Genomic DNA, 54,640 nt, shown 5'->3' with positions numbered 1-54,640 from the left:
GACCCCGATGCTGCGGCTGAAGCCTGTCGTGCGCATGTCGCGGCCGCAGCGGCGATTGCCGAGACGCTGCTCAGGGACAAGGCTGCCAACGGGATTTGATGACGACTCCGGGGGCGCCCCACTTCTCCCCTTGGGGAGAAGGGCCGAGCGAATGCGAGTCGATAAGGGGTTCCCAGAGCCATAATCGACGTTGAGGGAACCCCTCATCCGGCCCTTCGGGCCACCTTCTCCCGCTGGGGAGAAGCGGGGCGACCGCTCGCCTCGAAAAAAATCCAGATGCAATTCCTCTGCCCCGCGGGCGAGGGGAGGGCAGACTGGGAGGTATTCGCGAGCTCGGCCCTCATGAGGTTGGGATGCAAGCCTATCTCCGACTAGCCACCACCCACCACCTTCGCTAACCTGCCGCCCGCATCCAATCACCGGACAGGCAGCCCATGAATTCCGCTCCACCCTTCTCGCTCGTCGGCCTCGATCATGTCGTCTTCCTCGTCGACGACATGCGGAAAGCTCTCGATTTCTACGGCAACGTGCTGGGCGCCACGATCGGCTATTCCTATCCGGCTTTGGGCATGGAGCAGGTCTGGTGCGGCTCCGCCCTCATCGTCCTCTGGGACATCACCCATCACGGCGCGAAGAGCGCCATCCCGCCGGTCGCGGGCGGACGCAATGTCGACCATGTCTGCATTGCCACAACGCCCCTCGATCACGACAAGGTGCGCGCGCATCTCGAGGCGCATGGTGTCAAGATCGACCGTGAGGCCTTCCACGGCGGTGCCCGCGGAATGGGCCATTCCTTCTATTTCTTCGATCCCTTCGGCAACAAGCTCGAACTCAAGGGCCCTGCCGAATATCCCGACGGACGCTCTGCGACCTGATCGTCACACAAACAAAAACCCCGGCGGATCGCTCCGCCGGGGTTTGATGTTTCAGGCCTTATGCGCGGCTCAGAGCGCCTTTTCGAGCTCCGGCAGGATCTCGAAGAGATCGCCGACGAGGCCGAAGTCGGCGACCTGGAAGATCGGGGCTTCCTCGTCCTTGTTGATCGCGACGATGACCTTCGAATCCTTCATGCCGGCGAGATGCTGGATCGCGCCCGAGATGCCGCAGGCGATGTAGAGCTGCGGGGCGACGACCTTGCCGGTCTGGCCGACCTGCCAGTCGTTCGGGGCGTAGCCGGCATCGACGGCCGCGCGGGAGGCACCGACCGCGGCACCGAGCTTGTCGGCGACGGGCAGGATGACTTCCTTGAACTTCTCGGCCGAACCGAGTGCGCGGCCACCCGAGATGATGATCTTGGCCGAGGTCAGCTCCGGACGATCCGACGAAGCGATCGCATCGCCGACATGGCTGGAAATGCCAGGATTGCCGGCGCCGGCGATCGTCTCGACCGAGGCCGAACCGCCTTCAGCCGCAGACGCGAAGGAGGCCGTGCGGACCGTGATCACCTTCTTGGCATCCGTCGATTGCACGGTCTGGATCGCGTTGCCGGCATAGATCGGGCGCTTGAACGTATCGGCCGAGATGACATCGGTGATCTCGGAGATCTGCACGACATCGAGGAGGGCGGCGACGCGCGGCATCACGTTCTTGCCCGAAACGGTCGCTGCGGTGAGGATCGTGTCATAGGAACCAGCGAGGCTGACGATCAGCGCAGCCAGCGGTTCGGCCAGCGAATGCGCATAATCATCGCCATCGGCGAGGAGCACTTTGGAGACGCCGGAGAGCTTGGCAGCCGCATCGGCCGCAGCCTTGGCGCCCTTGCCGGCGACCAGCACATGCACGTCGCCGCCGATCTGGCTGGCGGCGGTCAGTGCCTTGTTGGTCTGGTCGGAGAGGGTGGCGTTGTCGTGATCGGCAACAAGAAGAATAGCCATTGTTGTTTTCCTTTTCCCTTGCTGTGCGATTTAGATGACGCCAGCGGCCTTGAGGCTCGAGACCAGCTCAGCCACGGACTTGACCTTGACGCCAGCCTTGCGGCCCGAAGGCTCCTCGGTCTTGACGACCTTGAGGCGCGGGGTGACGTCGACGCCGTAGTCGGCGGGCGTCTTCTTGTCGAGCGGCTTCTTCTTCGCCTTCATGATGTTCGGCAGCGAGGCATAGCGCGGCTCGTTGAGGCGGAGGTCCGAGGTCACCACGGCCGGCAGCTTGACATTGATGGTCTGGAGACCGCCATCGACTTCGCGGGTGATGTCGGCATTGCCGTCCTTGATGACGACCTTGGAAGCGAACGTCGCCTGCGGCCAGCCGAGCAGGGCCGACAGCATCTGGCCGGTCTGGTTGGAATCGTCGTCGATCGCCTGCTTGCCGACGATGACGAGGCCCGGCTGTTCGGCCTCGGCGACGCCCTTGACGATCTTGGCGACCGCGAGCGGCTCGACCAGTTCGTCGGTCTCGACCAGGATCGCGCGGTCGGCGCCCATGGCGAGCGCGGTGCGCAGCGTCTCTTCGGCCTTGGCCGGACCGACGGACACCACGATGACTTCCTCAGCCTTGCCGGCTTCCTTGAGACGCAGGGCCTCCTCGACCGAGATTTCGTCGAACGGGTTCATCGACATCTTCACATTGGCAAGCTCGACGCCCGAGCCATCCGGCTTCACGCGGATCTTGACGTTATAGTCCACCACCCGCTTCACGGTGACGAGGATTTTCATGGAGGTCCTTCCTAAAAGAATCTGGCCCTAAAAAGAGTCTGGCGGGAAAATGCGCTATCTGCGCCCTTTCCTATTGTCTGTTGGCGGCATCCAGATGCGCCAATCTCGCCATCGGTGGGTGATTTTTCGGCCTTTGGCGGTGTCGCAACCGGAATATAGAGCGACCCTTGTCAGGTCAACATTCGCGACAATGCCTTCAATCGATTTTAACGACCCCAATGAGGCGTTGTTTTTTGTGCCTCTTCGGTCGCCGCCGGCGGGGTCTCCTTATGCTCGACCGCTTTCGGCGAGACGATCGTGCGGTCGAAGAGCGGCACGGTCCAGCGCTTGAGCAGCGGCGTCAGCACCAGCCCGGCGACGATGCCGCCGGCATGCGCCGCCCAGGACACATTGCCATCCTTGTCGACGAGCAGCATGAAGAATTGCTGCAGGATCCAGAGGATCAGCGGAATGAAGGCCGGAACCGGCAAGGGAACCTTCCACAGGATCAGCACCCAGACCCGGACCTTGGGATGAAGCAGGAAATAGGAGGCGACGACACCGGAGATCGCGCCCGACGCGCCGATCAGCGGGCCGGTCGAATGCGGATCGAGGAAGCCGTGGAACCAGGCAGCGGCGACGGCACAGAGCAGGTAGAAGATCAGGAACTTGATGTGTCCCATCGCGTCCTCGACATTGTCGCCGAAGACCCAGAGGAACAGCATATTGCCGGCGAGATGCCAGAAATCGCCGTGCAGGAAGGCATAGGTGAGATAGCTCCAGTCCTTGGGGATGAGATAGAGCGACGGATCGAGAAACCTGTCGTCAAAGATCAGCGCCGGGATATAGCCCAGCCCCATAGCGGCTCGACCGGAGAATTCGTCGCTGCCGGCCAAACCCGTGATCAGCCAGATGATCGTGTTAACAGCGATCAGCGAGAGCGTGACATATTGAAGCTTGATGTGTTTCAGCGCATTCACGTCATAGAGCGGCACGAACATCTGCGCTGGATCTCCCGGTGGGCCTGTCAGAGAAATTGTTACCCCTCCCCAACCCCTCCCCACAAGGGGGAGGGGCTCAACTTGCCGCGCTGCCTCTAAAAAACAGCAACGTCTCCTTAGGCATCAAGGTGTTGGGCAGGAATGCGGTGTCGCCGAGAAGCCCCTCCGCCTTGTGGGGAGGGGAAACTATCTGAGAAGGTTCAGCGGTTCTTCCCCGGCACCCACAACACATCCGCCTTCCCCTTGTCGTTGGCATATCTTGCCGCGACGAAGAGGAAATCCGAGAGCCGGTTGACATATTTCAGCGCCGCCGTGCTGACGATCTCGCCATCCTTCTCCTTGAGCGCCACCATCAGCCGCTCGGCGCGGCGTGAAATCGTCCGGGCCAGGTGAAGATAGGCGGATAGGGCCGAGCCACCCGGCAGGATGAAGGAATTGAGCGGGGAGAGTTCGGTGTTGAGAAAGTCAATCTCGCGTTCCAGCCGCTCGACCTGCGACTCGACGATCCTGAGCGGTTCCCATTCCGGCGTCTCGCCGGTGTCGGGCGTGGCGAGATCGGCCCCAAGATCGAAGAGGTCGTTCTGGATGCGGATCAGCATCTCACCCAGTTGCGCCTGGTCGCCGATATGCAGCATGGCGAGGCCGAGCGCCGCATTGGCCTCGTCGACAGCGCCAAAACTCTCGATCCTGAGATCGGCCTTGGAACGGCGCGGGCCGGCCGCGAGGCCCGTCGTGCCACCATCGCCCGTCTTGGTGTAGATCTTGTTCAGCTTGACCATATCAGGCGGGACGCCCGCCACCGGTCAGCCAGAGGGTCAGCATGATCAGCGCCACGGCGACGGCCTGCAGGATGACGCGCGCCTGCATCAGCTTGTTCGATGTGTTGCCGGAACCACCGCGCAGCATGTGAATGAGGCCGCGCACCAGCACGACGGCGACGGCGAACATCACCACGATCGCGAGGAAATAGGTAACTGTGCCCATGGGACTTGTCCGTTGATAGACCGCTCAGCCCAGCTTTCCGAGGATCTTGTAGAAGAGGCCGGAAGGAAGGAGCCGCTTGAGCAGCACGCCGCGTTTGGCGGGTTTCGTGACGATATAATGGGGTTTGGGGGAGGGCGACGTCAAGGCATGGCGCAGCACATCATAGACCGCCTCCGGCCCGAGCTTGCCCTTGGCGCCCGCAAGCTCACCGCGCAGCCGCTTGAGCTGGCGCTGGTATTCCTGCCTGTGCGCGGTATTTTCGAGGTCGATATTGGCCTCGGCGGCTTTCAACGCATTGGCAATGAAGCTCGAACGGATCGGCCCCGGTTCGATCAGGCTGACATGGATACCGGTGCCCTTGAGCTCCATCATCATCGTCACGGTCAATCCCTCCAACGCATATTTGGAGGCATTGTATGCGCCTCTCCATTTGTACGGAACGAGGCCCAGGATGGATGAGCAATTGACGATCCGGCCCTTGCCTTGTGCCCGCATCACCGGGATCACCCGCCGCGTCAGCTCGTGCCACCCGAAGAAATTGGTCTCGAACTGCAGCCGGAGAACGTCGGTGGTCAGATCCTCCACCGCACCTGGCTGGCCATAGGCGCCATTGTTGTAGAGCGCGTCGAGCCGGCCGCCTGTTCGCTCCAGCACCGCGTCGGCGAGCGCATGGATCGAGGCGGTGTCGGTGTAGTCCATCAGGAAAGTCTCGATACCTTCGGCCTCGAGCGGCGCCCGGTCCTCCTCGCGGCGCACCGAGGCGAAGACCCGCCAGCCATCGGCCTTGAGCGCGCGGGCTGCGTGCGCGCCGATGCCCGACGAGGCGCCGGTGACGATGATCGTGGGTCGCTGATCCATTTGCCGCTGCTTTCTGTACAAACGACGCTTTGTTTCCCATATTCGGCTAAGACTGCCAATGCCGGCAAACAGATGCGACCTTTCGCGCGTTATACCGGGAATAGCTTCAGCGAGGTGGAATGCCGGGCTTTGTCCGTATCACGTGGAAGGTGGGCTTCGATGCCTTCTGGCATTTCACCGAGGATGACGGCTGGGCCATGGCGAGCCATGTCGCGCTCTCAATCCTGCTTGCGATCTTCCCCTTCCTGATTTTCGGCACGACGCTTGCGACCTTCCTCGGTGCAGATCAGTTTTCCGAAACGGCGGTTCATCTCATCTTCGACAATCTGCCGGCGACGATCGCCGATCCGATCGCGCGGGAAGTGACCCAGGTCCTGACAATCCCGCGCGGCGGGTTGCTGACGATCTCGGTGCTCGCCGCCTTCTACTTCGCTTCGAACGGCGTCGAGGCACTGCGCATCTCGCTCAACCGCGCCTATCGCGTGGTGGAGCCGCGGCCGTGGTACATCACCCGCCCGATCAGTCTCGGCTATGTCCTCGCGGCGGTGCTGGCCCTGGTGATGTTGTCGATCTTTCTCGTCGCAGCGCCGCTCGCGCTGCGTTATGCCGGCCGCTGGGTTCCCTGGGCGACCGACCTGCTCACCGTGGTCGACAATTGGTCGAGCTGGGGCGCGGTCGCCACCGTGACCATCGCTCTGCTCGTGTGTCATCTCTATCTGCCAGCCGGTCGACGGCGCTTTCTCGATGTCGTGCCCGGCATCGTTCTGACCATGATCGCCTGGGCAACCGGGGCCTATGGCTTCGGCTACTACATCTCGACCTTCGCCAACTACGCCGCGACCTATGCCGGCCTGGCCTCGATCATGATCGCGCTGGTCTTCCTCTACATGACCGGCGTGATCTTCATTCTCGGCGCCGAAATCAACGCAGCGCTGCTCAAATACAGGGTGCGCGAGCTCATCGCCCGCTCACGCGAGCGGGAGACCGAGCCGGTCACGGATCCCTGATGGCGTCTCGCCGGCCTCGCGCAGAGCCCTGAGACCCGTCGAGGCGATGCTCTTTGCGAGCTTCTGGCCGGTCTCGTCCTTGATGAGAGGGTGATGGTGGTAGATGGGGGCGGGCAGGCCGAGCAATTCCTGCAGCAGGCGGTGGACATGGGTGGCGTGGAACAGGTCCATGCCGCGCACGACATGGGTCACGCTCTGCAGGGCATCGTCCAGCACGACGGAGAGATGATAGCTCGAGGGCGCATCCCAGCGCCACAGCACGACATCGCCCCAGACGGCAGGGTTGGCGGGCGTCGGGTGAGGGGTGCCGCTGTTCGTTTCGGTCCAACTCAGTTCTTGAGAAGATGCCCCCCTCTGGCCTGCCGGCCATCTCCCCCTCAAGGGGGGAGATTCGCTAGAGGCAAACGCACCGTCCTCCAAAGACTGTTGATCTAGTGGCGGTGTTTGATGAGTCGCCGGCGAGTGCTCCATCGGATCTCCCCCCTTGAGGGGGAGATGGCCGGCAGGCCAGAGGGGGGTAAGCGGGTCTGCTCGCACCGCCACCGCTTTCTCCACATTCAGCCGCCACATATGCCGATCGCCGCGCGCGATTCTCCGGGCCGCCTCATCCGGATCGAGGTTGCGCTCAAACGTCGGATAATGCGGCGTCCCATCAGGATCATATTTCCACCGGCCGCAATTCTTCTCATAGTCCGTCACATGCGCCTTAACCTCGGCGCGCGACAGAAAGGCCGGATAAACCAGCCCGCGCGCCTTCAAACCATCCAGCGCTGTCTGGTACTCCGCCACATGCTCGGATTGCCGCCGCACCGGCTCTTCCCAATCGAGGCCCAGCCAACGTAAATCCTCATAGATCTGTGCCTCATATTCCGGCCGGCAGCGGGCAGGATCGATATCCTCGATCCGCAGCAGGAAGCGGCCCCCCGCTTCGCGCGCCATGTCGAAATTCAGGATCGCCGACAGCGCATGGCCGAGATGGAGCTCGCCATTCGGGCTCGGGGCGAATCGGAAGACGGGTGTACCGAAGAGGGGCGTCATGCCGCCTTCTTTTTCCCGAAGATCGTGCTCGAGACGGCAAGCAGCGCGCCGCCGGGCACCAGCACGCAGGCCGTGAGCACCTGCCAGCTCGGTTCGGCGAAGCCGGCGGCGATCAGCACGAGCGTCGAGAGCACCGGCGAGGCATAGCTGGCGATCCCGAGCAGTTGGATATCGCCGTTCTTGACGCCATAGTCCCAGGCATAGAAGGCGAGCCCGACGGGGAAGATGCCGAGGCCAGCGATGGCGAGCCATTGGCTCGACGATTCCGGCCAGACGGTCGTTTCCAGAAAGACATGGCAGATTGCCGACAGGATCGACGTCGCGATGCAGAAGGCGGTCACGACATCGGTCGGTACCTCGCCGAAACGCCGGCTCAAGAGCGAATAACCCGACCAGGTGAATGCGCAGGCCAGCGCCGCGGCATAGCCCATATAGCTCTGCGCCGCAGAGAAGGCTTCCGTGCCACCCGTCCTTGCCGAGACGATAAGCGCCGCGCCGGCAAAGCCGATCAGCGCACCAAGGATATGGACCAGCTTGAGCTTTTCGCCCGGCAGCATCGACGAGCCAAGCACGATGAAGAGCGGCCAGAGATAGGCGATCATGCTCGCCTCGGCGGCGGGCGCGTTGCGCAGCGCGGTGAAGTAGAGAAAGTGGTAGCCGAAGAGGCCGAGAATGCCGGTCGCCCAGGCGCCCAGCGGCTGCCGGAGATTTCTGAGGCGCTCCGGCTTCAGAATGAACAGCAGGACACCTGGCAGCGCGCCGATCGCGAAGCAGACGGCATTGAGCTGGAACGGTGGCATTTTGCCCGATGCGGCGGTGAACAGCGCCAGCAGCGCCCACATCAGGCAGGCCGAAAAGCCGATCAATGTCGCACGCAATTTCACGCTGAAATCCTCCGGACGATTATCCGTCGAACCGCGTGGCCTTCATCGTCAGCGTGCCAAACTTCGTCGGGACGGAAAAGAATACCGGTGCATATACATTCATCCGGTCCGATTTCGCAAACCAGATTTCCATGCGCTTCAGCCGCTTGAGGAACTCGGCCTCGCGGCTGCCCTTGCGATAGCCGGCGAGCGGAACATAGCGCATGGCGCAGACGATCACCGTGCCGTCGAAACCATTGGTCTTGAAATTCTCTTCGCGCTTGTGGTCGAGATTGATATCGAGCCGCGTCTCGCCGTCATAGACCGGGATCACCGGCTTGCAGGGGTCGCCGACCGAGACCGGCTGGATCAGCCCCGCGAGCGGGTCGGTGACGGATTTCAGATCGTCCTCGGTCACCGGGATCCAGTTGCGCTGCTTCGAGCGGTCGCGCGGCGGCTCGATGCGGGTGGCCACCACGTCGCCGTCCTTGAAATCCGCCTCGTAGCGGCGATGGCGGTCGCCCTTGCGGTATTGCATATAGTAGCGCTGGGATTGCAGCCCGCTCTCGGCGATCACGCCGGTCGAGACGAGTTCCGCGGTCATGTCGTTGACGACCTCTCCGACGCCTGATGATTCGAAATTCACCTCTATCTCATAGAGGTTGTCGTCGCGAAACGATTTGAAGCTTGCCCGGGCGAAGGGCAGTCCGGCGAGCTGGATGTCGAAATCTGCGCGATGGCGCAAAGGCTCGGCCTGCCCCGGCAACGGCGCAAGCAGCCCGAGAACGGCGATAAGGGAGATGAAGCGGACTCTCATCATGAAGACGCCATACGCACTGATGACCTTGCCCTTAGGAACTCTTTGTGTTTTTTCTGCGGGCCATACCCGAGGGTCAAACCTGTCAGAAATTTCCGCCAATTCCAAGGATTGTCTTGACAGGCCCAGCCTCGCCAACTATGGAACCGCAACTTCAGAACAGGCCAGCGGCACGCGGGCCCGAATTTCGGGTCCGTTTTAGTTTGTCCGGCCGGATAAGAGAATAGGTGATCACATGTCCCGTGTTTGCGAACTGACCGGCAAGGCCGTCCTGGTTGGAAACAATGTCAGCCATGCGAACAACAAGACCAAGCGTCGCTATCTGCCGAACCTGTGCCAGGTGACGCTGATCTCCGACGCTCTCGGCCAGCGTTTCCGTCTGCGCGTTTCGGCGCATGCGCTCCGCTCGGTCGAGCATCGCGGTGGCCTCGATGCCTTCCTCGCCAAGGCGAATGAAGGTGAGCTTTCGATCCGCGCGCGTCTGCTGAAGCGCCAGATCGCCAAGAAGCAGGCTGCCTGATCAAAGGCAACGCCTTATCCGACTGAGGCTTGACCGGGCGACCGTTCAGGCCTTTTGTCGTTTATTGTGGGCTTGGCACCCGGCCGGCTCGCAGACATCGAACTCCAACTGGTGGCATCACCCAGGATAAAAAAATGCTGACCCAGCGCTATACCCTTGTCTACGTGGCCCTGATGACGCTTGTCGTCGTCGCCTCGAACTTCCTCGTCCAATTTCCCGTCCAGGGTATGCTCGGCGCCATCAATCTCGGTGACCTGCTCACCTGGGGCGCCTTCACCTATCCCTTCGCCTTCCTGGTGACCGACCTCGCAAACCGCCAGTACGGCCCGCGCAACGCCCGCATCGTCGTGATCGCAGGCTTCGTGGTCGGCGTGGCGCTCTCCTGGTACCTGTCGCAGCCGCGCATCGCCATTGCCTCGGGCCTCGCCTTCCTGCTCGGCCAAATGCTCGATATCTCGGTCTTCAACCGCCTTCGCCGCCAGAGCTGGTGGCAGGCGCCGCTCGCCGGCTCCATGCTCGGCTCGATCCTCGATACCGTCCTCTTCTTCTCCTTCGCCTTCGCGCCGGTCTTCTCTTTCCTCGGCCCGAACGATGACTTCGCGATCGGCATGGCGCCGGTGCTCGGTGTGATGACGGCCGAAGCGCCGCGCTGGATTTCGTGGGCGCTTGGGGATCTCAGCGTAAAGGTGCTTTTTGCGCTGGTGCTGCTGATGCCCTATGGGGCGCTGATGAGCGTGGTGAAGCCGATGCCGGTGGTGAAGGCGTAGGTCGCTTGCCTTATGGGGGGATTCACCCCTCACCAAGCGCGCCTAGACATTCGCCTATGGCTCATGTGGGCTTGCTATCCTCTTCCACAAGGGGAGAGGTAAACCCGCGGCTGCAGCCATGTCTCAAGATGGGGCCGAGCTTGTGGCACTCTACCTCTCCCCTTGTGGGAGAGGATACGAAGGCCGCGAGAGGCGAAGCCGATCGCTTGGCCGAAGTTGGTGAGGGGTAAAGCCGCCCTACCTTTTCGTCGGCACCATATTCTCCACATACCGGAACGCCACAACCATGATCCCTGTCAGTATCATGTAAATCAGCGCCAAGAGCAACAGCGGCTCATAGGTGAGATACGTCGCCTGCCGCACTTTCGAGATCACGCCATAGGCATCGACAACAGTTATCGTCGCCACCAGCGGCGTCGACTTCAGTTGCAGCACGGTATCGCCGGTCAGCGTCGGCAGCGCGCGGTGGATGGCGCGCGGCAGCCAGATGCGGCGGAACATCGTCCAGCGGCCCATGCCATAGGCCTTGGCGGCTTCGAGTTCGCCGCGCGGCACGCCCTTGAAGGCGCCACGCATCACTTCGCCCTCATAGGCGGCGAAGGAGATCATGAGCGCCAGGAAGCCGTATGGCCAGGCTTGGCGGATATAGAAGAAGAGCTCTGGATATTCCTTCCGGAATTGCGGGTTAGCGGCAAGGATGGAGCCGAGGCCGTAATAGAGCAGCCAGAGCTGCAGCAGCAGCGGCGTGCCGCGGATGATGCCGCAGAAGCCTGCAGCCAGCCAGCCGAGCGGCTTGGGACCGGTGACCTGCGCCAACCCGAGCGGGATCGCGAAGATAAAGCCGACGATGGCGCTCGAGAAGAGCAGCAGGAGCGTGCGCCAGATGCCGACCAGGAGCTGGCCTGAATATTGCGGAATCCAGTCCCAGCGCATGGTCGTTGCGATGAAGATCACCAGGACGGCGAAGATCACGATCAGCGCGATGCGATGCGGCAGGAACCAGTTGACCCGTTTGGCGGGAGGCGTCGGAGCAGGCGATGCGGCTGCGGTCGTGTTGCTCATCACGCGTGCCCCGCCATGCCGCGGCGATAGCGCGATTCAATCAGCTTGATGATGATGCCGGAGACGATCGACAGCGCGAGATAGATCACGCCGGCCGCGAGGAAGAAGGTCATGTAGTGCTTCGAGGCACCGGCTGCCTGGCGGGTGGCGAGCGTCAGCTCGGTAAATCCGACGACGGCGAGCAGTGCGGTGTCCTTGGTCGTCGTCAGCCAGTAATTGCCGAGCCCCGGCAGCGCGTGCGGCAGCATGGCCGGGAAGATGATCCGGCGGAAGATCATGAGCGGACCCATGCCATAGGAGCGACCCGCTTCGATCTCGCCCGGCGGCACGGCCTTGATCGCGCCGCGAATGACTTCCGTGAGATAGGCGCCCAGCACGAAACCGAGAACGACGATACCGGCAACCAGGCCACTGATGTCGATGGGGCCGTAGCCCCCGAGTGCCAGCAGGCGGTTGATGCCGTCGGTGCCGGCATAATAGAGGATGAGGATGAGAACCAGCTCCGGCACAGCCCGCACGACGGTCGTATAGACCTCGAGCAGGTCGCGGGTCACGAGGCCGCCATAGAGCTTGCCGCAGGCGCCGGCTATGCCGATGATCATGCCGAGCGTATAGGCGCCCACGGCGATATAGACCGAGTTGATGAAGCCTGCCAGCAGTACCCCGCCCCAGCCGGGCGGCGCGTAGGTCAGCACATCGAGACCAAGGGAGGTTAGCAGCGCATCCATCAACCTGTCCGTCCGCTAGGTGGCATCGAAGGGCGCGCAACCGAAGCTGCGCGCCGGGACGTCAGGAGGCATCAGCCGCCGTAGATGTCGAAGTCGAAATACTTCTTCGAGAACGTGTCATAGGTGCCATTGGCGCGGATCGCCTTGATGGCGGCGTTTAGCTTGTCCTTGAGCGCGGTGTCTTCCTTGCGCACGCCGATGCCGACGCCGAGGCCGAGGATCGCCGTGTCGTTTTCGACATTGCCCTTGTGCTCGCAGCAGGCGCCGGCTTCGGACTTCAGGAAGGCGTCGAGCGCGATGGCGTCAGCCTGCACGGCATCGACACGGCCGGCAGCGAGGTCCTGGTTGGCTTCGTCCTGCGTCTGGTATTCCTTGATTTCAGCGGCTTCGGTGAAATGCTTCTTGGCATAGTCGGCATGGACGGTGGAAACCTGCAGGCCGATGATCTTGCCGGCAAGGCTTGCCGGCGTCGCGTCGAACTTCTGGTCCTTGGCGCCGATGATGCCGGTCGGCGTGTCATAATATTTGTCGGTGAAGTCGATCGTCTTCTTGCGCTCTTCGGTGACGGACATCGAGCCGACGATCATGTCGATCTTCTTGGTGGTGAGCGCCGGAATGATGCCGTCCCAGGCGACGGGGGTAATCACGCAATCGAGCTTGGCTTCCTTGCAGACGGCCTCGGCGAATTCGACTTCCCAGCCGACCCACTTGCCGGAGGCGTCAAGCGAGGTGAAAGGCGGATAGGGCTCTGCGGCGAAACCGAGCTTGACCTGCTCGGCCGTGGCCGAAGCAGCGCCGGTGAGGCCGATCGCCAGAGCGAGGGCCGCGACTTTCAAACCGTTCTTCATCAATATTCTCCCAATTCTTGGTTTGTTGGCAGGCTTATGGTGGGGTCAGGATACTGACCCTAGTGGACCGAGCTGATGAACCGCTTGAGGTGCTCGGATTGGGGGTTGCCGAAGAGCTGTTCCGGCGGCCCCTGTTCCTCGATGATGCCCTGGCGTAGATAGACGACATGGCTCGCGACGTTGCGGGCGAACTTCATCTCATGCGTGACGAGGATCATCGTGCGGTGTTCCTTGGCGAGGTCGCCGATGACGGCGAGCACTTCGCCGACAAGTTCCGGATCGAGCGCGGAGGTCGGCTCGTCGAACAGCATGGCGAGCGGATCGACAGCCAGCGCTCGGGCGATGGCCGCGCGCTGCTGCTGCCCACCCGACATGAAGGCAGGATAGACGTCGCGCTTTTCGTAGAGCCCGACGCGCTTGAGGATCGTCTCGGCCCGGGCGACCGCCTCGTCCTTCTTCACGCCCAGCACATGGATCGGCGCCTCGATGACATTCTGCAGCACGGTCATGTGCTGCCAGAGATTGAAGCTCTGGAATACCATGGCGAGCTGGGCGCGGATGCGTTGCACCTGTTTGCGATTGGAAGGCATCAGGCCGCCATGGCCGTCCTTCTTCATCTCGATCGTTTCGCCGTGGATGGAGATCGTGCCGGCGCTTGGCAGCTCCAGCATGTTGATACAGCGCAGGAAGGTGGATTTACCAGACCCGGAACCGCCGATGATGGCGATCACATCGCCCTGCCGGGCGTTGAGCGAGACGCCCCTGAGGACTTCCAGCGGGCCAAATTTCTTGTGCAGGTCAACGACTTGAATCGCTTCCGCAGACTCATTCATGAATACCGCCAATACCGGACTCTGTTGGGCGTCCGTGTTCTTCTTGTTCCCCAGTTTTTTCGTTTTCGGGACGGAAGCAACTGGCCTCTTCCGTCCTGTTAAAAATCAGTAAATCACTTGTCCTTAAATTATTCAAGTGTATAATGAACAAATCTGACATACTGGCGTGCCGCATGGCCGCGGCCCGGTGAAATCCATGGAGTGATGAATGGCTGCCTACGGTTCCCAGGCGATGTCCGCCCGGCTTGCGCGCGTGTTGATGCGGCGCCCCGGCCCGAGCCTCGAAGGGGCCGATGCGGCCGAGTGGCACTATGGCCCGACCTTCGACGGCAAGAAAGCTGTCGCCCAGTACAGGAAGTTCGCCGCACTTGTCGAAAAGTCCGGCTCCGAAATCCTGTGGCTGGAAGACAAGGGCGACGGCCTCGCCGATTCGATGTTCACCCACGACCCGTCGCTGATGACCGACAAGGGCGCCATCATTCTCAATATGGGCAAGCGCCTGCGCGTCGCCGAGGGTAATCTTCACGAAGAAGCCTACAAGGCGGCCGGCATCCCGATTCTCGGCCGCATCACGGCGCCGGGCACGATCGAGGGCGGTGATTGCGTCTGGGTCGATGCGACGACGCTGGCCATCGGCCGCGGCGTCCGCTCCAACCAGGCCGGCATCGAGCAGATGGCCGAGATCCTCAAGCCGCTCGGCGTCACCGTGCTTGGCTTCGACCTGCCGCTCTGGCATGGCGAGGAAGCCTGCCTGCATCTGATGAGCGTGATCTCGCCGCTGGCGGACGATCTGGCGCTCGTCCATGCGCCGCTGCTGCCGGCGGCCTTCTACCAGCTGCTCCGCGAACGCGGCATCAAGCTCATCGTCGCACCCGCTGAAGAATTCGCCGCCTCGAACGGCCTCAACCTCAATGTGCTGCCGACCTCGCCCAGGAAGGTGATCATGGTCGACGGCTTCCCGCTGACCAAGGCGGCGATGGAAGCCGAGGGCTGTGAGGTCGAGACCTTCGAGGCCGACGCGCTCTGCATCGCCTGCGAGGGCGGCCCGACCTGCCTCACCCGCCCCGTGCTGAGAGCGGCCTGACCATGACGCGGCGCCCATTCCACCACGAAAGCGAAGAGACGCGGCGGCAGGACCTGATTGCCGCGACGCTCGACGCGATCGCGGAATCGGGCCTCAAGGGCGCCACTGTGCGCGAGATCGCCGAGCGTGCCGGCGTGACGCCGGGCTTGATCCGGCACTATTTCGTCAGCAAGGAGCTGATGTTCCAGGCGGCCTATCGCGCCGTCATGCTGACAATGTTCGAGACAGCGGATCAGGCTGCGGAAATCGAGGGCACGAACGCCATTAGCCGGCTAAAGGTCTTCGTGCTTGCCAACTTCAAGCCGCCGATCGTCGATCCCCGCAATCTGTCGCTCTGGGCGACCTTCATCTCCCAGATCTCGGTCGATCCGGCGCTCGCGGCCATCCACCGGGAGGGCTACCTCGCCTTCCGCGACCGGCTCCAGGCCCATATCGGCGCGGCTTTGGAAGAGACAGGCCGCAGCCTCGTGCCCGGAGAACTCCGCTACCTCGCCATCGCCATCAACGGCCTGATGGACGGGCTCTGGCTCGAAGGCTCGATCGCTGCCGACCTGTTCGGCGAGGGCGAGCTCGCCCATGTCGCGCTCCTCTCCGTCGAACGCCTGCTCGGTATCACGCTGACTGAAAAGAAATAGAGAACATCTATCTGCTTGTTTTGCGCAATTCCGGATGCAAAACCGCTTCGCACTCTTGCTGGAATGACTCGAAAGGACTGCCATGCGCTACGCTTCCATCACAGACAGGCTCTCCGGGCTCGGCTCCGGCAAATGGGCGCTGCATATCCAGGCGCGCGCCATGAAGTCATCGGGCATTCCGATCATCGAACTCACCATCGGCGAACCCGACCTGCCGCCTGACCGCGCCCTGCTCGATGAGGCCGCGCGCGCCATGTATGCCGGCCGCATCAAATATTCGAACGGCCGCGGCGAGCCCGCTGTCGTAAGAGCGCTGGTCGACAAATACCGCAAGCGCCGCGCCGACGTGACCGAGGCCAATATCCTCTGCTTCCCCGGCACCCAGACTGCGCTCTTCGCCGTGATGCTCGGCCTCGCCGAAGCCGGCGACGACGTGCTGGTCGGCGACCCGCTCTATGCGACCTATGAAGGCGTCGTCGCCTCCACAGGTGCGACGATCAGGACCGTGCCGCTCCGTCCGGAACACCGCTTCCACATGCAGGCGGAAGATCTCGAAGCCGCGATCACGCCAAGAAGCCGCGTGCTGCTGCTCAACAATCCACACAATCCGTCCGGCGCGGTGCTGACCCGCGCGGAAGTGATCGCGATCGGCGAGGTCTGCCGCAAGCACGACCTCTGGATCCTCTGCGACGAAGTCTATGAGGAGCTGACCTTCGGAGCGGAATTCCATTCACCGTTCGACATGCCCGAATTCGCGGAGCGCACCATCGCCGTCGCCTCGATCTCGAAATCGCACGCGGCGCCGGGCTTCCGCTCCGGCTGGGCTGCCGGCCCTGCCGAATTCTGCGAGCGCCTGCTGCCGGTTTCTGAGACCATGCTGTTCGGCGTCCAGCCCTTCATCTCCGACATGACGGCGATGGCGGTCTCCCAGCCCTTCGACACGGCGCGGACCATGCGCGAGAATTACGGCCGCCGCGCCCGGCTCGCAGCCGAAACCTTGGCCGGCTCGAACGTCATCAAACCGTTGATGCCGGAGGGCGGCATGTTCATCCTGCTCGATGTCGGCGCCACCGGCCTCGACGGCGAGGCCTTCGCCCGCAAGCTGCTCCGCGAAAAGCACGTCGCCGTCATGCCCGGCGGCTCCTTCGGCGAGAACGCCAGGGACTTCATCCGCATCTCTCTGACCGTGCCCGACGACACGCTGGTCGAAGCCGTGGGCCGCATCGCCGATCTCGGCCAGGAACTGACCGGGCTGGCCGCGAAGCGGGCGTGACTGCCGGATGAGATCCCGTCTACGCGCTCCGGCCGCGATGAAGACCATCGCGGCCATTTTGCTGACATCATGCCTCGCCGGCTGCAGTACCACGCAGGCGCTCGACGTGCCAAAGCCGACGCCGCGCGAGGCGCCGATCAACTCGCTCGCGCTGGAGCAATGCGTACGGGAGAATGGGCCGGAGAAGTGCGCGGTGGACACAACTCCTTGATTGGATCTCGTAATGCGAAGCTGACGACAGAACACTACGATCCCAACTGACGGTATAGAACGAATTCAGCGGGAGGCGATCATGCGCGGGAGAAAGCAGGAGCAGATGCAGGATTTCCTCGAAGTGCATCTTCCCTATGAGATCAATATGACGCGTGCTGCTCATGTTTTTCTGCACAGTAAGATCGCTGATCAATATTTCTTCAATATAATGCTGGAGTCGTTCTTCCTTCACGGACGAACACTAATCGAGTTCCTTCGAAAATATGAGAAGAGCGTTAAGCCTGCTGATTTCACAGACGGATCCTATACCCAAGCGAGAAAACTTCCCAGTAACAGCCTCTTGGAACGAATAAACAGCCAAATTGGTCATATTGGCCTCAAGAGGACCACGTCGGCCGACGAAAAGCTGTCGATAGGGGATGCGGATCTTCTGATGAACTGGATTGAAATGGAGTTAGTCGAATTCCAATCGGCCCTTGCGCCTTCGTGGGCCGCCCATTTTGTCATGCCGAAGCCAATCTCAACGCCGGAATCCCGGCGTCTATAGATATACAATTACTCGCTCGGAAGCCCGCCCAAGTTAAGCCCCACTCAAACTATTTCCTGTATTTCCCGGGGCCATCACGCTATAGACCCCGCGTTCCGGCGGGTTGCCGGAAGAGGTATTCTCTCTCATGCAGCAGACCAAGGCCCTGGTGGAAAAGCCGGACGATTCCTATCCAGAAATTCTCGACGTGACAGCCTTCTCCGAGGGCCTGGAGCGGATCGCCGCCGACCATCCCACCGACAAGGATGGGCGCCGCGCCGCACTGCTCGCCTATGTCAGGAGCGTGAGCCAGGATGGCCGCGCCAAGGCGCGCGAGATCCTCAACGAGGATGGTTCCGGCTTGGGCTGTGCGCACCGGATCTCCTGGCTGCAGGACCAGGTCATCATCCATCTCTACGATTTCGTGATCCGCCACGTCCTGCCGACGCCCTCCGACCTCATCACCATCACCGCGGTTGGCGGCTATGGCCGCGGCACGCTCGCGCCCGGATCGGATATCGACCTGCTCTTCCTGCTGCCCGGCAAGCAGACGGCCCTCAGCCAGAAGGTCATCGAATTCATCCTCTATATCCTCTGGGACATGGGGATGAAGGTCGGTCACGCGACCCGCACGATTGACGAATGCATCACGCTGTCGCGCAGCGACATCACCATCCGCACGGCGATCCTCGAATCCCGCTTCATCTGCGGCAACGCCAATCTCGAACGCGAGCTGACCGCTCGTTTCGACAAGGAAATCGTCCGCAATACCGGCCCGGAATTCATCGCCGCCAAGCTCGCCGAGCGAGACGAGCGTCATGACCGATCGGGCAACACGCGCTATCTCGTCGAGCCCAACGTCAAGGAAGGCAAGGGCGGCATCCGCGACCTGCACACCTTGTTCTGGATCGCCAAATATTTCTACCGGGTCCGCGATACCGCCGAACTCGTGCGCCTCGGGGTGCTCTCGAAATCCGAATACCATTCCTTCCAGAAGGCCGAGGATTTCCTCTGGGCGGTCCGCTGCCATCTGCATTACCTGACCGGCAAGGCCGAGGACCGGCTGTCCTTCGACCACCAGCAGGAGGTCGCCGAAGCCCTGGGCTACAACACCCGCCCCGGCCTCTCGGCCGTCGAGCGCTTCATGAAGCACTATTTCCTCGTGGCCAAGAATGTCGGCGATCTCACCCGCATCCTTTGCGCCGCGCTCGAGGATGAGCAGGCCAAGGAGCAGCCCGGCCTCAGCGGCGTCATCTCGCGTTTCACGGCCCGCAAGCGCAAGATTGCCGGCACCCAGGATTTCGTCGAGGACAAGGGCCGCATCGCGCTCGCCTCGCCTGACGTCTTCAGGAACGACCCGGTCAATCTTCTCCGGCTCTTCCACATCGCCGACCTCAACGGCCTGGAATTTCATCCGGACGCGCTCAAGAGCGTGACGCGTTCTCTCGCGCTGATCGACGACAAGCTGCGCGCCAGCGAAGAGGCCAACAGCGTCTTCATGGCGATCCTGACCTCGCGCCGCGACCCGGCGCTGATGCTGCGACGCATGAACGAGGCCGGCGTGCTCGGCCGCTTCATCCCGGAATTCGGCCGCATCGTCTCGATGATGCAGTTCTCGATGTACCACCACTACACCGTCGACGAGCATCTGATCCGCTCGGTCGAGGTGCTGTCGAAGATCGAGAAGGGCGAAGATGTCGAGGCCGTACCGCTCTCGGCCGGCCTGATCAAGACGATCGAGGACCGGACGGTGCTCTATGTCGCGGTGCTCCTGCACGACATCGCCAAGGGCCGCGCCGAGGACCATTCGATCGGCGGCGCGCGCATGGCTCGCAAGCTCTGCCCGCGTTTTGGCATGAATGCGAAGCAGACCGAACTCGTCGCCTGGCTGATCGAAGAGCATCTCGCCATGTCGATGACGGCGCAGACGCGCGACCTCAACGACTGGAAGACGATTTCCGATTTCTCCCACCGCGTCCAATCGCTCGAGCGGCTGAAGCTCCTGCTCATCCTGACCGTCTGCGACATCCGCGCCGTCGGCCCGGGCGTCTGGAACGGCTGGAAGGGCCAGTTGCTCCGCATCCTCTATTACGAAACCGAACTGCTTCTGTCGGGCGGCTTCTCCGAAGTCAGCCGCAACGAACGCGTCCAGCATGCCCGCGACCGGCTGGCCGAGGCGCTGGCCGACTGGCCGGAGGACGAGCGCAAGGCCTATGTGCGCATGCACTACCAGCCCTATCTGCTCTCCGTTCCGCTCGAAGACCAGGTCCGGCACACCGAATTCATCCGCGAGTCCGATCGCGAGGGCAAGGTGCTCAACACCATGGTGCGGACCAACGCCTTCCAGGCGATCACCGAGATCACCATTCTGGCCCCCGACCATCCGCGCCTCGTCGCCATCATCGCCGGCGCCTGCGCCGCGGCTGGTGCCAATATCGCCAACGCCCAGATCTTCACCACCGCCTTCGGCCGGGCGCTGGACACGATCCATATCAGCCGCCAGTTCAAGGATGACGACGACGAACTGAGACGCGCCAATACGATCTCGAAAATGATCGAGGAGGTTCTCTCGGGCAAGCGCCGCTTGCCGGAGGTGATCGCCACCCGCACCAAATACAAGAAGAAGGACAAGACCTTCACCGTCGTGCCCGACGTCAACATCTCCAATGCACTGTCGAACCGGTTCACGGTCATCGAGATCGAGTGCCTCGACCGCACCGGCCTGCTCTCCGACATTACCTCGATGCTGGCGGACCTCTCGCTCGACATCGCCTCGGCTCGCATCACCACCTTCGGCGAAAAGGTCATCGACACCTTCTATGTCACCGACTTGACCGGTGAGAAGATCAACAACGAAAACCGCCAGGCGCTGATTGCCGCCCATCTCAAGTCAGTGATTGCCGATGAAGCCGGCGACAGCAAGATCCGCGTCGCCCCCGGCATCGTCAACCCGCTGCCGCCCAAGGGCGTGGCGGTGAAGAAGCCGGCGGCGCAGCCGTGAGAATGTCGAAGGTCGCTTTGGGACGTGAGCCAGACGACATGCGTTCGCCGCTCACCCCCCTCTGCCCTGCCGGGCATCTCCCCCTCAAGGGGGGAGATTCGATGGAGCGCCGCCCGGCATTCTTAGAGGCACGGACAGGCAACTCGATCGGCTGCTTGGGGCGGCAGGCTGGCCTCTGGCCAATCTCCCCCCTTAAGGGGGAGATGCCCGGCAGGGCAGAGGGGGGTCTGCCGCAGGGCAGGCGTAGAATTGAACATTCTGCCCTTCAAATTTTCCGGTTCAGTGTGCTTGATCGCAGGGATAGCCAATGAGCCTCGTCCGCAAATTCCTCACCGTCGGCGGCGGTACGCTCGGCAGCCGCCTCTTCGGCTTCGCCCGCGAAATGCTGATGGCAGCCGCCCTCGGCACCGGCCCGATGGCCGACGCCTTCTACGCCGCCTTCCGCTTCCCCAACCTGTTCCGCCGGCTCTTCGCCGAGGGTGCCTTCAACGCCGCCTTCGTGCCACTCTTCGCCAAGGAGATCGAGGGTGGCGGCAAGGAAGCGGCGAAGAAATTCTCGGAAGAGGTCTTCGGCGTCCTCTTCACCGTCCTGCTCGTCATCACCATCGTGATGGAGCTGGCGATGCCGTTGATCGTGCGTACGATCATCGCGCCGGGCTTCGATGCAGGCAGCGACAAATATGAGGTGACGGTCAGGCTCGCCATCATCATGTTCCCCTACCTGATGTGCATGTCGCTGACGGCCATGCTGTCGGGAATGCTCAATTCGCTGCACCACTATTTTGCAGCCGCCGTCGCCCCGATCTTCTTCAATTTCGCCATGATCGCGGCGCTCGGCTACGGCATCTGGGTGGATGCCGATGCGGTCTCGGTCGCCTACTATCTCTCCTGGGCCGTGCTCGCGGCGGGCATCCTGCAGATGGTCGTGCTCTATGTCGGCGTTCGTCATGCCGGCATGTCGATCGGCTTCCGCCGGCCGCGCATGACGCCCAATGTGAAGCGGCTGCTGGTGCTGGCGCTCCCGGCCGCGGTGACCGGCGGCATCACCCAGATCAACCAGTTGATCGGCCAGATGATCGCTTCGACCAAGGAAGGCGCGATCTCGGCGTTGCAATATGCCGACCGGCTCTACCAGCTGCCGCTCGGCGTGGTCGGCATCGCCGTCGGCGTGGTGCTGCTGCCGGAACTGTCGCGCGCGCTCCGGGGAGGCCATCTCAAGGAAGCGTCGAACATCCAGAACCGCAGCCTCGAATTCTCGCTGTTCCTGACCCTGCCGGCTGCTGCCGCATTGTGGGTCCTGTCCGACGAAATCATCCGCGTCGTCTACGAACACGGCGCCTTCGACCCCAAGACCACCACTGTCGTTGCCGGCATTCTCGCGATCTACGGCCTCGGCCTGCCCGGATTCGTCATGATCAAGGCGCTCAATCCCGGTTTCTTCGCCCGTGAAGACACCAGGACGCCGATGCGCTTCACCATGGTCTCGGTCGCGGTCAATTGCGTGCTCGCCCTCTCGCTCTTCCCCTTCTTCGCCGAGCGCGGCATTGCCACCGCCGAAGTCGTGTCCGGCTGGCTGACGACGATCATGCTCTTCACCGCGCTGGTGCGCCGCGGTCATTTCGACATGGACCGGCCGTTCGCCTGGCGCCTCGTGCGCTTGGTCATCGCGGCCGGTGTCATGGCCGGAGCGCTCGAATTCGCATCGACCTATGCCGCGCCCTATATCACCCCGCAGTCGCCGCTGATCCACCAGGTCGGCGCGGTCTTCGCCCTGATCGGCATCGCCATGGTCGTCTATTTCGGCACGGCCTTCGCCATCGGCGGAGCCAGCCTCGGCATGCTCCGCCGCAACCTCAAGCGCAAGCCCGGCACGCCGCCAGCGGAAACAACGCCCGGGGAGGAATGATGCGCAGCCTGTTCCTCGTGACCGTCATGGTGCCCGATTACGATCTCGCCATCGCCTGGTATCGCGACACGCTCGGCTTCACCCTGGCGACGGACCAGCCGCTCGGCGAGGGAAAACGCTTCGTCGTGATGCGGCCCGATGCCGACGCCGGCGCAGGCCTGCTGCTGGCGCTTGCCGAGACCGACGAGGAGCGTGCCGTGATCGGCCAGCAAACCCCCGGCCGCGTATCCTTCTTCCTGTCGACCGACGACTTCGCCCGGGACCACGCGCTCTATCTGTCGCGCGGCGTGGAGTTCATCGAAGAGCCGCGCCACGAGCCCTACGGCACCGTCGCCGTCTTCCGCGACGCCTTCGGCAATCTCTGGGATTTCATCCAGCACGCGCAATAGTGCGGCTGGTTCCCTTCTCCCCTTGGGGAGAAGGTGGTCCGCAGGACCGGATGAGGGGTTCTCGTCAAGGTCGAGTTTGCCGCTGAAAACCCCTCATCTGCCCTTCGGGCATCTTCTCCCCAAGGGGAGAAGAGAGGACGATCGCGACCGCCTCACGTAATCGCCCCCACCTGCCACGGTACGAATTCGTTGTCGCCGTAGTCATAGATCTCGCTCGACGTCTTCTTCCCCGACGCCACCGCGATGATGTCCTCGAAAATCCTGATCCCCGCCTGCTCGATCGTCTCGTCGCCGGTGACGATGCCGCCGCAATTGATGTCCATATCCTCGTCCATATGGTCATACATCTCGGTATTGGTGGCGATCTTGATGCAGGGCGCCGGCTTGAAGCCCGAGACCGAGCCGCGGCCGGTGGTGAAACAGATCACGTTGCAGCCACCCGCCACCTGGCCGGTCACCGCTGCCGGGTCGTATCCGGGCGTGTCCATGAAGACGAAGCCCGGCTCCGTCACCATCTCGGCATATTCGTAGACCGCCTTGAGCGGCATCGTCCCGCCCTTGGCGACGGCACCGAGCGACTTTTCGAGAATGGTCGTCAGCCCGCCCTGCTTGTTGCCATAGGACGGATTGTTGTTGAGCTCGTCGCCGTTCCGCGCCGTGTAGTCGCGCCACCAGTCGATGCGAGCCAGCAGTTTCTGGGCCACCGCAGGCGACACCGCGCGCCGGGTCAACAGATGCTCGGCGCCATAGATCTCCGGCGTCTCGGCCAGCACAGAGGTGCCGCCATGCTTGACCAGCAGGTCGGATGCCACGCCCAAAGCCGGATTGGCGGAAATACCCGAATAGCCGTCCGACCCCCCACATTCGAGCGCGAGCTTCAGCGCCGAGAGCGGCTGCTCGGTCCGCTGAACGGCATTCACGGTCGGCAGCATATCCCTGATGATTTCCTGCGCCGCCTCGATCGTCTTGCGCGTACCGCCGGTCTGCTGGATCGTCATGGTGCGCAGAAGCGCGCCTTCCGCCAGCTTGTAATGTTCGAGAATCGGCGCGATCTGGTTGGTCTCGCAGCCGAGGCCGATCATCAGGATGCCGCCGAAATTCGGATGCCGCGCATAGCCCTGGATCGTCCGCGTCAGGATCCGGTAGCCCTCGGACTTGGAATTGATGGCACAACCGCCGCCATGGGTCAGCGCCACCACGCCATCGATATTGTCGAAGCCGTCAAGCCCGCCCGAGCGATTGAAGTGATCGGCAATATAGCGCGACACCGTGGCGGAACAGTTCACCGAGGAAATGATGCCGATATAGTTGCGCGTACCGACGCCACCCGGACCGCGGTCGTATCCCTGGAAGGTCCGCCGCTCGGCTATCGGCAGCAGGCCCTCGTCGCGGTTGCTGCCGCCGAGCTGATATTCATGCTCCGAGGGGATCATCTCAAGATTATGCAGGTGGATATGCTGGCCCGGCTCGATATCACCGGTCGCAACGCCGATCACCTGGCCGAACTTATGCACTTCCTGGCCCGATTTGATGGCCCTGAGCGCCACCTTGTGCCCGCGCCCTATCAGGTCCTTGGCGATCAGCCCATTGTAACCCGTCGCTTCCCCTTTGCCGATCTTCTGTCGCGCGACGCCGACATCGTCGGCCGGATTGAGGATGATGACGGGGACTGAGGGCGGGGCCATGACGTGTTTCCGAATTGTCTTTTCTGCGTAAAGTACAAACCCTGACTGCCCTGCCGTCAAGGCAATTGTGTGATGTCTAGCCCTGTCTTTTTCGTTTGATTTTGGACAGTCGTCCTAAGAAGTCGCCCGCGCCAGCGCGTCCGCCAGCCGCGTCGCAGTCTTGATCTCGCGCGTGATCATCGAGGTCACCGTGCGCCGCACGCCTGGCAGCAGGGCGATCTCCTGCCGCAACAGCGCATCCAATTCGGCCATGTCGACGGCAATGATCTGCAGCAAGTAGTCGTCCTCGCCCGTCGTGGCGTGGCAGCGGCGGATCAGCGGATGGCGCACCACCGCGGCTTCGAAAGCCGCATAGCTCTCCGGCGAGATCGTTACCTGCACGAAGGCTTCCAGCCCAAAACCCATCTTCGCGGGATCAACGACAAGGCTGTAGCCCCGGATCACGCCGGCATCCTCGAGCGCCTTCACCCGTTTCCAGCACGGCGTCTTCGACAGTCCCACCTGTTCGGCAAGCTCGGCAAAGGACATTCGGGAATTGCCTTCCAGCAGCCGAATAATCTTCTGGTCAATGCGGTCGAGATTCATGCGTTCTCTCAATGGTACTCGTCCGAGACAATCGTACTTCGAAATTGGCTATCACCGCAACGGTTAGGAACAATGTTTGCTCCCCAATAGGCTATGACTGCTGTCTGAGGACGATTGAGGAGAATTCAGCCATGGACAAGACCGACTATCACGCAAAGATCGAAACGCCGGTCATGCTCGACTATGGCGTCTACCTGCAGGTCGACAAGCTTCTCACCTGTCAGAAGCCGCTCGCCGACATGGTCAATGGCGACGAGCTGCAGTTCCAGATCGTGCATCAGGTCGAGGAGCTCTGGATGAAGCTCATCGCCTATACGCTGGTCGATGTCCTCGACTACATGGAAAAGCAGGACACCCATCGCGTCGTCACGCTGATGGGCCGCGTGCATCGGCTGATGCGGCTGATGACGGATCAACTCGACGTGCTCGAGACCATGTCGCCCAAGGAATACCAGCAGGTGCGCCTCCAGCTCGGCAACGGCTCCGGCCAGGAATCGCCCGGCTTCAAGCTGCTGCTGCGCCTGCCCTTCGATCTCTGGGACAAGTTCAAGGCGCACTATCTCGACGGCCGCGGCCTCACCGTCGCCGATATCTATGACGCGCGCTACGACCACGGCGACAGCTATGTCGTGGCGGAGGCGCTGATCGAATTCGACGAACTGTTCCAGAAGTTCCGCGCCAACCACGTCTACCTCATCCACCGCTCGATCGGCCTCGGCTCGAAGTCGCTGAAGGGCCGCCCGGTCGATCTGCTCCAGGCCGGCGCCCGCCATCGCTTCTTCCCCGAGCTCTGGGACATCCGCTGCGACATGACCGATGCCTGGGGCGCTTCCTATGGCGTGGTGCGCGAGGCGATCCACGAAGATGCGGCAAAGGTGGCGCAGGTCGCGAAGGGATAAGTCGGACCGCTATTCCGGGATTGCCGGCAGCACGCGATCCTGCTTCTTGAGTTGCGTCTCGCGGAAGAAAATAAACAGGCCCGAGGCCACGATCAACAGCGCCCCGATCATCATCGGCACCGAGGGAATGTCGCCGAAGAACAGGAAGCCGAAGACGATCGCCCAGAACAGCAGCGAATATTGCAGCGGCGCCACGACGCTGGCATCGGTCAGCTTCAGCGCACGGTTGATCATCGCATGTGCGGTCATCGCCACCACGCCGAGAAGCCCGAGCAGCACGAGGTCGCGCAGATCGGGCGTCACCCAGTCGAACAGCGCAAAGGCGCCGCCGATGATCACTCCTATCACATTCTGCCAGAACACCAGCACCGTATCCGGCGTGTTGCGCAGCGAACGTCCCGAGATCAGCAGGAAGGCGAAGAAGCAGGTGCCGATGATCGACACCGCCGCCGCCGGCGACTGGAACATCGCGGGCGACGGCTGCAGCGCAATCACCACGCCGAGAAAGCCCACCGCAATGGCCGTCCAGCGCCGCCATCCGACGTGCTCGCCCAGCAAGAGCGGCGAGAGCGCCGCAATATAGATCGGTGCCGCCAGCCAGTAGGTCATGACATCGGCGAGCGGCAGATAGAAGACGGCGGCATAGAAGAACATCGTCTCGATCGTCGAAATCACCGCACGCGCGACCTGCATCCGCGGCTTCTCGACCCGGACCAGCGGCCGCCAGCCCAGCCACCAGACGAAAGGCGCAAGAATGATCAGCGCCGCGACCGAGCGCAGCAGCACGACCTGACCTACCGAATAGGTCGAAACCAGCCACTTGCCCATCGTGTCGTTCAGCGCAAACAGCAGCATGCCGACAAGCGCGACGATGACGCCATTGGTGGCGAGCGAAGTCAGGAAGGAGCGTTGCTGGGGAGACATGGACGGACATGCATGTTGAAAGCGTGGCCCGGTTCATTAGACACTTGTTCAATTACTCGCAAGCCCGGCAGTGTCAAAACGCGAATTTATCCGGGAAACGACGACTTCGCGGGCTTTTCCGCTTTTCCCGCGCAGCGTTTTCCGCCATAGCTCGACCGAAAAGACTGCACGTTCCAAGGCTTGGCGCATGACCAAATTCGATGTCCTCACCGTCGGCAATGCAATTGTCGATATCATCGCCCGTTGCGAGGAGGATTTCCTCGTCGACAATACCATCACCAAGGGTGCGATGAACCTGATCGACGCCGACCGCTCGGCGCTGCTCTATTCGCGCATGGGACCGGCGATCGAAATGTCGGGCGGCAGCGCCGGCAACACGGCGGCGGGCGTCGCGAGCTTCGGCGGCAAGGCGGCCTATTTCGGCAAGGTTTCCAACGACAAGCTCGGCGAGATCTTCCGTCACGACATGAACGCCCAGGGCGTGCATTTCGCCACCCGGCCGCTCGGCGGCACCCCGCCGACCGCGACTTCGATGATCTTCGTCACACCCGACGGCGAGCGCTCGATGAACACTTATCTCGGCGCCTGCGTCGAGCTCGGCCCGGAAGACGTCCAGGAAGATGTCGTCGCAGAATCCAAGGTCACCTATTTTGAAGGCTATCTCTGGGATCCCCCGCGGGCCAAGGAAGCGATCCGTGAATGCGCCCGCATCGCCCACGAGAATGGCCGCGAAACCTCGATGACGCTGTCGGACAGCTTCTGTGTCGACCGCTATCGCGGCGAGTTTCTCGACCTGATGAAGTCGGGCACGGTGGACATCGTCTTCTCCAATGCCTCCGAAGCGCTCTCGCTCTACCAGACCTCGGATTTCGATACCGCGCTGACCCAGATGGCGCAGGATTGCAAGATGGCGGCGGTCACGATGAGCGAGCACGGCTCGATCATCCTTGCGGGCGGCGAACGCTACGTCATCGAAGCCTTCAAGGTCGATCATGTCGTGGATACGACCGGTGCCGGCGATCTCTATGCCGCGGGCTTTCTGTTCGGCTATACGAACGGCTTCCAGCTTGCCGATTGCGGCCGCCTCGGCAGCCTCGCCGCCGGCCTGGTGATCCAGCAGATCGGCCCGCGCATGCAGTCGCCGCTCAAGCAGGCGGCGCAGCAGATCGGCATTATTTTGTAAAGGCTTCGCCGGGATAGGCACCCCAGATCTCGGCCTGGCTTACCCAGCCCTCGACATCCTTGGCCTCGGCATGGCACCACTCGCCATTGCATTCGTCGAGTTTGACGACGACGCCGGGCTGGAGCTTGGCGACGACCTGGCCGGTGTCGCGGGCGTCGGCGCGCATGTTGACGAAAATGTCGGGACCCTTGGTCTTCATCCAGGGTGCGGCGATCGCGCCGCGGTCGCCCGACAGCAGCGAGTGGAATACCCAGCCTTCGGCGCCGTCGGCATCGCGAATGCGCCGCCAGTTCTCATATTCCTGGGTGACTTCCACCGGCAGGCCGGATTTGAGATAGCGCCAGGAGACGGCATAGTCCTGTCCCGGGCCAACGCGCAGGTTGATCTTCTTGGCCTTCAGCGTCACGAATCGCGGCACCGGCAGGCCTGTCGAGAGCTTCGTTGCCTCGCCGAGCGCAGGAAACGCGGAAGCGGCCAGCACCGCCATCGCCAGTGCTGTGATTTTCGCCCTTGCCCGAACTTGTCTGATCTTGTTTGCCATCGTCGACGCGTCTGATATTGGTTGGAAATTGACCCGCCGAGTGTCGCGCAACTTGGTTAAGGAGCGGTCAACGACAGAAGTTGGGACAGGGCCGCGAAAAGCATGCCAAGCAAGAAAAGACCGAGCGTCTACATCACCCGCCGACTGCCCGACATCGTGGAAACCCGGATGCGCGAGCTCTTCGACGCCGAGCTCAATGTCGACGACACGCCCCGCAGCCATGACGAACTGGTCGCGGCCGTCCGCCGCGTCGATGTCCTCGTTCCCACCGTGACGGACCGGATCGATGCCCGGCTCATCGAGGAGGCCGGCCCGCAGCTCAAGCTGATCGCGAGCTTTTCCAACGGCATCGATCATGTCGATGTCGAGGCAGCGGCGAAAAAGGGCATCACGGTCACCAACACGCCGGGCGTGCTGACCGAGGACACCGCCGATATGGCCATGGCGCTGATCCTTTCGGTGCCGCGCCGGCTCGCCGAAGGTGCGCGCATCCTCACCGATTCGAAAGGCGACTGGGAGGGCTGGTCGCCGACCTGGATGCTCGGCCACCGCATCTGGGGCAAGCGGCTCGGCATTGTCGGCATGGGCCGCATCGGCACCGCGGTCGCCCGTCGCGCCAAGGCGTTCGGCCTTCAGGTCCATTACCACAACCGCCACCGCGTCAGCGCTGCAACGGAAGAGTCGCTCGAAGCGACCTACTGGGACAGCCTCGACCAGATGCTGGCCCGCGTCGATATCGTCTCGATCAACTGCCCCTCGACGCCGGCCACCTATCACCTGTTGTCCGCGCGGCGACTGGCGCTGATGCAGCCCACAAGCTACATCGTCAACACCGCCCGCGGCGGCGTGATCGACGAGACCGCGCTGATCAAGTGCATCCGCGAGGGCAAGATCGCCGGTGCCGGCCTCGACGTCTTCGAAAACGAGCCCGTGGTCAGCCCGAAGCTGCTCAAGCTCGCCCACGAGAACAAGGTCGTGCTCCTGCCGCACATGTCGTCGGCGACCATCGAGAGCCGCATCGACATGGGCGAGAAGGTCATCATCAACATCCGCACCTATTTCGACGGCCACCGCCCGCCGGACCGGGTGTTGCCCGGGCGGAACTAGCGTGCGGATCCGCAGCAACCAATGTGCGATGGATGCGCGTGCGCGTCGGACTACCAAGTCCTTCGTTTGATGGGCTCCGAACCGCTGTAGAGGCGCCACGTCCAGTCATTCTTCTCGCGGCGGAAGATCGCCACGAGCCGATAGGGTAGCGGCTCGGTGTGATCATCAAAGACGAATTCGACATGACCCTGGGCAAAAACCCAGGCGATGTCGTTCTCGATTGTGAAGTCTTTGCTGGCCCAGACCCATCGCAGTCGGAAAGGCGCGCTGAAAAGGAAGGTCACCAGCGCTTCGAGTTCGTCACGGGTGGCAGCGATCTCGCCTTCTTCCGACCCGACCAACCTGAAACCGTCGCTCCAGAGTTCGTCGACGATGGCGATATCCTTGGCGAACATGAGTGCGCTCGCCCGTTCAAGTTTCGCGGTAATAGCCTGTATGTCATCCATGTCCGCCCCTCCTTCGCAAGATCTCCCAACACGCATAAATTGCGCTATCTCCAGAAGCACAACAAAACTTCTAATGGAGAATGTCAATGGGTCGATCATTTATCCGGTGGGTCGTGGCGTACTGACCAACAATTGCGCGTTGCGGAGAGCGGACACTGGCAAGCCGTCCGCCTATGCAGCCGGCTTCACAAGGGATCAACTTGCAGCCATCGCAGTCCTAAAGCAGCGTCAGCCCGCCGATAATGACCGCCCAGATGCCGAGCGAGATGATGATGGCGGCCACCCATCCGGCCAAACGGGGCATGTCGAACTCATCCATGACAATGTCTCCAGCGCGTCGGGCTCTGCCGGCATGAAAACCACGGTCTTCAATTCGCATGGGCGTCACTCCTAAACCTCAGCTCGGAATGCGTCAGTTACGAATGCGACACCGGAAAAGTTTCGGATGAAGGATGTCCTGTTCGATCCTGGTGCGGATTGGCTCTGTGTCAGCCTGGGTGTCGAATTCGCCAATCGCCGGCTGGCGCGACGCTGGATGGCGTGCCCTTCGAGGATCTCCTGACAGCCTGTCGCGAGCGGCAAGCCTAGGTGGACGCACTAGCGCCGCCGGTACTTCACCACGTCGAACCGCGCCGCAAGCGCGTCATACATCATGAGCCGGCCGACCAAAGCTTCGCCTGCGCCCGTGATCAGCTTGATCGCCTCCATCGCCATCAGTGTGCCGATCACGCCGGTCAGCGCTCCGATGATCCCCGTCTCCGCGCAGACCGGCAGCATGCCCTCCGGCGGCTCTTCGGGGAAGAGATCGCGATAACCGGGCAACAGCCTCCCATCCGCGCCTGTCTCATAGGGTTTGAGCACCGTCACCGAACCGTCGAAGCGCCCAACGGCGCCTGTCACGAGTGGAATGCGCGCGCGCTCGGCGGCATCCGCCGCGGCATAGCGCGTGGCGATGTTGTCGGAACCATCGATCAACAGGTCGTAGCCGAAGGTCAGCCCCGGCGCATTGTCTTCCGTGAAGCGCATTTCGTGCCGGTCTACGACCACATGCGGATTGAGCTCGCGAATACGCGCTGCGGCACTCCGCGTCTTCTTCTCGCGGATGGTGCCGGTCCCGTGGATCGTCTGCCGCTGCAAATTGGAGAGCGACACGGTGTCATCGTCGACAATTCCGATCGTGCCAACACCGGCGCCCGCGAGATATTCGAGCACCGGCGAGCCGAGACCGCCCGCCCCGATCACCAGCACGGCGGCATTCTTCAGCTTCTGCTGGCCCGCACCGCCGATCTCCGGCAGCAGGATATGCCTGCCATAGCGTTCGATCTCATCAGGGGTCAGCGGGTCGCTCGTCATCGTCAAGTCCTGTTGCGCAACGGCACAGCGTTAGCAGCCCTCTACACGCTCTGCCAATCAACCTTTCGAATAGGGCGGAGTCGTAGAATATTTTTTTCCGACACAAGCGCTTTACCAGAGTTCTTGCCACTCGCGCACCGCGGCAACCCGTGCTAGCCTTCGATCGTGGACAAAGCGGGAGGAAGTCATGCCCTATTTCTCCGAGATGCAGGACCTCGGCATGTTCAAGCCGAGTGACATCGACGCACTCCGCCGCGCCTTTGAAGTGCTCGCGGTTCGAGAGGGGCTCGGTAACGACAATGCCCAGGCCCGCGCCATGGCGCGCTCCCTGATCCAGCTCTATCGCCATGGCGTCCGCGACCCGGAACGGCTGGCTTCCGCCATCGGCAGCAAGGCAGCCTGATCTCCAACTCCAACCCCCTTAACATTTGTCGCTCTTGCTGTAGGGTGCGATGAGCGCTGTCGCGCGTATGCAGTTGGGGGACGAGTTCGCATGGCAGAAATCAACAAGAGTCCGGCCTTCTGGCGGTCCTTCCCGATATTCGAGGAATTCTCGAAGGAACTCGTGGCCGAAGTCGCGGGCCTTGCCCAATGGCGCAAATGGCCGGCGGGCACGGTGATCTTCCAGCGCGGCGACGAGGGCAATTACATGATCCTCGTCACCGAGGGCCGCATCAAGCTTTCGCTCATCACGTCCCAGGGCAAGGAACTGTCGCTGCGCCATCTCGAGCCCGGAACCCTGCTCGGCGAAATGGCCGTGCTCGATGGCGAACCACGTTCCGCCGATGCCGCCGCCTCGGTGGCGACGGAAGGCTATGTCATCGGCAAGACCGAGTTCATGAACTTCATCACCCGCAATCCGGAGGCGGCCGAGGCGGTGATGCGCTATCTCTGCCGTCGGCTCCGCGAAACCACCGACCAGCTCGAAACCATCGCGCTTTACGATCTCGACAGCCGGGTCGCCCGCTTCTTCCTGGCCACGCTCAAGCAGATCCACGGCGACGATCTGCCGGACGAAGCGAGCCTGCATATCGCGCTCAGCCAGACCGAGATCGCCGGCATCCTCGGCGCGAGCCGCCCCAAGATCAACCGCTCCATCCTATCTCTGGAGGAGCAGGGCGCCATCAAGCGAAAGGGTAGTGTCATCGACTGCAATATCAGGCGGCTGAACGCGCTCGCCGAACCCGATGACGATTAATCTCTACGCCTGGGCGGGAACATAAGTCAGCCGGATCGTGTCTTCGCCGACGAGCTGGTTGGCCACAAGGCGCAGCGGCGGTCGGGGGCCGGCGAAAAACGGCTTTCCGCGCCCCAGCACGACCGGACGGACATAGAGGTGATATTCGTCAATTAGCCCAGCCAGGCTATTTGCCAGCGCTGGCCCCGCGACGAGAATCTCGCCTGCCTTTTCGGCCTTCACGGCACGCACAGCTCGTTCGACCTCGTCCCGGATGAGCGTGGCATTAGGCCCGACCGATTCCAGCGACCGCGACACCACCCATTTCGGCTGTTCCCGCCAGGCCACCGCATAGGCGCGGAGATCCGGCGTCCACTCGGCATGTTCCTCGTCCCAGTAGCGCATCGTCTCATACATGCGCCGACCATAGATGCTGCCGCTCAGGCCGCGCGTTTGCTCGATGAAATGACGAAAGAGCGCGGGACCCGGCGCAAATTTGTCATGGTCGACATAACCGTCCAAAGACATGTTCATTGCAAAGACGAGCTTGGCCATCCTCAAAACCTCCCCAGTTTCGATCGGCACTATACAAGACGCCAAAACTGATTGCAATATGCAATCAGATGTCACAGACATCAGATCGGCTCGCAAAAAATACCTTCCGCGGCGGCAAGCTGAAACAATGGGCTTATAATACCCCTGCCAACTCTCGTATGATTGTGTAAACAGGCAGCATGACCTTCCGCTTCCGGCCCTTCCATGTCGGCATATTGGCGAGCATTGCCGCGGCGTTGCTCATCATTTTCGTGCCCGATGACTGGCTGGAGGGCGGCCGCGAGCTCTATTTCGACAAGCTCACCCAGCTCGTCTCCGTCCCGGTGTCGCCGGCGGTGGTCGTGGTCGATATCGACCGCAAATCCTATGCCGCCATGCCCGACCAGAAATGGCAGCGCGCCAACACCGCCGAACTCGTCGAGAAGATCGCCGCCGATGGCCCCTCGGTCATCGCCTTCGACCTTGTCTTCTCCACCGATTGCGACACGGCGTCGGAGACCAACAAGCGGCTGGCCACGGCGCTTGGCCAGGCACCCTCGCTGCTCGGCTTCCTGCTCTCCGATGTCGAGGGTAAATCACCCCGTCCGCTGCCGACACTCGCGATCGCCCGCTCGCTCACGGTGCCGGCGCTGTGGTTCGTGCCCGGCGCCGAAGCTTCCTGCGAGATGTTCCAGAAGAAGGCGGCATCTTCGGGTGCGGCTTTCCTGATCGGCGACGAGGATTCGCGCGTCCGCCGCATCCAGGCCTTCTCGATCGTCGGCTCGGAGCCTTATCCGGCGCTCGGGCTCGAAGCCGTGCGTCGCTACTACGACATCAAGACACCGCTGCTCGGCGGCACCCCGCCATGGCTCAAGCTCGGCCGCGAGATCTTCTCGCTTGCCGAGGACGGCTCGATGCGCTTCGTTGCGAGCCATCCGGCGGCGATGCTGAGCCGCACGGTATCGGCGGTCGACGTCATCCAGTCAAAGGTCCCGTCGCGCCTCTTCCGCGAAAAGATCGTCTTCATCGGCTCGTCGCTACCCACACTCGGCGGCCTGCGCGACAGTGCCGCCGCACAACTCGTCGCCTCGACCCAGATCCATGCCGATCTCGCCAATTCGATCCTAACCAATTTCGTGCCGCTGCGCGACGACGGCTTCGTCAATCTCGAAGCCGGCTACACATTGTTCGCGGGCCTGATCGTGGCGCTGCTCAGCGCGCGCTTCCGGCCCTGGGAAATCCTGGCCGCGGGGATCGGCGTCATCGGTGTCACCATCGCCGCCTCCTACACGATCTACGCCCGCACAGGCTGGCTGACCGATGGCTTCACCATCACGGTCATGCTGGCGTTGGTGATGGTCGTCGCCGCCTTCTCGCAATTCGCCGAGACTCGGCGCGTCGAGCGCGTCGCCCGCCAGCGTTTCGCGCAATATCTGCCGCAGACCGTTGTCGACCGCTATCTCGATCACCCCGCCAAGGGCAGCATGTCGGGCGAGGAGCGGCCGGTGACCGCTCTCTTCACCGATATCGAAGGCTTTTCCACGCTCGCCGGCCGCGTCAAGGCGCAGGAACTGGTGGCGCTGCTCAATGTCTATTTCGCCGAGGTCAACAAGCTGGTGGCCGACCACGGCGGCATGGTCGACAAGGTCGTGGGCGATGCCGTCCACGCTTTCTTCAATGCGCCGGAGGACCTTCCCGACCATGTCAACAAGGCGATAGACTGCGCACTCGCCATCTCGCGCCTGACCGAGGAAATGCGCAACCGGCCGGACTTCAAGGCCAAGGATTTCGGCCGAACCCGACTCGGCATCGAGACGGGCATCGCCGTGCTTGGCGAGGTTGGCATGGCCGGCAAGCTCGATTACACCGCCCACGGCAATTCCATCAACCTCGCCGCCCGCCTGCAGGACGCCAACAAGTTCCTCGGCACCACCATCTGCATCGGCCCCGCCGCCAATGCCCTAAGCCGCCGACCCCTGCGCGCACTCGGCGAACACGAGATCCGCGGCTTCGGCACGATGGAGCTGTTCACGCCGGATGATTATGTGCGGAAGTCACAATAACTAGACTTTCAGACTCCAATTTTACCGCAATTGCGAATATAAGAGACGCGCTCAGGCAAGAGTGGGTGGCATCTCTGCTGGCACATTCAACCCAACCATCTGAAACCGGATTGTTTTCTCGTGGACCGCATGTCGCGGCTCATCTATGCTGCGTTGCAATATATCGGGGTGTTCATGTCGAAGCCGGAATTCATCGGAAAGCCTTCCAGCGCCGCTGGCGGCTGGGGTGCACTCAAGAGCTGCGGCAAGCGCCTGCTCGAAAGCGGCTCGCCGCTCGCGGGCGCCCGCACCATGCTCAAGGCCAACCAGCCCGATGGTTTCGATTGCCCGGGCTGCGCCTGGGGCGATCCGGAACATGGCTCGTCCTTCGAATTCTGCGAGAATGGCGTCAAGGCCGTCGCCTGGGAAGCGACCGAGAAGCGTGTCCGCCCGGACTTCTTCGCCAAGCATACCGTCACCGAACTGAAATCCTGGTCCGATTACGAACTGGAACAGGAAGGCCGCCTCACCAATCCGATGCGCTACGACCGCGCCACCGATACCTACCGCGCGGTCGCCTGGGACGAAGCCTTCGCAGAGATCGGCTCGGTGCTCAACAGCCTCGACAATCCCGACCGCGCCGAATTCTACACCTCCGGCCGCGCCTCCAACGAAGCCGCCTTCCTCTACCAGCTCTTCGTCCGCCTCTACGGCACCAACAATTTCCCCGATTGCTCCAACATGTGCCACGAGGCCTCGGGCGTTGCACTGCGCCAGTCGATCGGCATCGGCAAGGGCACGGTGAAGCTCGAGGATTTCGAGAAGGCGGATGCGATCTTCGTCGTCGGCCAGAATCCCGGCACCAACCATCCCCGCATGCTGGGCGACCTCCGCAAGGCCTCGCTGCGCGGCGCCGAGATCGTGGTCTTCAATCCGGTCCGCGAACGCGGCCTGGAACGCTTCTCCGACCCGCAGGCCAAGTTCGAAATGCTGCGCGGCGGCTCGAAGTCGATCGCCACCAACTACTACCAGCCGCGCCTCGGCGGCGACATGGCGGCCTTCCGTGGCATGGCCAAACTGGTCTTCGCCGCCGACGACGCCGCCCGTGCCGGCGGCCACGTGCCGGTCATCGACCACGCCTTCATCAAAGCCCATACCACCGATTTCGGCGCCTACCGCGCTACGGTCGAGGCCACGAACTGGGACGAGATCGAGGACCAGTCCGGCCTGACCCGTGCCGAGATCGCAGAAGCCGCCGCCATCTACATGAAGGCATCAAGCGTCATCTGCACCTGGGCTATGGGCGTCACCCAGCACAAGCATTCGGTCGCCACGATCCGCGAAATCTCGAACTTCATGTTCCTGCGCGGCAATGTCGGCCGCCCCGGCGCCGGCCTCTGCCCGGTCCGCGGCCACTCCAATGTCCAGGGCGACCGCACCATGGGCATCAACGAAAAGCCGCCGGCTGCCTTTCTCGATGCACTGGAGCGGGAATTCGGCTTCAAGGTCCCGCGCCATAACGGCCACAACGTGCTCGCCGCGATCGGCGCCATGCTCGATGGCTCCTCGCAGGCCTTCATCGCGCTCGGCGGCAATTTTGCCCGTGCCACGCCCGACAGCACGCTGATATCCAAGGCACTCGCCTCGCAGAAGCTGACGGTCAACATCGCCACCAAGCTCAATCACTCGCATCTCCTGACCGGCGAGGTCAGCTACATCCTGCCCTGCCTCGGCCGTACCGAAATCGACAAGAATTCCAAGGGCGTCAGCCAGATCGTCACGGTCGAGGATTCGATGAGCATGGTTCACGGCTCCGGCGGCATCAACCGCCCGGCCTCGCCCGAGCTTCGCTCCGAAGTCGCGATCATCGCCGGCATCGCCGCCGCCACCGTCGGCTCGCAAAAATTCGACTGGGCGGCGCTGGCCGACGACCACGACAGGATCCGCGACCTCATCGCCCGCACCATCCCGGGCTTCGAGGATTTCAACATCCGCGTCCGCAAACCGCGCGGCTTCTACCTGCGCAATTCCGCCGCCGAACGCGTCTGGAACACGCAGGCCGCCAAGGCGACCTTCTCGTCGGTTTCGCTGCCCGAGGCCACCGAGCACCAGATCGCCCGCGGCGAGGACGGGGTCTTCGTCATGCAGACCTTCCGCAGCCATGACCAGTACAACACCACGATCTACGGCATGGACGATCGATACCGCGGCGTCTATGGCGAACGCCGGGTCGTCTTCATGCATCCCGAGGACATGAAATTGATCGACGCGGCTTCAGGCGACCGAGTCGACGTCCTTGGTCGCCACGACGATGGCATCTCCCGCATCGCCGAGGATTTCCGCCTCGTGCCCTACGACATCCCCCGCGGCTGCGTCGCGGGTTACTATCCTGAGCTCAATGTGCTGGTCCCGCTCTCCACCTTCGGCTCGGAGAGCGACACGCCGGCGTCGAAGTCTGTGCTGGTGTCGTTCCGTAAACGGGCCGCGGCATTGGCTGCGTGACAGACAAAGACCCCTCCCCACAAGGGGGAGGGGCTTAATATGCCGCTTCCTCCCTGCCCAAGGCGACCTCTCAACATGCGCGACGATGCAAGTTGTCCCGAGGGCTGCGGCCGAGTTGGCCCCTCCCCCTTGTGGGGCGGGGTTTCGGGGCGGGGTATTTTTCGAGACACGCAAGCTTGCTTGAGCCCATGAACGAACCAGACCCCACCACCCTCTACCTCACCCGCGTCGAATCCCGCATCGCCGCCGATCCGCGCCTCACCACGCTCTCCTCCGGCATCCTCGCCGCCGCCGACCTCGGCATCGCCATGGACAGCCTTGCCTTTTGCCGCGCGCTGGATGTCAGCCACGCCCTGGCACTCCGCGAAATCGGCACGCTGGAAGACCTCGGACTGCTCCGCATCGTCAGGCGCGACCAACGCACGGGCCGAACCCATTACGAACTGCCTGCGTCCGATCGGTAAGCACAATCTTCAATACACCCGTATTGCTCATCGACAGCATTCGGGAATGCTTGTAGCCTGCATGCTCAACTCCTGGACGAGTGTCGGGGCATGCGGCTTGGTGCAGAGTATGACGATCAACTCGTCGACCTTATCTACGCGACGGTCTTCGGCGAGGCCACGTGGCAGGAATTTCTGCTGAAACTGGATGACGGGTTGCCGGGCGGCATGTCCGGCCTGCTCTATCACGACGCCCGCCAGTCCGTCGGGGCGATCGACATCAACAGTCGCCTGCCGCCCGACTGGACCGAGAGCTACGCCCGCTACTATTCGAAGATCAATCCCTGGATGCCCTATGCTGCGGTCCGCAAGGTCGGCCTCGGCGTCGTCGCCGAGCAGATGCTGCCGCGCGAAAAATTCTTGAAGACCGAGTTCTACCACGACTCCTATCGCACGATCGGTGCCGAGAGCGCCGTCGGCATCACCATCGACCGCGAGGACAGCCGGGTCTTCCTGCTCTCGACCCTGACCTCGAGCGCCGATGCCGATGCCAACAGGCAGGCCGCCGACCGGTTGACCCGGCTCGCACCCCATCTCCGCCGCGCCTTCCGCCATTTCCAGGCCGGTTATCGCGACAAGGTCATCGGCGAACTCGGCACGACGCTGTTCGACCAGATCGACATGGGCGTCGTGGTGGTCGGCTTCGCCGGCAGGCCAAAGTCGGTCTCAGCAGTCGCCTCCGAGATCATGGAACGCACCAAGGTCGTGCGCGTCGGGATCACCGGCGGCATCAAATTCGCCGACCGCCAGGGCGACGCCGCCCTCGAGGCCATGCTCGCTCCAGATTATCCAGGCCCGCGAGTCGTGAGCTATCTCTCGGGCGGCACCCGCATCTCGATGGTCAAGGTGCAGAAGGATCGCCAGGCGACCTATTTCGAAGGACCGACGGTCGTCGTCACGCTGGAGCATAAGAATGCGTTCCCACTGCTCAACGAGGCGCATCTGCAGTCCGAGTTCGCGATTACCAACACCGAACTCCGCATTCTCAAAGCCGTCTATGCAGGCCAGTCCGTGCGCGAGATCGCCGACAGCGAGCACCGCTCGATTGAGACGGTCCGCGCACATCTCAAAAGCCTCTACAAGAAGACCGGCTCCTCACGGCAGGCCGACCTCGTCCGGTTCGCCATGCATTGGGCGGGCCGCTAGCTGCCCTTCGTCGCCGCTTCGAACACCGCCAATTGGGCAGCAAAGGCCCGCTTGTAGGCCGGGCGCGCTTCGCCGCGTGCAACATAAGCCGCGAGATTGGGAAATTCCTCCAGCAGCCCCTGCACCTTCGCCCGCAGCAGCACCGAGATCATCAGAAGGTCCCCGGCACTGAATTCGCCATCGAGCCAGTCCGCCTCGCCGAGACGCAGGGAGAGCTCGCCCAACCGTTTGCGGATGCGTTCCTCGACCATCGCCAGGCGCTCCTGGTACCAGCGCTTGTCGCCCTCCGTGAACCACGCTATTTCACGCTCGACGATGGTTGGCTCCATCGTCGAGACCGCGCCGAACATCCAGGTGATCGCCCGCGCCCGGGCCTTGGCATCGTCTGGCAGCAGGCCGGGATGGGTTTCCCCGATATGCAGCACGATCGCGCCGGAATCGAACAGCGCGAGATCGCCGTCTTCGAAGGTCGGGATCTGCCCGAACGGCTGCAGCGCAAGATGCGCGGGCTGCTTCATCGCCTCGAAGGACACGAGACGGACGTCATAGGGCTGGCCGACTTCTTCGAGCGCCCACCGGACGCGCATGTCGCGCGCCAGACCCCTGCCGCGATCGGGCGAGCTTTCAAAGGCGGTAATCGTGATGGTCATCACTATCCTCCATCGCATTTTCATAGTGACGACGGCTGGCCAGACGTGATTCCGACAGCCGGTGTTCGAAAAGTTCTCGCGGATTGATTTCTCACATCGCCTTGGCATTATCCATCCCACACAACCACAGGGAGGAGCGGAATGGCCGATCAGGATTGGGAAATCCTCGAAGACAGCTACTGGTATGTGCCGACAGCCTATCTCGGCGCCTTTGCCGCGGGTGGCGGGTCCGTCATGCCGCTCGTCGATCAGACCCTCTGGCACATTACCAATGTGGTCGATGGCTATGTCTTCGGCGAGGTCCGCACCACGCTCGGCAACGGCTGGGTCACCTCGACGCTGGTCGGGTCAATTGCCCCAAGCGGCGCGGTCTCCTTCAGCTTCGCCGAGGGCAGCAACCTCACCATCGGTACCGGCCGCATGGTCGAGCGCGACGGCGACTGGTATTTCGAGATGCAGATGACGACCGGCAGCGGTCTCGCCAATGTCTCGCACTGGGCCTACATGGCCGAAGTGGCGGACGGCGACCGCGCCTGGGACAGCCTGCCCGGCTTCATCGGCACCGGCGTCGAAGCGGCCTTCGACGCCGACAGCACCAATGACGACGGCGCCGAGGCTGAACAGATGATCGTCTTCGGCAGCAATGGCAGCGATGACATGGACGGCTACACGTCGGCGACCGGCGTGCTGCTCTATGGCGAGGGCGGCAATGATGTGATGTCCGGCACTGGCGTCGCCGACGGGATTGTCGGCGGCAGGGGTGCCGACACGATCTCCGGCGGCGCCGGCGATGACGACCTCGTCGGCCAGATTGGCGGCGACACCATCAAGGGCGGCGACGGTTCGGACCTGATCTGCGGCGGCAAGGGCAATGACACGCTGAGCGGCAATGCCGGGTCCGACCTTTTCATCTTCGCGTCAGGCGAGGGCAATGATGTGATCAAGGATTTCGATGCCAAGGGCGGCGGAACGAACCAGGACTATATCGGCGTCGGCTCCGACGTCATCGAATGGCTGCAGGTCTTCCAATATGGCCAGGACACGGTGATCAGCTTCAGCGACAGCCAGACGATCGTGCTGATCGGCGTCAAGGCGAGCGACGTCGGTGAGGCGGATTTTGTCGAGACCAGCGTGATCTGAGGCCGGACAAGGCGCTCAATGCGCCTCGTCCCAGTTCTTCGCCGCCCTTGCATCCACCGCCAGGGGAACCGACATCGACACTGCCGGCAGCGCCGCATGTTCCATCGTCGTGCGGATCACGGGGATCGCCTTCTCGGCTTCCTCTTCCGTCGTCTCGAAGATCAGTTCGTCATGCACCTGCAGCAGCATCCGTGCATGCACCTTGGCCTTCTCCAGCGCCGGCTCCATCTTGATCATCGCGCGGCGGATCACGTCGGCGGCCGAGCCCTGTATGGGCGCGTTGATCGAGGCGCGCTCGTTGAAGGCGCGGACCGAGGGATTGGACGACTTGATCTCGGGATAGTGGATACGCCGCCCGAAGATCGTCTCGACATAGCCGAGATCGCGCGCCTTGGCCTTGGAGGCATCCATATAGTCCTTGATGCCCGGAAAGCGCTCGAAATACTTCTTGATATAATCGCCGGCTTCCGACCGCTCGATCGACAGCTGGTTCGCCAGCCCGAAGGCCGAGATGCCGTAGATGATGCCGAAATTGATCGCCTTCGCCCGCCGTCTTACGTCCGAGGGCATGCCCGCGACCGGCACGCCGAACATTTCCGACGCCGTCATCGCATGGATGTCGATGCCGTCGGCGAAGGCCTGCTTGAGCTGGGGAATATCGGCGAAATGCGCCAGCACCCGGAGCTCGATCTGGCTGTAGTCGGCCGAGATCAGCACATTGCCGGGCGCCGCGATGAAGGCCGTGCGGATCTTCCGCCCTTCGCTCGTCCTGACCGGAATATTCTGCAGGTTCGGCTCGGAGGAGGCGAGCCGCCCCGTCGTCGTCGCCGCCATGGCGTAGCTGGTATGCACCCGCTTGGTGTCGGGATGGATGTAGCCGGGCAGCGAATCGGTATAGGTGCTCTTGAGCTTGGTCAGCTGCCGCCAGTCGACGATTTTCCTCGGCAGTTCATGCCCCACTGCTGCGAGATCCTCCAGCACCTGCGCCGAGGTCGACCATTGCCCGGTCTTGGTCTTGCCGCCACCGGAATCGAAACCCATCTTGCCGAACAGGATGTCGCCGAGCTGCTTGGGCGAACCGATATTGAACCGTTCGCCGGCCAGCCCATAGATCTCTTCCTCGATCCGCGCCGCCGATTGCGCGAGCTCGCCCGATAGCCGGCTAAGAACCTGCCGGTCGACCGAAATGCCGCGCTCCTCCATCCGCGCGATGACCTGGACCAGCGGCCGCTCCAGCCGCTCGTAGACGCGGCTAAGCCCCTTGGCCACCACCTGCGGCTTCAGCACCAGCCAGAGCCGGAGCGTGATATCGGCATCCTCCGCCGCATAAGCCGAGGCTTTCGCAATATCGACCAGATCGAAGGTCACCGCGCCCTTGCCCGAGCCGGCCACGTCCTTGAAGGCAATCGGCGTATGCCCCAGCCAGCGCTCGGCAAGCGGGTCCATGCCATGCGGCGTGTTGCCGCCGCCATCGATCACGTAGCTCATCAGCATCGTGTCGTCGAACGGCCCGACCTCGATGCCGTGCCGCTTCATCACCAGCCAGTCATATTTGATGTTCTGGCCGACCTTCAGCACGGCCGAATCTTCCATCAGCGGCTTGATCAGCGCGAGCGCCTCGCGCACCGGGATCTGCCCGTCGGCCAGCCCGCCACCGAGCAGGTCGCCATGTCCGCTCTTGTGACCCACGGGCACGTAGCAGGCCCGGATCGGCCCTGCCGCGGGCGCCGTCGCATTGCCGGTCACCGCCAGCGAAAAGCCCGCCAGCTCCGCCTGCATCGGGTCGAGCGAGGTCGTCTCGGTGTCGAAGGCGACCACGCCGGTCTCGCGCGCATCGGCGATCCAGCGATTGAGCGCCTCGACCGTGGTCACCGTCTCATAGGTCGAATGATCGATCTTGTCGGTTGCAAAAAACTCCGCCCGCGCCCGCGCCAGCGCCGAGGCTGCAAAGACATCCGCCCCGGTCTCGACCTCCGCCGTCGCCGCCTTGGCCGGCGCCGCGCCCTCGACCGCCTGCACCACCTTGGGCGCCGCATCGAGATCCGGCCCGCGCGCCGCGCCATCCCACACCACGGGCACGAAGGACGGCTCTACCGCCGCCGCATCGACGCCGCAGGCATCCGCCACGCGCTTGGTCAGCGTCGTGAATTCCATGGTCTTGAGGAAGCCCACCAGCTTCGGCCCGTCCTGCGGCTCGAGCGCGAGGTCGCTGAGCGGCATGGTCACCGGCGTATCCAGCCTGAGCGTCACCAGTTGCTTCGAAATCGCGATCAGATCCTTCGAGGCGATGATGTTTTCGCGCCGCTTTTCCTGCTTGATCTCGTGCGCGCGCGCGAGCAGCGTGTCGAGATCGCCATATTCGGTGAGCAACTGGGCGGCCGTCTTCGGCCCGATGCCGGGCACGCCGGGCACGTTGTCGGTCGAATCGCCGGTCAGCGCCTGCAGGTCGATCATCTTCTCGGGCGGAACGCCCCATTTCTCGATCACTTCGGGGATCGAGATCTGCTTGTCCTTCATGCCGTCATACATATGCACCCGTTCGGTGACGAGCTGCATCAGGTCCTTGTCCGACGAGATGATCGTCGCCTCGGCGCCGATGGCCTCGGCCTGGCGGGCATAGGTGGCGATGATGTCGTCGGCCTCGAAACCCTCGATCTCGATGCAGGGCAGGTTGAACGCCCGCGTCGCCTCGCGGATCAGCCCGAATTGCGGGATCAACTCCTCCGGCGGCGCCGAGCGGTTGGCCTTGTATTCGGGGTAGAGCGCCTTGCGGAAGGTGGTCGAGGAATAGTCGAAAATGACAGCAAAATGCGTCGGCGTCACGCCCACCTCGGTGTTGCGCGCATCGACCAGCAGCTTCCACAGCATGTTGCAGAACCCGCTCACCGCCCCCACCGGCAGCTTGTCGCTCTTCCGCGTCAGCGGCGGCAGAGCATGGAACGCCCGGAAGATATAACCCGAGCCATCGACGAGAAAGAGATGATCACCTTTTTGCATGGCGGGATTGTTAGCATGGGAGGGAGAGGGGAGGAAAGGTGGCCCTGGGTCAGATACCCTGGAATGGGGGACTATTCGGGCTGACTGCTGACAAGTGTTGGCGACCCGGATGCAGCGCCGGGGGGCGCATATGCTGTCTTTATGAAATCTTTATGCCACAGGGCCTTTTTCCGAATGGCTTTCATATGTGCCAGGCCTTAGCGACGGCTATTTGCTCCCTGTCCGCGACCAGCGATGCCAACAAGGATCGTTCTTCATGAGCCAAGCCGTGCTTCCCGAAAAATCCGAGCACCAAATGCCTCTGGCAAGGCTGGCAGCCCTGTCATTGGGTTCGATCGGTGTCGTATATGGCGATATCGGGACAAGCCCGCTCTATGCGTTTCGCGAAGCACTTCGGCCGGTCGCTTCCGACGGCATTTCGGATGCCGAGGTCATCGGCCTCGTGTCACTCATGCTTTGGACGCTGACGATCATCGTCACCATAAAGTATGTGTGCTTCCTGCTGCGTGCTGATAACAATGGTGAAGGGGGAACGCTTGCACTCCTCGCCCTGCTGTCGAGACAGGTCACGGAAGGGCGCCGGAAAATTCTGCTCGCGCTTGGTTTGGTAGGCGCCGCGCTGTTCCTCGGTGATGCCATGATCACACCGGCCCTCTCCGTGCTGTCGGCCGTTGAGGGGTTGAAGCTGGTGGCCCCCAGCTTTGCGCAGTTCGTTATTCCGATCTCCATTGCCATCCTCGTCGCTCTCTTCGTCGTGCAGGCTCGGGGCACCGGCGCTGTCGCAAAGGCCTTCGGCCCCATCACGCTTGTGTGGTTCGTCGTCATGGCGCTGGGTGGGGTCATTCACCTCGCTGACGATCCGGCCGTGTTCGCAGCAATCAATCCATGGAACGCCGCCTGGTTTGTCATCCACGGCGGATGGGCCGGCTTCGTCGTGCTCGGCGCGGTTTTCCTGACGGTGACGGGAGCCGAGGCTCTGTACGCCGATCTGGGACATTTCGGACGCCGGCCGATTCAATGGGCCTGGTTTGTGGTCGTATTTCCGGCGTTGGCGCTCAACTATCTGGGACAGGGTGCGTTGGTCCTCAAGGATCCTGCGGCGGCAAGCGATCCCTTCTTCCTGATGTTCCCTGAATGGGCGATCCTGCCCGTCGTCCTTCTCGCTACGGCAGCGACTATCATCGCAAGTCAGGCGGTGATCACCGGTGCCTTTTCGATGGCGCAGCAAGCCATGCATTTGGGTTTCCTGCCGAGAATGCAGGTCTTGATCACCTCCGCGAGCCATTCGGGTCAGATCTATCTTCCTGCAATGAATATGCTGCTTCTGTTTGGAGTGATGCTTCTCGTCCTTATTTTTCAGACGTCTGAATCGCTTGCCACCGCCTATGGAATCTCGGTCACCGGCGCCATGGTCGTCACGACCATCATGTTCTTCGACTTTCTGCGCGTTCACAGAAAATTTTCTGTCATCGCGTCCATGCTTATCGTGACGCCTCTGGCGCTCCTGGAGTTCATATTCCTCGCCGCCAATCTCTTGAAAGTGCACGATGGCGGCTATGTCCCCATTCTGTTCGCCGCCTTTTGTGTCGTCGTCATGTGGACGTGGCGGCGGGGTGCGGCAATTGTCGCGGACAAGGCAAGGCGGGACTATATTCCGTTGGCTCGGTTCATCGAATCGATTTCGCACAAGAGCGAGCACAGCCCGGAGCGGGTGGCGGGAACGGCAGTGTTTCTAACATCCCAGCCGGAAGCCACGCCGGTGGCCCTGCTCCACAATCTCAAGCACAATCACGTGTTGCACAACACGAATGTTATATTGAATGTTCGAACGGCCGATACCCCCACCGTGTCGCCTCAGGATCGAGCTCAGGTTCAGGATCTCGAGCACGGCTTTTCGGTGATCACGCTGACGTTCGGCTTCATGGAGGAGCCGAACATTACCCAGGCAATGGCGCAACTGCGCAAAGCCGGGCACAAGTTGGATATCATGACGACATCATTCTACGTGGGACGACGCAAATTCGTTTCCGACCCCAATACCGGCATGCCGCGCTGGCAGGACCGCCTGTTCATCGCCATGGCCTCGTCCGCAGCGGATCCCTCGGAATATTTTCGGCTTCCAACCAACCGTGTCATAGAAATGGGCGCGCAAATGTCGGTCTAGGATCCACTGGCCTTCCGGTCAGACAAGGCGTGCTCATATCAAATCCGACAATCTGAGGAAAAATGAACTTCGGGATCTGCTTTCCTTCGTGATTGCCCGCATGGAAATTGCAGACAAGCAGACACCATGTGGCCCATTCGCAAGGGAACATAGAATCTGTAATTGTGAAAATATTCCTATTTTCTCTTCCCATCCTTCCTTCCCCATGCTACATTCCTTGTCGTTCCGTCGTCGGATACACCGGGTGGGCGTCACCCGGCGAGGCGGGCCATGTGCCTTCGGGTGGCTTTGACGCAGGCTGCTCGCGGGGCTCATGCAGAAAATGGTCCTCCTCAGGCCTGAAAAAGGGCCTGGCGTGCCTGTGAGGCATAGGAGGCGCCTGATGTCATGCGGGAAGGTGATGGCCCCGCGAGCTCGACATGCCAGCGATGGATGGCGGGTGGTACATCGTGGACGTGGAGGCTGGAAAAGCGTCCGCGTGCCCGGGGTATCAGGTGACGCAGAGGGACCGGAGTTGCATGGGACAAATGCATAACGGGGCGCCTTGTGGCGCAACATACTAACAAACATAGAGCGTCAGAAGGCGCCCCGTCCGAAACTTCTCCCAGACCACGGACCACAAAACCGGCCGCGTGAACGTATTGCTGTGTCCGGAGCCTTTTCAGACATCGCCTTTGCCGCAGACCTTATTGAGGAGACCCTCCCATGAAGCTCCCCGTCAACGCCCGAACCTTCAAGCGCTGCGCATCCACCGTGCTGCGCAATTGCCTGAGCGACGAGCATGCCCCGCTCGACTGCCCGATCCGCAAATGCCGCCGCGACGGCGTCTGCTCCGGCCCGCTGATTGCCGATCTCGACGGCACGATCAGGCTCGCACCGGCCGATGCCGCCGATGTCCCGCGCGACGCAATGCTGGCTCCCGTCTGCTATCTCCATATTCCCGAGGCGGGGCTGGCGCGCGTCGACAAGGCCTATTCCGACACTCTGCGCAACCTCGTCGCCCAACCCGGTGCCCGCGTCGTCGAAAGCACCCGCGTGATCGCCTCGCGCCGCTGGCGCCGGCTGGATGGGCTGGAGGGGTGAGGTGTTGCCAAGAATCCCCTGTCATCCCACCCGCTTTGTGCTAAAGGCGCGCCAACAAATCTATGAGGAAGACCAGCATGGCCGCCGAGCACATCCCCGAACAGCAGACCGGACTGGTCCGGCAGATCGCCGGCATCGTCCACGAATACCGCAAGCATCCGACCAATTTCACCAAGTTCGAGCTGATGTGCGGCCTGTCCTTCGGCCCCGATCCGGTGTCGGGCATGATCCGCGTCACGCCGACCAAGCAGGACGAGCAGTTCCGCTGCAAGGACGAGGAGCTGCTGGGACATGCCGGCTCCGAGCGCGACGCCTTCTTCGATGCGGTCGACATCTTCGCCACATCAGGCGCGGTGCTGGCCTGGAACGGTACGACGCCGTCGCCGAAATTCGATGTCGTGCGCGAGCTGAGCGCCAATTTCGCCCATCCGACCATGTCTGTCGATATCACCTTCCGCCGCAAGGGCGAGCCGGATGCGTTCAAGCTCAACATGCTGTTCATCGGCTTCGACAATGTCGGTTCCGCCAGCATCTATGCCGGCAGCCGGGGAAAGCTGCTGAAGTAGTCAGTTGAGAGAGGCGAAATATTTCGCATTGAAGCTGATATAGCCCCGCTCCGTCTCCTTCAGATGCGCCTCGACGATGGCGTGGAATTCCGGCAGCTTGTGGAACGGCACGCTCGGATAGGAATGATGCTCCGCATGATAGGGCATGTTCCAGGCGAGCTTGCGCACCACCCAGTTCGTCGCCGTCGTCCGCGTATTCTCCAGCATGTTGGCGACGAAGGCGCACCGCCCGTGCTCGGCGAGCAGGTAGAGCCGGAGGAAGGGCTGGCCCAGCAGCGCCGGCACGATCCACACCCAGACCAGCACCGCCGTCTGCAGCCACACCGACGCGGCCGCCAGCACCGCATAGAGCGCCAGCATCACCACCGCCTCGCGCCGCACCTTGGCCTCGCCCTTGCCCGGAATATAGGCCGCCTTGCCCCGCCCGAGCGCATTGCCAATCAACCCCTTCGCCTCAGCCCAATAGACCGGCAGCCCCGAGACATGCACGACATACTGCCACACCGTCTCGGGCTTGGGGGAGGCCAGCTCCGGATCGTTCTCCGGATCCTGCGTGTAGCGATGATGGGCGAAGTGGAAATAGCGAAACCAGTCCGCCCCCAGCATCAGCAGGAAACCGGAGCCACGGGCCGCGACATCGTTGAGCCACTCGCTCCGGAACGGCGTCTTGTGCACCGCCTCGTGCAGCAGCGTGAAGAGGAAGACGATGAGGATTCCCTGCGGCAGCATCAGCACCCACCAATAGGGCACTTGAAGCGCAATCAGCACGCCGAGCAGGACGATCAGCCCCCAGTGGGCCGCGAGATGCAGCAATCCCTGAGCGTCCGACCGCTCAGTCAGCCGATCACGCTGCTCCGGAGTAAGGGAGGCTATGATGTCGCGATGGTCCATGGCCTGTCTCCAATATGTCTAGTCATAACATCATCCCCCGCGTTCGTAGACAAGCATTTTCTTGCCTCTTGACTCCTGGAAATTTGAAGAACAAAATAGGAACAAATTCCCCAAGAGGGGTTTTCATACCGCGTAGGCATTCAAGAAGGAGACCTCTGGTGACATCGACAGGGGATGGACAATTGCGCCTTTTCAACGAGCCGGCACCGCTCGTTCCCGACGACGAGGTGACGCTCGCGCTCGCGTGGCACGATGGCGACCCGATCGCCACCATCGCCACGCTGATCGAGGATTGCGCCTTCCTGCGCTCCGAGCTCGCGGCCGCCGAGTCGCTGCTCAGCAAGGGCTTTGGCCGCGGCTGGCTGCCGCGGATGGAAAGGGATTGAGTGCTATTTGACGGCGACGATGAACAGCCGCGGAAAGCGGAACAGCACCCCGCCGCTGGTGAGCTTCGGATAGGCCGCCTCGATGCGCTTGGTATAGGCGTCGAGGAAGCCGTCGCGATGGTCCGGCCCGGCGCGGTCGAGATAGGGGCGCAGGCCGGAGCCCTTGACCCATTCGACGATCGCGGCGGCATCCGCCATCGGGTGATTGTAGATGGTGTGCCAGATGTCGACGCGTTCAGCGAGAGGCTTCAGGCGGTCGTAGTAGGCGGAGGGCGAGGGCAGGGCATCGCGTCGTGTGGCGGACCCGGCGAAGCGCTCGGCCCAGGGACCTTCCCTCGCAGTGTCGACCATGGCGCGATGGCTCGGCTCGTCGAGATTGTCGGGCATCTGCACGGCCAGCACGCCGCCGGGCTTGAGATTGCCCATCAGCCGTTCGAAGATCGCCAGATGATCCGGCAGCCATTGGAACACGGCATTGGCGAAGAACAGATCGTGGGGTGCGTCCGGCGCCCATGTCGCGAGGTGGGCTTTGGCAAATGTCGTATAGGGCAGACGTTTTTGAGCCGCGGCCAGCATGTCGTCATCGCTGTCGATCCCGGAAATACTGGCCGCGCCGAAGCGCTCGATCAGGAGTTCGGTGGAGTTGCCCGGACCGCAACCGAGGTCGACGCCGCTTGTGATATGCTCGAGCGGCACCTGGGCCAGCAGGTCGCGCGGCGGACGCGTCCGCTCATCCTCGAATTTCACATATTGGCTCGCCGACCATGCCATCACAGTGCTCCCGAATTCACCCGACGAATCTATGTCAGAAACGATTCGGAGAGAAGACTTTGGGATCGAGGCCCTGTTCGCGGTAGCCCTCGGGAATCTCTGTTTCGGTGAGCATGGCCGCGGCGAGCGCGCCGAGCGCCGGCGAGCTCAGAATGCCGTAGCCCCCTTGGCCGGCCAGCCAGAAGAAGCGGGGATGACCGGGATCGAAGCCGATCGCTGGCAGCCGGTCGCGGGTGAAGCTGCGCATGCCGGCCCAGCTCTTGGCAACGCGGTTGACCTTGATCGTGGTCGCGGTTTCGAAGTGATGCACCGCCCAGGCCACATCGATTTCCTCGGGCTGAACATCGCCCGGCTCGCACGGCGTCTCGTCGGCGGGCGAGACCAGCAGCCTGAAGGCATCGGGCTTGAAGTAGAACTCCTCGTCGAGCTCGGCGACCTCGGGCATCGCGGATGGGTCGATGCCAGGCAGATCGAGCAGGATCGCGGTGCGGCGATGCGGCACGATGCCGAGCGGGCGGCGACCTGCGAGGGTCGCGATGCTGTCGGCCCAGCCGCCCGAAGCATTGACGATCGTCCGGGCAATGACCGGGCCATTGCGCGTCTCGATCTGCCAATGCGCACCATCGTCCCGGATATCGGTCACGCCGGCGCCCGTGATTATCTCTGTGCCGGTGCGGCGAGCGCCCTTCACATAGCCCTGCAGCAGGCTTTCGACCTCGATGTCCCAGAACTCCGGGTCGAAATAGGCCGCTTCCATATAGGCGGGGTCGAGGAAAGGGACGCGGGCGATCGCCTCCTCAGGCGTCATCGGCATGAGCGGTGCGTAGCGCCGCTCCGCCTCGAACTGCGCATGCAGCCGCTCGGCCTTCTCGGCACTGGCGATGGTGATGCCGCCGCGCGGGTGGAGCAGCGGAACATCGGTGAAGCCTTCGGGCGGGAGGTCGAAGAATTGCCGGGAGATGGCCGCGAGCTTGCAGACATCAGGGCTGTTATAGCGCAGCACGAATTCGGCCGCCGAGCGCCCGGTCGAATGATAGCCGAGCGCGCTTTCCTGTTCGAGCACCACGACGGAGCGCTGGCCTGAGAGAAAATAGGCCAGCGACAGGCCGGCAATGCCGCCGCCGATGATCGCGATGTCGTAGCTCTGCATGATGTTTCTCCCTGTCGAGAGAGCTACAGGCAGGGCGAACTCTGTTCAAATTTATAGGGTCGAAGCTCGATATCAAAAAAATTGATGTGGCAGAGTCGATGAAAGCAACCGAAGGATGTGGCGTGTTTGTTGCGCATATCCAGGATGCCATTAGACATTTTCTTGGTGAAGAGCGCAGAAGCTGGCGCGGCTCGCACGGAACCGGAGGATATCATGCCAAAGAAGTCGCCGTGGCATTCGACAAAGCAGACCATCCATCACAACAACACCAACTGCAACACCGGCAACAATATCGAAAAGGAGAACATTCGGCAGGGGGACGGCGGCAAGCCGCTCTGCAAAGAATGCGCGGCCCTCAACCAGGCAGGAAAATGACGTCCTGACCGCGGATTCCGGATATCGGTCCGCCGCTTCGGCCCCCGTCCGGTCGGATCCGCGCCAATCGGCGCTGGGGAGGGCAATTGCATATGCGGGGCCGAAGAGCCTTCCATACCTGCTCAGTGAATCAGCGGCGCCAGCCCCTGCATATGCGCCCGGAAGGCCTGTTCGGCGGGATTGAGCATCGCGGCGGGATTGGTGATGACAAAGACGTCCTGTGGTGGGAGATTTTCATAAGGTGGAAGCTGCCAGAGTTGGCCGGCGGCCACATGCGGTTGCGTGAGGTGATGCGGCAGCATACCGATCCCGACATTGGCCGCGATAAGCCGCGTCACTTCCTCGACATGGGACGATACGGCGCGAACCTCCTGGCCGAAGGAGCCGATGGCGCGCACCGCGGTGACGGCGTTCATATGCTGGCCTCCCAGCACATCGGCGGTGAAAGCAACGTAGTAGTCGCCGCGCAGGTCGTTGAGCGCGGCATCCTCGATGCCGAACAGCCGGTGGCCACGGCCGCAATAGAGCGCATAGAACTCGCGTTTGTAGAGCACTTTGTCGAGGCCGGGCGGAATGATGCCGTCGCAGAGGCCGATACTGGCGAGGCCGCGCTCGACGGCGCTGATGACATCCGCCGTGGTCTCGATCGTGACGCTCATCGTCACCTTCGGATGGGTCTCGAAGAAGCCGGCAAGGCGGGCATCCCAACCAGGATGGTGGACATGGCTGACCGAATGGATGCTGACATGGCCCGATATGTCTGTGCCGGCGCTTTCCAGCGCATCGGGCAGGCGGACCACGGCGGCGAAGATTTCCCGCGCCTGCCGGTGCAGCCGCTCGCCGGCTTCCGTGACTTCGAAACGGCCGGGGCGCCGGTCGATCAGTCGGTGCCCGGCGGTCTGTTCGAGCCGTTTGAGCGCCATCGAGACCGCAGGCTGCTGCAGCAACAGCCGGTTGGCTGCCGCGGTGATCGAGCCTTCCTCGACGACCACCACGAACGTGCGCAGCAGGTTCCAGTCGAGATTGTGGGCGAAGCGTTCGAGTCGGCTTTCGGCCATTTCGATGTCCTCCTGGATGGCGAAGAACATCATTCAGGTTGATAGCGATTATTTCAACTATCTATTTCGTTTATGGCCACGCTGCGCGTAGATTTGGGCGAAAGGTGCCCAAAGGCACTGGAAACAGGGGAATGACGATGAGAAGAATTCTGTTTGCCGCGGCTATCGCCGCATTGTCCGCCCTGTCGGCCCAGGCCGCCGACAAGCTGGTGATCGGCACCGAGGGTGCCTATCCGCCGTTCAACTTCATCGATGCGGCCGGAAAGATCGGCGGCTTCGATGTCGATATCGGCCTTGCGCTCTGCGCCGAAATGAAAGTCGAATGTGAGGTCGTGAGCCAGGATTGGGATGGCATCATTCCCGCGCTGCAGGCCAAGAAGTTCGACTTCATGATCGCCTCGATGTTCATCACGCCCGAGCGCGCCGAGAAGGTCGCATTCACCAAGGCCTATTACAAGGCGCCGATGACCCATATCGCGCCGAAGGGCGCCAATATCACGGACTTCACCGCCGAGGGCATGAAGGGCAAGACGATCGGCGCGCAGTCTGGCACGACGCAGGCCGAATACGCTGCCGCGACCTATCCGGATGCCGATATCAAGCTCTATCCGACCCAGGACGAAGTGAACCTCGACATGGTCAACGGCCGGCTCGACCTCTCGGTCGGCGACATGCTGCCGATGATGGCCTGGCTGAAGACCGACGACGGCGCCTGCTGCGAACTGATCGGCAAGCCGATCGCGGATGAGAAGTGGATCGGCAAGGGCGCCGGTATCGCGGTGCGCCTCGAGGACAAGGAACTGGTGGAGAAGCTGAACGCGGCAATCGACGCCATCCGCGCCAACGGCACCTATCAGAAGATCAACGCGAAGTATTTTCCGATCGATATTTTTGACATGAAGTGAGAATGTGGACAGAAAATACCCCCCACTGTCCTGCCGGACATCTCCCCCTCAAGGGGGGAGATTAGATGAAGGACCTCCTTCGCACCCTCTTCAACGTCGAATGCTCAGCATGCAACAATCATTTGGGGTAGCGAGCAAGCAACTCGCCAAATCTCCCCCCCCCTTGAGGGGGAGATGCCCGGTAGGGCAGAGGGGGGTGATCCTCAAGCGTTGCCGGCCGAGATTGCCTCACTCCGCCAGCGCCTTCTCGATATCCGCCATGATCACCGCATCGTCCGGCTTCATGTTGGGCGAATAGCGGCCGATGACCTCGCCCTTGCGCGAGACCAGGAACTTCTCGAAGTTCCACAGCACGTCCTCCGGCTTCTCCGGCCCCATGCCATTCTCGATCATGCGCTTGCGCATGTCGTCAGCACCCGCGGTATAGGGATGCGCCACGGTGAGCTGGCGATAGAGTGGATGGGCATCCTCTCCCTTGACCGAGACCTTGGAGAAGACCGGGAAGGTCACGTCATAGGTCAGCTGGCAGAAGGCGGCGATGTCGGCATCGGTGCCCGGCTCCTGTTCCTTGAAGTTGTTGGCGGGGAAGCCCAGGATTTCCAGGCCCTCGTCCTTCCTAGCCCGGTAGAGCGCTTCCAGCCCCTCATATTGCACCGTCAGGCCGCATTTCGACGCGGTGTTGACCACCAGCAGGACCTTGCCCGCATAGTCGCCGAGATAGGCGGTGGTGCCGTTCATGCGCTTGAAGGGGACGTGCTGGATTTCGGTCATCGGGCTGCTCCGTACTTGGACATATGACCGACATATAGGGGGCTGACGCGCCGAGGTCGATGGGGTGCAGTTTCCGCGAATGGATATTCACACCCGATTCTCTCTCAGGAAAGCCACCGGAAT

General features: G+C 62.4%; 56 protein-coding genes (1 of these 56 cut by a window edge). 29 read left to right on the top strand and 27 right to left on the bottom strand.

The features are described 5' to 3' along the window. Both AC2YI2_RS23535 and AC2YI2_RS23530 read left to right on the top strand, forming a co-directional pair. Window positions 1-99, top strand: the 3' portion of a protein-coding gene (locus AC2YI2_RS23535; RefSeq protein ID WP_487388941.1) for a GntR family transcriptional regulator. Its footprint begins 603 nt before the window's first position; 99 of the gene's 702 nt are visible here — the last part of the coding sequence; the start codon falls outside the window, past its left edge; its stop codon occupies window positions 97-99. Between the two features lie 335 nt (window positions 100-434). After that, on the top strand, window positions 435-875 hold the full coding sequence (locus tag AC2YI2_RS23530; protein WP_487388940.1) for a VOC family protein: 441 nt from the start codon (window positions 435-437) through the stop codon (window positions 873-875). Between the two features lie 69 nt (window positions 876-944). Here the strand turns inward: AC2YI2_RS23530 and AC2YI2_RS23525 are convergent, their stop codons facing one another. The 6 genes from AC2YI2_RS23525 to AC2YI2_RS23500 all read right to left on the bottom strand — a co-directional run bounded on the left by AC2YI2_RS23525 (window position 945) and on the right by AC2YI2_RS23500 (window position 5,473). Further along, entirely contained in the window at window positions 945-1,874 is a 930-nt protein-coding gene (locus AC2YI2_RS23525) for an electron transfer flavoprotein subunit alpha/FixB family protein (RefSeq protein WP_487388939.1), read from the bottom strand. Between the two features lie 30 nt (window positions 1,875-1,904). After that, window positions 1,905-2,651 (bottom strand): electron transfer flavoprotein subunit beta/FixA family protein, encoded by a 747-nt coding sequence (locus tag AC2YI2_RS23520; protein ID WP_487388938.1) that lies wholly within the window; start codon window positions 2,649-2,651, stop codon window positions 1,905-1,907. A gap of 206 nt (window positions 2,652-2,857) precedes the next feature. Further along, complete coding sequence (locus AC2YI2_RS23515; protein ID WP_487388937.1) at window positions 2,858-3,631, bottom strand: rhomboid family intramembrane serine protease; 774 nt, start codon at window positions 3,629-3,631, stop codon at window positions 2,858-2,860. A gap of 200 nt (window positions 3,632-3,831) precedes the next feature. Further along, on the bottom strand, window positions 3,832-4,410 hold the full coding sequence (locus tag AC2YI2_RS23510) for a cob(I)yrinic acid a,c-diamide adenosyltransferase (protein WP_487388936.1): 579 nt from the start codon (window positions 4,408-4,410) through the stop codon (window positions 3,832-3,834). A 1-nt stretch (window position 4,411) separates the two neighbouring features. After that, window positions 4,412-4,615 (bottom strand): twin transmembrane helix small protein, encoded by a 204-nt coding sequence (locus tag AC2YI2_RS23505; protein WP_487388935.1) that lies wholly within the window; start codon window positions 4,613-4,615, stop codon window positions 4,412-4,414. Window positions 4,616-4,639: 24 nt separating this feature from the next. Beyond that, entirely contained in the window at window positions 4,640-5,473 is an 834-nt protein-coding gene (locus tag AC2YI2_RS23500; RefSeq protein ID WP_487388934.1) for an SDR family oxidoreductase, read from the bottom strand. A gap of 119 nt (window positions 5,474-5,592) precedes the next feature. Between AC2YI2_RS23500 and AC2YI2_RS23495 the strand changes: the two genes are divergently transcribed. Then, entirely contained in the window at window positions 5,593-6,480 is an 888-nt protein-coding gene (locus AC2YI2_RS23495; protein ID WP_487388933.1) for a YihY/virulence factor BrkB family protein, read from the top strand. Here the strand turns inward: AC2YI2_RS23495 and AC2YI2_RS23490 are convergent. From AC2YI2_RS23490 to AC2YI2_RS23480, 3 genes are read right to left on the bottom strand one after another with little or no spacing between them, the layout of a single operon-like run. After that, the gene (locus AC2YI2_RS23490) at window positions 6,442-7,518 is read right to left on the bottom strand and encodes a glutamyl-Q tRNA(Asp) synthetase (RefSeq protein ID WP_487388932.1); all 1,077 of its coding nucleotides are present in this window, start codon (window positions 7,516-7,518) and stop codon (window positions 6,442-6,444) included. The two genes, AC2YI2_RS23495 and AC2YI2_RS23490, sit on opposite strands and share 39 nt — an antisense overlap. Next, the gene (gene yddG / locus AC2YI2_RS23485) at window positions 7,515-8,402 is read right to left on the bottom strand and encodes an aromatic amino acid exporter YddG (RefSeq protein ID WP_487388931.1); all 888 of its coding nucleotides are present in this window, start codon (window positions 8,400-8,402) and stop codon (window positions 7,515-7,517) included. Before yddG ends, AC2YI2_RS23490 begins: the two co-directional genes overlap by 4 nt. Before the next feature lie 19 nt (window positions 8,403-8,421). Further along, a complete protein-coding gene (locus AC2YI2_RS23480; protein WP_487388930.1) occupies window positions 8,422-9,201 on the bottom strand; it encodes a DUF3108 domain-containing protein in 780 nt (259 codons plus the stop codon). Between the two features lie 232 nt (window positions 9,202-9,433). Between AC2YI2_RS23480 and rpmB the strand changes: the two genes are divergently transcribed. Together rpmB and AC2YI2_RS23470 are read left to right on the top strand one after the other, a co-directional pair. Continuing rightward, a complete protein-coding gene (gene rpmB, locus AC2YI2_RS23475; RefSeq protein ID WP_487388929.1) occupies window positions 9,434-9,718 on the top strand; it encodes a 50S ribosomal protein L28 in 285 nt (94 codons plus the stop codon). A 134-nt stretch (window positions 9,719-9,852) separates the two neighbouring features. Continuing rightward, entirely contained in the window at window positions 9,853-10,485 is a 633-nt protein-coding gene (locus AC2YI2_RS23470; RefSeq protein ID WP_487388928.1) for a VUT family protein, read from the top strand. Window positions 10,486-10,722: 237 nt separating this feature from the next. On the opposite strand, the gene AC2YI2_RS23465 is transcribed toward AC2YI2_RS23470, so the two are convergent. The 4 genes from AC2YI2_RS23465 to AC2YI2_RS23450 form a co-directional block, all read right to left on the bottom strand. Next, the gene (locus tag AC2YI2_RS23465; RefSeq protein ID WP_487388927.1) at window positions 10,723-11,550 is read right to left on the bottom strand and encodes an ABC transporter permease subunit; all 828 of its coding nucleotides are present in this window, start codon (window positions 11,548-11,550) and stop codon (window positions 10,723-10,725) included. Then, window positions 11,547-12,275, bottom strand: coding sequence for an ABC transporter permease (locus AC2YI2_RS23460; protein ID WP_487388926.1), 729 nt, complete (start codon window positions 12,273-12,275; stop codon window positions 11,547-11,549). Before AC2YI2_RS23460 ends, AC2YI2_RS23465 begins: the two co-directional genes overlap by 4 nt. A 71-nt stretch (window positions 12,276-12,346) precedes the next feature. Next, window positions 12,347-13,123, bottom strand: coding sequence for a transporter substrate-binding domain-containing protein (locus AC2YI2_RS23455; protein ID WP_487388925.1), 777 nt, complete (start codon window positions 13,121-13,123; stop codon window positions 12,347-12,349). A gap of 59 nt (window positions 13,124-13,182) precedes the next feature. Next, a complete protein-coding gene (locus AC2YI2_RS23450; RefSeq protein WP_487388924.1) occupies window positions 13,183-13,956 on the bottom strand; it encodes an ABC transporter ATP-binding protein in 774 nt (257 codons plus the stop codon). A 208-nt stretch (window positions 13,957-14,164) separates the two neighbouring features. On the opposite strand from AC2YI2_RS23450, the gene AC2YI2_RS23445 reads away from it, so the two are divergent. The 8 genes from AC2YI2_RS23445 to AC2YI2_RS23410 all read left to right on the top strand — a co-directional run bounded on the left by AC2YI2_RS23445 (window position 14,165) and on the right by AC2YI2_RS23410 (window position 22,983). Next, window positions 14,165-15,040: a dimethylarginine dimethylaminohydrolase family protein gene (locus tag AC2YI2_RS23445; protein ID WP_487388923.1), complete on the top strand. Its 876-nt coding sequence runs from the start codon at window positions 14,165-14,167 to the stop codon at window positions 15,038-15,040. Between the two features lie 2 nt (window positions 15,041-15,042). Then, entirely contained in the window at window positions 15,043-15,675 is a 633-nt protein-coding gene (locus tag AC2YI2_RS23440; protein ID WP_487388922.1) for a TetR family transcriptional regulator C-terminal domain-containing protein, read from the top strand. 82 nt (window positions 15,676-15,757) lie between these two features. Next, window positions 15,758-16,948 carry a pyridoxal phosphate-dependent aminotransferase gene (locus AC2YI2_RS23435; RefSeq protein WP_487388921.1) on the top strand — a complete coding sequence of 397 codons (1,191 nt, stop codon included), beginning with the start codon at window positions 15,758-15,760 and terminating at the stop codon, window positions 16,946-16,948. Window positions 16,949-16,985: 37 nt separating this feature from the next. Next, window positions 16,986-17,159, top strand: a complete 174-nt coding sequence (locus AC2YI2_RS23430; protein WP_487388920.1) for a hypothetical protein — start codon at window positions 16,986-16,988, stop codon at window positions 17,157-17,159. A gap of 81 nt (window positions 17,160-17,240) precedes the next feature. Beyond that, window positions 17,241-17,708, top strand: coding sequence for a hypothetical protein (locus tag AC2YI2_RS23425; RefSeq protein WP_487388919.1), 468 nt, complete (start codon window positions 17,241-17,243; stop codon window positions 17,706-17,708). A 148-nt stretch (window positions 17,709-17,856) separates the two neighbouring features. After that, window positions 17,857-20,688, top strand: a complete 2,832-nt coding sequence (locus AC2YI2_RS23420) for a [protein-PII] uridylyltransferase (protein WP_487389085.1) — start codon at window positions 17,857-17,859, stop codon at window positions 20,686-20,688. A gap of 307 nt (window positions 20,689-20,995) precedes the next feature. Beyond that, a complete protein-coding gene (gene murJ, locus AC2YI2_RS23415) occupies window positions 20,996-22,594 on the top strand; it encodes a murein biosynthesis integral membrane protein MurJ (protein WP_487388918.1) in 1,599 nt (532 codons plus the stop codon). After that, on the top strand, window positions 22,591-22,983 hold the full coding sequence (locus AC2YI2_RS23410) for a VOC family protein (RefSeq protein ID WP_487388917.1): 393 nt from the start codon (window positions 22,591-22,593) through the stop codon (window positions 22,981-22,983). Before murJ ends, AC2YI2_RS23410 begins: the two co-directional genes overlap by 4 nt. A 152-nt stretch (window positions 22,984-23,135) precedes the next feature. On the opposite strand, the gene AC2YI2_RS23405 is transcribed toward AC2YI2_RS23410, so the two are convergent. Together AC2YI2_RS23405 and AC2YI2_RS23400 are read right to left on the bottom strand one after the other, a co-directional pair. Continuing rightward, on the bottom strand, window positions 23,136-24,668 hold the full coding sequence (locus tag AC2YI2_RS23405; protein WP_487388916.1) for a UxaA family hydrolase: 1,533 nt from the start codon (window positions 24,666-24,668) through the stop codon (window positions 23,136-23,138). 114 nt (window positions 24,669-24,782) lie between these two features. Then, window positions 24,783-25,253, bottom strand: a complete 471-nt coding sequence (locus AC2YI2_RS23400) for an Lrp/AsnC family transcriptional regulator (protein ID WP_487388915.1) — start codon at window positions 25,251-25,253, stop codon at window positions 24,783-24,785. Between the two features lie 131 nt (window positions 25,254-25,384). Here AC2YI2_RS23400 and AC2YI2_RS23395 point away from each other — a divergent pair, with 131 nt between their 5' ends. After that, window positions 25,385-26,152 carry a tryptophan 2,3-dioxygenase family protein gene (locus tag AC2YI2_RS23395; RefSeq protein ID WP_487388914.1) on the top strand — a complete coding sequence of 256 codons (768 nt, stop codon included), beginning with the start codon at window positions 25,385-25,387 and terminating at the stop codon, window positions 26,150-26,152. Window positions 26,153-26,161: 9 nt separating this feature from the next. On the opposite strand, the gene AC2YI2_RS23390 is transcribed toward AC2YI2_RS23395, so the two are convergent. After that, on the bottom strand, window positions 26,162-27,076 hold the full coding sequence (locus AC2YI2_RS23390; protein ID WP_487388913.1) for a DMT family transporter: 915 nt from the start codon (window positions 27,074-27,076) through the stop codon (window positions 26,162-26,164). A gap of 187 nt (window positions 27,077-27,263) precedes the next feature. On the opposite strand from AC2YI2_RS23390, the gene AC2YI2_RS23385 reads away from it, so the two are divergent. Further along, complete coding sequence (locus AC2YI2_RS23385; RefSeq protein ID WP_487388912.1) at window positions 27,264-28,259, top strand: adenosine kinase; 996 nt, start codon at window positions 27,264-27,266, stop codon at window positions 28,257-28,259. Here the strand turns inward: AC2YI2_RS23385 and AC2YI2_RS23380 are convergent. Then, a complete protein-coding gene (locus tag AC2YI2_RS23380; RefSeq protein ID WP_487388911.1) occupies window positions 28,249-28,800 on the bottom strand; it encodes an SH3 domain-containing protein in 552 nt (183 codons plus the stop codon). The two genes, AC2YI2_RS23385 and AC2YI2_RS23380, sit on opposite strands and share 11 nt — an antisense overlap. A gap of 102 nt (window positions 28,801-28,902) precedes the next feature. Between AC2YI2_RS23380 and AC2YI2_RS23375 the strand changes: the two genes are divergently transcribed. Continuing rightward, window positions 28,903-29,907: a 2-hydroxyacid dehydrogenase gene (locus tag AC2YI2_RS23375; protein WP_487388910.1), complete on the top strand. Its 1,005-nt coding sequence runs from the start codon at window positions 28,903-28,905 to the stop codon at window positions 29,905-29,907. Between the two features lie 50 nt (window positions 29,908-29,957). Here the strand turns inward: AC2YI2_RS23375 and AC2YI2_RS23370 are convergent, their stop codons facing one another. Both AC2YI2_RS23370 and moeB read right to left on the bottom strand, forming a co-directional pair. Beyond that, the gene (locus tag AC2YI2_RS23370) at window positions 29,958-30,353 is read right to left on the bottom strand and encodes a nuclear transport factor 2 family protein (protein ID WP_487388909.1); all 396 of its coding nucleotides are present in this window, start codon (window positions 30,351-30,353) and stop codon (window positions 29,958-29,960) included. Window positions 30,354-30,950: 597 nt separating this feature from the next. Continuing rightward, entirely contained in the window at window positions 30,951-31,706 is a 756-nt protein-coding gene (gene moeB, locus AC2YI2_RS23365) for a molybdopterin-synthase adenylyltransferase MoeB (protein WP_487388908.1), read from the bottom strand. A gap of 187 nt (window positions 31,707-31,893) precedes the next feature. Here moeB and AC2YI2_RS23360 point away from each other — a divergent pair, with 187 nt between their 5' ends. Together AC2YI2_RS23360 and AC2YI2_RS23355 are read left to right on the top strand one after the other, a co-directional pair. After that, a complete protein-coding gene (locus AC2YI2_RS23360) occupies window positions 31,894-32,109 on the top strand; it encodes a hypothetical protein (protein WP_487388907.1) in 216 nt (71 codons plus the stop codon). 90 nt (window positions 32,110-32,199) lie between these two features. Further along, on the top strand, window positions 32,200-32,904 hold the full coding sequence (locus AC2YI2_RS23355) for a Crp/Fnr family transcriptional regulator (protein WP_487388906.1): 705 nt from the start codon (window positions 32,200-32,202) through the stop codon (window positions 32,902-32,904). A 3-nt stretch (window positions 32,905-32,907) separates the two neighbouring features. On the opposite strand, the gene AC2YI2_RS23350 is transcribed toward AC2YI2_RS23355, so the two are convergent. Further along, entirely contained in the window at window positions 32,908-33,438 is a 531-nt protein-coding gene (locus AC2YI2_RS23350; protein WP_487388905.1) for a dihydrofolate reductase family protein, read from the bottom strand. Between the two features lie 179 nt (window positions 33,439-33,617). Between AC2YI2_RS23350 and AC2YI2_RS23345 the strand changes: the two genes are divergently transcribed. The 4 genes from AC2YI2_RS23345 (at window position 33,618) to AC2YI2_RS23330 (ending at window position 39,610) form a co-directional block, all read left to right on the top strand. Beyond that, the gene (locus AC2YI2_RS23345) at window positions 33,618-35,480 is read left to right on the top strand and encodes a CHASE2 domain-containing protein (RefSeq protein ID WP_487388904.1); all 1,863 of its coding nucleotides are present in this window, start codon (window positions 33,618-33,620) and stop codon (window positions 35,478-35,480) included. Between the two features lie 174 nt (window positions 35,481-35,654). Further along, window positions 35,655-37,961: an FdhF/YdeP family oxidoreductase gene (locus AC2YI2_RS23340; protein ID WP_487389084.1), complete on the top strand. Its 2,307-nt coding sequence runs from the start codon at window positions 35,655-35,657 to the stop codon at window positions 37,959-37,961. A gap of 188 nt (window positions 37,962-38,149) precedes the next feature. After that, on the top strand, window positions 38,150-38,425 hold the full coding sequence (locus AC2YI2_RS23335; RefSeq protein ID WP_487388903.1) for a hypothetical protein: 276 nt from the start codon (window positions 38,150-38,152) through the stop codon (window positions 38,423-38,425). A 90-nt stretch (window positions 38,426-38,515) separates the two neighbouring features. Beyond that, window positions 38,516-39,610, top strand: a complete 1,095-nt coding sequence (locus AC2YI2_RS23330) for a helix-turn-helix transcriptional regulator (RefSeq protein ID WP_487388902.1) — start codon at window positions 38,516-38,518, stop codon at window positions 39,608-39,610. On the opposite strand, the gene AC2YI2_RS23325 is transcribed toward AC2YI2_RS23330, so the two are convergent. Continuing rightward, a complete protein-coding gene (locus AC2YI2_RS23325; protein ID WP_487388901.1) occupies window positions 39,607-40,260 on the bottom strand; it encodes a glutathione S-transferase family protein in 654 nt (217 codons plus the stop codon). The genes AC2YI2_RS23330 and AC2YI2_RS23325 overlap by 4 nt on opposite strands. Window positions 40,261-40,401: 141 nt before the next feature. Between AC2YI2_RS23325 and AC2YI2_RS23320 the strand changes: the two genes are divergently transcribed. Then, window positions 40,402-41,400 carry a calcium-binding protein gene (locus AC2YI2_RS23320; protein ID WP_487388900.1) on the top strand — a complete coding sequence of 333 codons (999 nt, stop codon included), beginning with the start codon at window positions 40,402-40,404 and terminating at the stop codon, window positions 41,398-41,400. 15 nt (window positions 41,401-41,415) lie between these two features. Here the strand turns inward: AC2YI2_RS23320 and polA are convergent, their stop codons facing one another. Next, window positions 41,416-44,397, bottom strand: coding sequence for a DNA polymerase I (polA, locus tag AC2YI2_RS23315; RefSeq protein ID WP_487388899.1), 2,982 nt, complete (start codon window positions 44,395-44,397; stop codon window positions 41,416-41,418). A 256-nt stretch (window positions 44,398-44,653) separates the two neighbouring features. Between polA and AC2YI2_RS23310 the strand changes: the two genes are divergently transcribed. The 3 genes from AC2YI2_RS23310 (at window position 44,654) to AC2YI2_RS23300 (ending at window position 48,210) form a co-directional block, all read left to right on the top strand. Beyond that, window positions 44,654-46,561 carry a potassium transporter Kup gene (locus tag AC2YI2_RS23310; RefSeq protein ID WP_487388898.1) on the top strand — a complete coding sequence of 636 codons (1,908 nt, stop codon included), beginning with the start codon at window positions 44,654-44,656 and terminating at the stop codon, window positions 46,559-46,561. A gap of 705 nt (window positions 46,562-47,266) precedes the next feature. Beyond that, entirely contained in the window at window positions 47,267-47,644 is a 378-nt protein-coding gene (locus tag AC2YI2_RS23305; protein WP_487388897.1) for a hypothetical protein, read from the top strand. Window positions 47,645-47,721: 77 nt separating this feature from the next. Then, complete coding sequence (locus tag AC2YI2_RS23300; protein ID WP_487388896.1) at window positions 47,722-48,210, top strand: hypothetical protein; 489 nt, start codon at window positions 47,722-47,724, stop codon at window positions 48,208-48,210. Here AC2YI2_RS23300 and AC2YI2_RS23295 read toward each other — a convergent pair whose 3' ends face one another. Then, on the bottom strand, window positions 48,211-49,101 hold the full coding sequence (locus AC2YI2_RS23295; RefSeq protein ID WP_487388895.1) for a fatty acid desaturase family protein: 891 nt from the start codon (window positions 49,099-49,101) through the stop codon (window positions 48,211-48,213). 158 nt (window positions 49,102-49,259) lie between these two features. On the opposite strand from AC2YI2_RS23295, the gene AC2YI2_RS23290 reads away from it, so the two are divergent. Beyond that, the gene (locus AC2YI2_RS23290; protein WP_487388894.1) at window positions 49,260-49,487 is read left to right on the top strand and encodes a hypothetical protein; all 228 of its coding nucleotides are present in this window, start codon (window positions 49,260-49,262) and stop codon (window positions 49,485-49,487) included. A 3-nt stretch (window positions 49,488-49,490) separates the two neighbouring features. Here the strand turns inward: AC2YI2_RS23290 and tam are convergent, their stop codons facing one another. Together tam and AC2YI2_RS23280 are read right to left on the bottom strand one after the other, a co-directional pair. Beyond that, window positions 49,491-50,258, bottom strand: coding sequence for a trans-aconitate 2-methyltransferase (gene tam, locus AC2YI2_RS23285; RefSeq protein ID WP_487388893.1), 768 nt, complete (start codon window positions 50,256-50,258; stop codon window positions 49,491-49,493). 34 nt (window positions 50,259-50,292) lie between these two features. Then, a complete protein-coding gene (locus AC2YI2_RS23280) occupies window positions 50,293-51,408 on the bottom strand; it encodes an NAD(P)/FAD-dependent oxidoreductase (RefSeq protein ID WP_487388892.1) in 1,116 nt (371 codons plus the stop codon). A gap of 213 nt (window positions 51,409-51,621) precedes the next feature. Between AC2YI2_RS23280 and AC2YI2_RS23275 the strand changes: the two genes are divergently transcribed. Next, window positions 51,622-51,783, top strand: a complete 162-nt coding sequence (locus AC2YI2_RS23275; protein WP_487388891.1) for a hypothetical protein — start codon at window positions 51,622-51,624, stop codon at window positions 51,781-51,783. A gap of 122 nt (window positions 51,784-51,905) precedes the next feature. Here the strand turns inward: AC2YI2_RS23275 and AC2YI2_RS23270 are convergent, their stop codons facing one another. Further along, window positions 51,906-52,841: a LysR family transcriptional regulator gene (locus AC2YI2_RS23270; RefSeq protein WP_487388890.1), complete on the bottom strand. Its 936-nt coding sequence runs from the start codon at window positions 52,839-52,841 to the stop codon at window positions 51,906-51,908. A 131-nt stretch (window positions 52,842-52,972) separates the two neighbouring features. Between AC2YI2_RS23270 and AC2YI2_RS23265 the strand changes: the two genes are divergently transcribed. Beyond that, a complete protein-coding gene (locus tag AC2YI2_RS23265) occupies window positions 52,973-53,746 on the top strand; it encodes an ABC transporter substrate-binding protein (RefSeq protein WP_487388889.1) in 774 nt (257 codons plus the stop codon). A 228-nt stretch (window positions 53,747-53,974) separates the two neighbouring features. Here the strand turns inward: AC2YI2_RS23265 and AC2YI2_RS23260 are convergent, their stop codons facing one another. Further along, complete coding sequence (locus AC2YI2_RS23260) at window positions 53,975-54,517, bottom strand: glutathione peroxidase (protein ID WP_487388888.1); 543 nt, start codon at window positions 54,515-54,517, stop codon at window positions 53,975-53,977. Window positions 54,518-54,640 lie beyond the last annotated feature (123 nt).

It is taken from the genome of Rhizobium sp. SRI_017 (assembly GCF_057586295.1).
The sequence above is the reverse complement of the archived record's forward strand: the minus strand, read 5'-3'. Positions and strand labels throughout refer to the sequence as shown.

What these genes read in the sequence shown, in the direction of transcription:
- AC2YI2_RS23530 (WP_487388940.1), top strand. Translation starts at nt 435, where the DNA reads ATGAATTCCGCTCCACCCTTCTCGCTCGTCGGCCTCGATCATGTCGTC.
- AC2YI2_RS23525 (WP_487388939.1), bottom strand. Translation starts at nt 1,874, where the DNA reads ATGGCTATTCTTCTTGTTGCCGATCACGACAACGCCACCCTCTCCGAC.
- AC2YI2_RS23520 (WP_487388938.1), bottom strand. Translation starts at nt 2,651, where the DNA reads ATGAAAATCCTCGTCACCGTGAAGCGGGTGGTGGACTATAACGTCAAG.
- AC2YI2_RS23515 (WP_487388937.1), bottom strand. Translation starts at nt 3,631, where the DNA reads ATGTTCGTGCCGCTCTATGACGTGAATGCGCTGAAACACATCAAGCTT.
- AC2YI2_RS23510 (WP_487388936.1), bottom strand. Translation starts at nt 4,410, where the DNA reads ATGGTCAAGCTGAACAAGATCTACACCAAGACGGGCGATGGTGGCACG.
- AC2YI2_RS23505 (WP_487388935.1), bottom strand. Translation starts at nt 4,615, where the DNA reads ATGGGCACAGTTACCTATTTCCTCGCGATCGTGGTGATGTTCGCCGTC.
- AC2YI2_RS23500 (WP_487388934.1), bottom strand. Translation starts at nt 5,473, where the DNA reads ATGGATCAGCGACCCACGATCATCGTCACCGGCGCCTCGTCGGGCATC.
- AC2YI2_RS23495 (WP_487388933.1), top strand. Translation starts at nt 5,593, where the DNA reads ATGCCGGGCTTTGTCCGTATCACGTGGAAGGTGGGCTTCGATGCCTTC.
- AC2YI2_RS23490 (WP_487388932.1), bottom strand. Translation starts at nt 7,518, where the DNA reads ATGACGCCCCTCTTCGGTACACCCGTCTTCCGATTCGCCCCGAGCCCG.
- AC2YI2_RS23480 (WP_487388930.1), bottom strand. Translation starts at nt 9,201, where the DNA reads ATGATGAGAGTCCGCTTCATCTCCCTTATCGCCGTTCTCGGGCTGCTT.
- rpmB (WP_487388929.1), top strand. Translation starts at nt 9,434, where the DNA reads ATGTCCCGTGTTTGCGAACTGACCGGCAAGGCCGTCCTGGTTGGAAAC.
- AC2YI2_RS23470 (WP_487388928.1), top strand. Translation starts at nt 9,853, where the DNA reads ATGCTGACCCAGCGCTATACCCTTGTCTACGTGGCCCTGATGACGCTT.
- AC2YI2_RS23460 (WP_487388926.1), bottom strand. Translation starts at nt 12,275, where the DNA reads ATGGATGCGCTGCTAACCTCCCTTGGTCTCGATGTGCTGACCTACGCG.
- AC2YI2_RS23455 (WP_487388925.1), bottom strand. Translation starts at nt 13,123, where the DNA reads ATGAAGAACGGTTTGAAAGTCGCGGCCCTCGCTCTGGCGATCGGCCTC.
- AC2YI2_RS23450 (WP_487388924.1), bottom strand. Translation starts at nt 13,956, where the DNA reads ATGAATGAGTCTGCGGAAGCGATTCAAGTCGTTGACCTGCACAAGAAA.
- AC2YI2_RS23445 (WP_487388923.1), top strand. Translation starts at nt 14,165, where the DNA reads ATGGCTGCCTACGGTTCCCAGGCGATGTCCGCCCGGCTTGCGCGCGTG.
- AC2YI2_RS23440 (WP_487388922.1), top strand. Translation starts at nt 15,043, where the DNA reads ATGACGCGGCGCCCATTCCACCACGAAAGCGAAGAGACGCGGCGGCAG.
- AC2YI2_RS23435 (WP_487388921.1), top strand. Translation starts at nt 15,758, where the DNA reads ATGCGCTACGCTTCCATCACAGACAGGCTCTCCGGGCTCGGCTCCGGC.
- AC2YI2_RS23430 (WP_487388920.1), top strand. Translation starts at nt 16,986, where the DNA reads ATGAAGACCATCGCGGCCATTTTGCTGACATCATGCCTCGCCGGCTGC.
- AC2YI2_RS23425 (WP_487388919.1), top strand. Translation starts at nt 17,241, where the DNA reads ATGCGCGGGAGAAAGCAGGAGCAGATGCAGGATTTCCTCGAAGTGCAT.
- murJ (WP_487388918.1), top strand. Translation starts at nt 20,996, where the DNA reads ATGAGCCTCGTCCGCAAATTCCTCACCGTCGGCGGCGGTACGCTCGGC.
- AC2YI2_RS23410 (WP_487388917.1), top strand. Translation starts at nt 22,591, where the DNA reads ATGATGCGCAGCCTGTTCCTCGTGACCGTCATGGTGCCCGATTACGAT.
- AC2YI2_RS23405 (WP_487388916.1), bottom strand. Translation starts at nt 24,668, where the DNA reads ATGGCCCCGCCCTCAGTCCCCGTCATCATCCTCAATCCGGCCGACGAT.
- AC2YI2_RS23400 (WP_487388915.1), bottom strand. Translation starts at nt 25,253, where the DNA reads ATGAATCTCGACCGCATTGACCAGAAGATTATTCGGCTGCTGGAAGGC.
- AC2YI2_RS23395 (WP_487388914.1), top strand. Translation starts at nt 25,385, where the DNA reads ATGGACAAGACCGACTATCACGCAAAGATCGAAACGCCGGTCATGCTC.
- AC2YI2_RS23390 (WP_487388913.1), bottom strand. Translation starts at nt 27,076, where the DNA reads ATGTCTCCCCAGCAACGCTCCTTCCTGACTTCGCTCGCCACCAATGGC.
- AC2YI2_RS23385 (WP_487388912.1), top strand. Translation starts at nt 27,264, where the DNA reads ATGACCAAATTCGATGTCCTCACCGTCGGCAATGCAATTGTCGATATC.
- AC2YI2_RS23380 (WP_487388911.1), bottom strand. Translation starts at nt 28,800, where the DNA reads ATGGCAAACAAGATCAGACAAGTTCGGGCAAGGGCGAAAATCACAGCA.
- AC2YI2_RS23375 (WP_487388910.1), top strand. Translation starts at nt 28,903, where the DNA reads ATGCCAAGCAAGAAAAGACCGAGCGTCTACATCACCCGCCGACTGCCC.
- AC2YI2_RS23370 (WP_487388909.1), bottom strand. Translation starts at nt 30,353, where the DNA reads ATGGATGACATACAGGCTATTACCGCGAAACTTGAACGGGCGAGCGCA.
- moeB (WP_487388908.1), bottom strand. Translation starts at nt 31,706, where the DNA reads ATGACGAGCGACCCGCTGACCCCTGATGAGATCGAACGCTATGGCAGG.
- AC2YI2_RS23360 (WP_487388907.1), top strand. Translation starts at nt 31,894, where the DNA reads ATGCCCTATTTCTCCGAGATGCAGGACCTCGGCATGTTCAAGCCGAGT.
- AC2YI2_RS23355 (WP_487388906.1), top strand. Translation starts at nt 32,200, where the DNA reads ATGGCAGAAATCAACAAGAGTCCGGCCTTCTGGCGGTCCTTCCCGATA.
- AC2YI2_RS23350 (WP_487388905.1), bottom strand. Translation starts at nt 33,438, where the DNA reads ATGGCCAAGCTCGTCTTTGCAATGAACATGTCTTTGGACGGTTATGTC.
- AC2YI2_RS23345 (WP_487388904.1), top strand. Translation starts at nt 33,618, where the DNA reads ATGACCTTCCGCTTCCGGCCCTTCCATGTCGGCATATTGGCGAGCATT.
- AC2YI2_RS23340 (WP_487389084.1), top strand. Translation starts at nt 35,655, where the DNA reads ATGTCGAAGCCGGAATTCATCGGAAAGCCTTCCAGCGCCGCTGGCGGC.
- AC2YI2_RS23335 (WP_487388903.1), top strand. Translation starts at nt 38,150, where the DNA reads ATGAACGAACCAGACCCCACCACCCTCTACCTCACCCGCGTCGAATCC.
- AC2YI2_RS23330 (WP_487388902.1), top strand. Translation starts at nt 38,516, where the DNA reads ATGCGGCTTGGTGCAGAGTATGACGATCAACTCGTCGACCTTATCTAC.
- AC2YI2_RS23325 (WP_487388901.1), bottom strand. Translation starts at nt 40,260, where the DNA reads ATGACCATCACGATTACCGCCTTTGAAAGCTCGCCCGATCGCGGCAGG.
- AC2YI2_RS23320 (WP_487388900.1), top strand. Translation starts at nt 40,402, where the DNA reads ATGGCCGATCAGGATTGGGAAATCCTCGAAGACAGCTACTGGTATGTG.
- polA (WP_487388899.1), bottom strand. Translation starts at nt 44,397, where the DNA reads ATGCAAAAAGGTGATCATCTCTTTCTCGTCGATGGCTCGGGTTATATC.
- AC2YI2_RS23310 (WP_487388898.1), top strand. Translation starts at nt 44,654, where the DNA reads ATGAGCCAAGCCGTGCTTCCCGAAAAATCCGAGCACCAAATGCCTCTG.
- AC2YI2_RS23305 (WP_487388897.1), top strand. Translation starts at nt 47,267, where the DNA reads ATGAAGCTCCCCGTCAACGCCCGAACCTTCAAGCGCTGCGCATCCACC.
- AC2YI2_RS23300 (WP_487388896.1), top strand. Translation starts at nt 47,722, where the DNA reads ATGGCCGCCGAGCACATCCCCGAACAGCAGACCGGACTGGTCCGGCAG.
- AC2YI2_RS23295 (WP_487388895.1), bottom strand. Translation starts at nt 49,101, where the DNA reads ATGGACCATCGCGACATCATAGCCTCCCTTACTCCGGAGCAGCGTGAT.
- tam (WP_487388893.1), bottom strand. Translation starts at nt 50,258, where the DNA reads ATGGCATGGTCGGCGAGCCAATATGTGAAATTCGAGGATGAGCGGACG.
- AC2YI2_RS23280 (WP_487388892.1), bottom strand. Translation starts at nt 51,408, where the DNA reads ATGCAGAGCTACGACATCGCGATCATCGGCGGCGGCATTGCCGGCCTG.
- AC2YI2_RS23275 (WP_487388891.1), top strand. Translation starts at nt 51,622, where the DNA reads ATGCCAAAGAAGTCGCCGTGGCATTCGACAAAGCAGACCATCCATCAC.
- AC2YI2_RS23270 (WP_487388890.1), bottom strand. Translation starts at nt 52,841, where the DNA reads ATGGCCGAAAGCCGACTCGAACGCTTCGCCCACAATCTCGACTGGAAC.
- AC2YI2_RS23265 (WP_487388889.1), top strand. Translation starts at nt 52,973, where the DNA reads ATGACGATGAGAAGAATTCTGTTTGCCGCGGCTATCGCCGCATTGTCC.
- AC2YI2_RS23260 (WP_487388888.1), bottom strand. Translation starts at nt 54,517, where the DNA reads ATGACCGAAATCCAGCACGTCCCCTTCAAGCGCATGAACGGCACCACC.